This window comes from Shewanella sp. SW32 (genome assembly GCF_025653365.1).
In the GTDB taxonomy this organism is placed as follows: Bacteria; Pseudomonadota; Gammaproteobacteria; order Enterobacterales; family Shewanellaceae; genus Shewanella; species Shewanella oncorhynchi.
Genome location: NZ_JAKKSJ010000013.1, coordinates 57,040 through 114,710 on the forward strand (window position 1 = coordinate 57,040; position 57,671 = coordinate 114,710).

Annotated in this window: 48 protein-coding genes, 3 tRNA genes, 1 other RNA gene and 1 pseudogene (1 of these 53 running past the window's edge); 18 read left to right on the top strand and 35 right to left on the bottom strand. The window is 44.2% G+C overall.

The window, feature by feature from the left end:
* Both L5M28_RS09645 and L5M28_RS09650 read right to left on the bottom strand, forming a co-directional pair.
* Positions 1-1,041, bottom strand: the 5' portion of a protein-coding gene (locus L5M28_RS09645; RefSeq protein WP_263198220.1) for an exonuclease SbcCD subunit D. Its footprint begins 105 nt before the window's first position; only the first 1,041 of its 1,146 coding nucleotides appear in the window; its start codon is at positions 1,039-1,041; its stop codon lies beyond the left edge, outside the window.
* A 383-nt stretch (positions 1,042-1,424) separates the two neighbouring features.
* Positions 1,425-2,198: a TSUP family transporter gene (locus tag L5M28_RS09650; RefSeq protein ID WP_028760428.1), complete on the bottom strand. Its 774-nt coding sequence runs from the start codon at positions 2,196-2,198 to the stop codon at positions 1,425-1,427.
* Positions 2,199-2,354: 156 nt separating this feature from the next.
* Here L5M28_RS09650 and L5M28_RS09655 point away from each other — a divergent pair, with 156 nt between their 5' ends.
* Complete coding sequence (locus L5M28_RS09655; protein ID WP_168823676.1) at positions 2,355-3,242, top strand: LysR family transcriptional regulator; 888 nt, start codon at positions 2,355-2,357, stop codon at positions 3,240-3,242.
* Between the two features lie 163 nt (positions 3,243-3,405).
* Here L5M28_RS09655 and L5M28_RS09660 read toward each other — a convergent pair whose 3' ends face one another.
* The 5 genes from L5M28_RS09660 to L5M28_RS09680 all read right to left on the bottom strand — a co-directional run bounded on the left by L5M28_RS09660 (position 3,406) and on the right by L5M28_RS09680 (position 7,028).
* Positions 3,406-3,801: a ribonuclease E inhibitor RraB gene (locus tag L5M28_RS09660; protein WP_105252914.1), complete on the bottom strand. Its 396-nt coding sequence runs from the start codon at positions 3,799-3,801 to the stop codon at positions 3,406-3,408.
* Between the two features lie 22 nt (positions 3,802-3,823).
* Positions 3,824-4,054, bottom strand: a complete 231-nt coding sequence (locus L5M28_RS09665; protein WP_028760431.1) for an RNA-binding S4 domain-containing protein — start codon at positions 4,052-4,054, stop codon at positions 3,824-3,826.
* 74 nt (positions 4,055-4,128) lie between these two features.
* Positions 4,129-4,665, bottom strand: coding sequence for a GNAT family N-acetyltransferase (locus L5M28_RS09670; RefSeq protein WP_173496516.1), 537 nt, complete (start codon positions 4,663-4,665; stop codon positions 4,129-4,131).
* Positions 4,666-4,748: 83 nt separating this feature from the next.
* Positions 4,749-5,027, bottom strand: coding sequence for a peptidylprolyl isomerase (locus tag L5M28_RS09675; RefSeq protein WP_028760433.1), 279 nt, complete (start codon positions 5,025-5,027; stop codon positions 4,749-4,751).
* 171 nt (positions 5,028-5,198) lie between these two features.
* Complete coding sequence (locus L5M28_RS09680; RefSeq protein WP_263203195.1) at positions 5,199-7,028, bottom strand: DUF885 domain-containing protein; 1,830 nt, start codon at positions 7,026-7,028, stop codon at positions 5,199-5,201.
* Positions 7,029-7,107: 79 nt separating this feature from the next.
* On the opposite strand from L5M28_RS09680, the gene L5M28_RS09685 reads away from it, so the two are divergent.
* Positions 7,108-7,617, top strand: a complete 510-nt coding sequence (locus L5M28_RS09685; RefSeq protein WP_028760435.1) for a diguanylate cyclase domain-containing protein — start codon at positions 7,108-7,110, stop codon at positions 7,615-7,617.
* A gap of 70 nt (positions 7,618-7,687) precedes the next feature.
* Here the strand turns inward: L5M28_RS09685 and L5M28_RS09690 are convergent, their stop codons facing one another.
* The 6 genes from L5M28_RS09690 to L5M28_RS09715 are packed head-to-tail and all read right to left on the bottom strand — an operon-like array spanning position 7,688 to position 12,645.
* The gene (locus L5M28_RS09690) at positions 7,688-8,935 is read right to left on the bottom strand and encodes a tetratricopeptide repeat protein (protein ID WP_113938834.1); all 1,248 of its coding nucleotides are present in this window, start codon (positions 8,933-8,935) and stop codon (positions 7,688-7,690) included.
* Positions 8,935-9,561, bottom strand: coding sequence for an energy transducer TonB (locus L5M28_RS09695; protein ID WP_113938835.1), 627 nt, complete (start codon positions 9,559-9,561; stop codon positions 8,935-8,937). Before L5M28_RS09695 ends, L5M28_RS09690 begins: the two co-directional genes overlap by 1 nt.
* A 1-nt stretch (position 9,562) precedes the next feature.
* Positions 9,563-9,967 carry an ExbD/TolR family protein gene (locus tag L5M28_RS09700; RefSeq protein ID WP_037428129.1) on the bottom strand — a complete coding sequence of 135 codons (405 nt, stop codon included), beginning with the start codon at positions 9,965-9,967 and terminating at the stop codon, positions 9,563-9,565.
* A gap of 13 nt (positions 9,968-9,980) precedes the next feature.
* Positions 9,981-10,508: a MotA/TolQ/ExbB proton channel family protein gene (locus tag L5M28_RS09705; RefSeq protein WP_113938836.1), complete on the bottom strand. Its 528-nt coding sequence runs from the start codon at positions 10,506-10,508 to the stop codon at positions 9,981-9,983.
* On the bottom strand, positions 10,508-11,863 hold the full coding sequence (locus L5M28_RS09710; RefSeq protein WP_113938837.1) for a MotA/TolQ/ExbB proton channel family protein: 1,356 nt from the start codon (positions 11,861-11,863) through the stop codon (positions 10,508-10,510). The genes L5M28_RS09705 and L5M28_RS09710 overlap by 1 nt, the downstream gene beginning before the upstream one ends.
* Complete coding sequence (locus tag L5M28_RS09715) at positions 11,863-12,645, bottom strand: DUF3450 domain-containing protein (protein WP_113938838.1); 783 nt, start codon at positions 12,643-12,645, stop codon at positions 11,863-11,865. Before L5M28_RS09715 ends, L5M28_RS09710 begins: the two co-directional genes overlap by 1 nt.
* A gap of 891 nt (positions 12,646-13,536) precedes the next feature.
* On the opposite strand from L5M28_RS09715, the pseudogene L5M28_RS09720 reads away from it, so the two are divergent.
* Positions 13,537-14,277: pseudogene (locus L5M28_RS09720) on the top strand (IS5 family transposase).
* 135 nt (positions 14,278-14,412) lie between these two features.
* Here the strand turns inward: L5M28_RS09720 and L5M28_RS09725 are convergent.
* The 4 genes from L5M28_RS09725 to L5M28_RS09740 all read right to left on the bottom strand — a co-directional run bounded on the left by L5M28_RS09725 (position 14,413) and on the right by L5M28_RS09740 (position 24,852).
* On the bottom strand, positions 14,413-17,229 hold the full coding sequence (locus tag L5M28_RS09725; RefSeq protein ID WP_198572207.1) for a TonB-dependent receptor domain-containing protein: 2,817 nt from the start codon (positions 17,227-17,229) through the stop codon (positions 14,413-14,415).
* Positions 17,230-18,064: 835 nt separating this feature from the next.
* Complete coding sequence (locus L5M28_RS09730; RefSeq protein ID WP_028760444.1) at positions 18,065-20,701, bottom strand: TonB-dependent receptor; 2,637 nt, start codon at positions 20,699-20,701, stop codon at positions 18,065-18,067.
* A gap of 269 nt (positions 20,702-20,970) precedes the next feature.
* Complete coding sequence (locus L5M28_RS09735) at positions 20,971-22,182, bottom strand: porin (protein WP_263203196.1); 1,212 nt, start codon at positions 22,180-22,182, stop codon at positions 20,971-20,973.
* 222 nt (positions 22,183-22,404) lie between these two features.
* Entirely contained in the window at positions 22,405-24,852 is a 2,448-nt protein-coding gene (locus L5M28_RS09740; protein WP_263203199.1) for a DNA polymerase II, read from the bottom strand.
* A gap of 137 nt (positions 24,853-24,989) precedes the next feature.
* Between L5M28_RS09740 and dinG the strand changes: the two genes are divergently transcribed.
* The 6 genes from dinG to L5M28_RS09770 are packed head-to-tail and all read left to right on the top strand — an operon-like array spanning position 24,990 to position 30,465.
* Positions 24,990-27,062, top strand: a complete 2,073-nt coding sequence (gene dinG, locus L5M28_RS09745) for an ATP-dependent DNA helicase DinG (RefSeq protein ID WP_263197637.1) — start codon at positions 24,990-24,992, stop codon at positions 27,060-27,062.
* A gap of 9 nt (positions 27,063-27,071) precedes the next feature.
* Positions 27,072-27,845 carry a sulfite exporter TauE/SafE family protein gene (locus L5M28_RS09750; protein WP_131524310.1) on the top strand — a complete coding sequence of 258 codons (774 nt, stop codon included), beginning with the start codon at positions 27,072-27,074 and terminating at the stop codon, positions 27,843-27,845.
* The gene (locus tag L5M28_RS09755; protein WP_206765984.1) at positions 27,836-28,504 is read left to right on the top strand and encodes a primosomal replication protein; all 669 of its coding nucleotides are present in this window, start codon (positions 27,836-27,838) and stop codon (positions 28,502-28,504) included. Before L5M28_RS09750 ends, L5M28_RS09755 begins: the two co-directional genes overlap by 10 nt.
* Positions 28,505-28,513: 9 nt before the next feature.
* Positions 28,514-29,203, top strand: a complete 690-nt coding sequence (locus L5M28_RS09760) for a DUF2057 domain-containing protein (protein WP_263203201.1) — start codon at positions 28,514-28,516, stop codon at positions 29,201-29,203.
* A 29-nt stretch (positions 29,204-29,232) separates the two neighbouring features.
* Positions 29,233-30,141 carry a histone deacetylase gene (locus L5M28_RS09765; protein ID WP_263203203.1) on the top strand — a complete coding sequence of 303 codons (909 nt, stop codon included), beginning with the start codon at positions 29,233-29,235 and terminating at the stop codon, positions 30,139-30,141.
* Positions 30,142-30,174: 33 nt separating this feature from the next.
* Entirely contained in the window at positions 30,175-30,465 is a 291-nt protein-coding gene (locus tag L5M28_RS09770) for a late competence development ComFB family protein (RefSeq protein ID WP_028760452.1), read from the top strand.
* A gap of 217 nt (positions 30,466-30,682) precedes the next feature.
* Here the strand turns inward: L5M28_RS09770 and ffs are convergent.
* The 8 genes from ffs to pspA all read right to left on the bottom strand — a co-directional run bounded on the left by ffs (position 30,683) and on the right by pspA (position 37,267).
* An RNA gene (gene ffs, locus L5M28_RS09775) (signal recognition particle sRNA small type) lies at positions 30,683-30,780 on the bottom strand.
* Positions 30,781-31,038: 258 nt separating this feature from the next.
* A complete protein-coding gene (locus L5M28_RS09780) occupies positions 31,039-31,401 on the bottom strand; it encodes a ComEA family DNA-binding protein (protein WP_263203204.1) in 363 nt (120 codons plus the stop codon).
* 226 nt (positions 31,402-31,627) lie between these two features.
* Positions 31,628-32,821 carry a methionine gamma-lyase gene (gene megL / locus L5M28_RS09785; protein ID WP_263197634.1) on the bottom strand — a complete coding sequence of 398 codons (1,194 nt, stop codon included), beginning with the start codon at positions 32,819-32,821 and terminating at the stop codon, positions 31,628-31,630.
* Positions 32,822-33,162: 341 nt separating this feature from the next.
* A complete protein-coding gene (locus L5M28_RS09790; protein WP_263203205.1) occupies positions 33,163-34,383 on the bottom strand; it encodes a YcjF family protein in 1,221 nt (406 codons plus the stop codon).
* A complete protein-coding gene (locus L5M28_RS09795) occupies positions 34,380-35,840 on the bottom strand; it encodes a YcjX family protein (protein WP_263203207.1) in 1,461 nt (486 codons plus the stop codon). Before L5M28_RS09795 ends, L5M28_RS09790 begins: the two co-directional genes overlap by 4 nt.
* Positions 35,841-35,953: 113 nt before the next feature.
* On the bottom strand, positions 35,954-36,340 hold the full coding sequence (gene pspC, locus L5M28_RS09800; RefSeq protein ID WP_263203208.1) for an envelope stress response membrane protein PspC: 387 nt from the start codon (positions 36,338-36,340) through the stop codon (positions 35,954-35,956).
* Positions 36,327-36,566, bottom strand: coding sequence for an envelope stress response membrane protein PspB (pspB, locus tag L5M28_RS09805; RefSeq protein WP_006081138.1), 240 nt, complete (start codon positions 36,564-36,566; stop codon positions 36,327-36,329). Before pspB ends, pspC begins: the two co-directional genes overlap by 14 nt.
* Positions 36,567-36,583: 17 nt before the next feature.
* Entirely contained in the window at positions 36,584-37,267 is a 684-nt protein-coding gene (pspA, locus tag L5M28_RS09810) for a phage shock protein PspA (RefSeq protein ID WP_006081137.1), read from the bottom strand.
* A gap of 177 nt (positions 37,268-37,444) precedes the next feature.
* Here pspA and pspF point away from each other — a divergent pair, with 177 nt between their 5' ends.
* The 8 genes from pspF (at position 37,445) to L5M28_RS09850 (ending at position 45,575) form a co-directional block, all read left to right on the top strand.
* A complete protein-coding gene (gene pspF, locus L5M28_RS09815) occupies positions 37,445-38,536 on the top strand; it encodes a phage shock protein operon transcriptional activator (protein WP_263197631.1) in 1,092 nt (363 codons plus the stop codon).
* Between the two features lie 69 nt (positions 38,537-38,605).
* The gene (locus L5M28_RS09820; RefSeq protein ID WP_028760460.1) at positions 38,606-40,231 is read left to right on the top strand and encodes an ABC transporter substrate-binding protein; all 1,626 of its coding nucleotides are present in this window, start codon (positions 38,606-38,608) and stop codon (positions 40,229-40,231) included.
* Complete coding sequence (locus L5M28_RS09825; RefSeq protein WP_028760461.1) at positions 40,231-41,262, top strand: ABC transporter permease; 1,032 nt, start codon at positions 40,231-40,233, stop codon at positions 41,260-41,262. Before L5M28_RS09820 ends, L5M28_RS09825 begins: the two co-directional genes overlap by 1 nt.
* On the top strand, positions 41,249-42,139 hold the full coding sequence (locus L5M28_RS09830; RefSeq protein WP_006081133.1) for an ABC transporter permease subunit: 891 nt from the start codon (positions 41,249-41,251) through the stop codon (positions 42,137-42,139). The genes L5M28_RS09825 and L5M28_RS09830 overlap by 14 nt, the downstream gene beginning before the upstream one ends.
* A 3-nt stretch (positions 42,140-42,142) precedes the next feature.
* Entirely contained in the window at positions 42,143-43,150 is a 1,008-nt protein-coding gene (locus tag L5M28_RS09835) for an oligopeptide/dipeptide ABC transporter ATP-binding protein (protein ID WP_113938851.1), read from the top strand.
* Positions 43,131-43,916 (top strand): ATP-binding cassette domain-containing protein, encoded by a 786-nt coding sequence (locus tag L5M28_RS09840; protein ID WP_263197629.1) that lies wholly within the window; start codon positions 43,131-43,133, stop codon positions 43,914-43,916. The genes L5M28_RS09835 and L5M28_RS09840 overlap by 20 nt, the downstream gene beginning before the upstream one ends.
* A gap of 105 nt (positions 43,917-44,021) precedes the next feature.
* Positions 44,022-45,224: an enoyl-ACP reductase FabV gene (fabV, locus tag L5M28_RS09845; protein WP_105252933.1), complete on the top strand. Its 1,203-nt coding sequence runs from the start codon at positions 44,022-44,024 to the stop codon at positions 45,222-45,224.
* A gap of 138 nt (positions 45,225-45,362) precedes the next feature.
* Positions 45,363-45,575 carry a molybdopterin-binding protein gene (locus L5M28_RS09850; protein WP_006085368.1) on the top strand — a complete coding sequence of 71 codons (213 nt, stop codon included), beginning with the start codon at positions 45,363-45,365 and terminating at the stop codon, positions 45,573-45,575.
* 193 nt (positions 45,576-45,768) lie between these two features.
* Here L5M28_RS09850 and L5M28_RS09855 read toward each other — a convergent pair whose 3' ends face one another.
* The 9 genes from L5M28_RS09855 to L5M28_RS09895 all read right to left on the bottom strand — a co-directional run bounded on the left by L5M28_RS09855 (position 45,769) and on the right by L5M28_RS09895 (position 54,866).
* Positions 45,769-47,634: a SurA N-terminal domain-containing protein gene (locus tag L5M28_RS09855; RefSeq protein WP_028760465.1), complete on the bottom strand. Its 1,866-nt coding sequence runs from the start codon at positions 47,632-47,634 to the stop codon at positions 45,769-45,771.
* Between the two features lie 225 nt (positions 47,635-47,859).
* Positions 47,860-48,132, bottom strand: coding sequence for a nucleoid-associated protein HU-beta (gene hupB / locus L5M28_RS09860; RefSeq protein ID WP_006081127.1), 273 nt, complete (start codon positions 48,130-48,132; stop codon positions 47,860-47,862).
* A 259-nt stretch (positions 48,133-48,391) separates the two neighbouring features.
* A complete protein-coding gene (gene lon, locus L5M28_RS09865) occupies positions 48,392-50,749 on the bottom strand; it encodes an endopeptidase La (RefSeq protein ID WP_105252934.1) in 2,358 nt (785 codons plus the stop codon).
* A 132-nt stretch (positions 50,750-50,881) separates the two neighbouring features.
* Positions 50,882-52,162, bottom strand: coding sequence for an ATP-dependent protease ATP-binding subunit ClpX (clpX, locus tag L5M28_RS09870; RefSeq protein ID WP_028760467.1), 1,281 nt, complete (start codon positions 52,160-52,162; stop codon positions 50,882-50,884).
* An 84-nt stretch (positions 52,163-52,246) separates the two neighbouring features.
* Positions 52,247-52,855 carry an ATP-dependent Clp endopeptidase proteolytic subunit ClpP gene (clpP, locus tag L5M28_RS09875; protein ID WP_063883148.1) on the bottom strand — a complete coding sequence of 203 codons (609 nt, stop codon included), beginning with the start codon at positions 52,853-52,855 and terminating at the stop codon, positions 52,247-52,249.
* 89 nt (positions 52,856-52,944) lie between these two features.
* A complete protein-coding gene (gene tig / locus L5M28_RS09880; RefSeq protein WP_028760469.1) occupies positions 52,945-54,249 on the bottom strand; it encodes a trigger factor in 1,305 nt (434 codons plus the stop codon).
* Positions 54,250-54,510: 261 nt separating this feature from the next.
* Positions 54,511-54,586 (bottom strand) — tRNA-His (locus tag L5M28_RS09885).
* Positions 54,587-54,595: 9 nt separating this feature from the next.
* Positions 54,596-54,672 (bottom strand) — tRNA-Arg (locus L5M28_RS09890).
* 117 nt (positions 54,673-54,789) lie between these two features.
* Positions 54,790-54,866, bottom strand: a tRNA-Pro gene (locus tag L5M28_RS09895).
* Between the two features lie 364 nt (positions 54,867-55,230).
* Between L5M28_RS09895 and folD the strand changes: the two genes are divergently transcribed.
* A complete protein-coding gene (gene folD, locus L5M28_RS09900; protein WP_263197627.1) occupies positions 55,231-56,085 on the top strand; it encodes a bifunctional methylenetetrahydrofolate dehydrogenase/methenyltetrahydrofolate cyclohydrolase FolD in 855 nt (284 codons plus the stop codon).
* 197 nt (positions 56,086-56,282) lie between these two features.
* On the opposite strand, the gene cysS is transcribed toward folD, so the two are convergent.
* Entirely contained in the window at positions 56,283-57,662 is a 1,380-nt protein-coding gene (cysS, locus tag L5M28_RS09905; protein ID WP_263203210.1) for a cysteine--tRNA ligase, read from the bottom strand.
* Between the last annotated feature and the right edge of the window lie 9 nt (positions 57,663-57,671).

Genomic DNA, 57,671 nt, shown 5'->3' on the forward strand with positions numbered 1-57,671 from the left:
GAACATGTCCATCTCGCCTTTTTTGATATGATCTCGGCTCAAGGTGACTTGTTGCTGCCCCGCCATCAGACCAGTCCGCTCTAAATGCAGCACATTAGGGTAAACGGCTCTCAATTTTCCCATAGCATCTAAAATGGCATGTTTATCAAGGAGTCTGACCATAAGGTAGTCCTCACGCTTGATATCCGTTTTACCTTGGGCGAGTAATGTGGCTAACTCCCCTTCTAAGATACGGACATCGCGTATCGACGTTAAAGGCAATAAACTAATTTTAATCGGCGTTTGCGCGCTAAGTTCGACTAAGGTCACCGACTTATGTTGATGTTGTTCGCTAAAGGAATACTTCAAAATCGATCCTGAGTAGCGCACATGCTCTGCACCTTTGTATTGCGGTCCGTGCAAATGCCCAAGAGCGACATAATCAAACTCAGTAAATAGCGTTGGCGATATTTTATCGGCGCCACCAATGCTCAGTGGCCGCTCAGATTCTGACTCGCTACCACCATCCAAAAAACAATGGCTTATCACCACTTTAGGCAAACCTTGGCTATCGTGCTGGCGTACTTGTTCAAGCAATAGCGTCATTGCGGCCTCATGGCTTGCCGCCTCACACTCAAAAACTTGGCGCACTGTGGCAGGTTCGGCATAGGGCAAGGGATAAAACACCACATCACCGCTTGAACTCGATAAAGTAATGGGATGAATGTCAGCACTCAAAGGCCCAATAATATGTAACCCACTTGCCGCCATTTGTTTTGCTGCAAAACCTAAGCGCTCGTGACCATCGTGGTTACCCGCAATCATAATGACTTGCAAACCTAAATCATGCACTAAGCGGTTAAGCACATCATCTAACAGTGCGACCGCATTTGCAGGCGGAATCGATCTGTCATAAATATCCCCCGCCACAATCACGGCATCCACCTTGTGTTCATCCGCTAGAGCAATAATTTGCTCGAGCACAAAGACTTGATCATCCAGTAGTGATTGATTGTGTAATTGACGACCTATGTGCCAGTCCGAGGTGTGGATAAATTTCATAATCGCTCTTTTAAAGAAGTGGTGGCGCTAAACCCGAGCGCACATGCCGCCCGTCGATGCAAAATAAGACTGGCAAGATAGACACTGCACTTATATCAATCGGATTAAATATGTACACAATATTTAAAATACACACCAAAACAATAAGAAGCCTAAAAAGTGTATTAAAAATGACAGGTAATACTATTCAAAAAACTTGAAAGAGTACACCTAACTCAAAGTAGGATGAGACGTTTTAAGTCGTCATTTGGCGGATCTTTTGGGTGATATCCACCTCGGCTTAACTTTTGAGCCAAGATGGACGCCACTAAGCTACACTCATGCGCAGCTTAAAGAGCGTCTATTGATGAGTGAGTTTTATAAAATGCTTAATATCAAATAGTTTACGAAAATAAATTATATTGGCTCGCCAAAAGTTTAAAACTCATAGCAAGGGACATAGTCACCACCAATGGCTTGATAATCTTTGTACCTTTAGTGACCACGAGACGAGAACCCAAGGTTGCGCCAATCGCTTGCCCTGCCAGCATGACTAATCCTAATAACCAAATCACTTTTCCGCCCAAGGCAAAGAAGATCAGCGAAGCAATGTTAGTGGAGAAATTAAGTAGTTTTGCGTGGGCAGTTGCCTTCGCCAAACCAAACCCCGCTAACGATACAAAGGCCAGCGCAAAAAAGCTCCCAGTACCAGGGCCAAAAAAGCCATCGTACAATCCCACGCCCAATGCCGCAGTAAAGGCAAATGCGGTAGGAGTCAGCACTTGATGTTTGTCATCTTCAGAAATCTTTTTCGAAAATAAAAAGTAACAACCAATAGCCAAAATCAAAAAAGGTAACATCAACTCCAGCACTTCAGTATCGACGAGTTGAACTAGAATCGTACCCAATGCCGCACCGATAAATGCACAAATCAAGGCTAACTTAACGGATTTAAGATCAACCAGCCCTTTACGGACAAAGTACAAACTCGCAAAAAAACTGCCGCCACAGGCCTGCAGCTTATTTGTCCCTAAGGCAACCGCAGGCGGCAAGCCTGCCCACATAAGTGCAGGAATGGTCAGCAAGCCTCCGCCACCAGCGATTGAGTCAATAAAACCAGCCACCATAGCGACGGCAAAAAGTATCGCTGCGATTTGTAGAGTCAGTTCAAATTCCATGATGATTTATTATTCTTCTGATAAAAAAGAGAGTGATTGCCGAACATTAGACTGCGTTTGCCAAATAAACGCAAAGGAGTTATTGTCGGCACAGCGTGAGATAAACTCACACAAAATCCCGAGTCCTGTTCTGATTTTCCAGCAGTAGGAAATAAAATGTTTGCCGAACTACCGCCCCTCAATTCTCTCCGTGCCTTCGAAGCCGCAGCACGTTTACAGAGCATGACATTAGCCAGCAAGGAGTTGCATGTCACCCATGGCGCAGTCAGCAAACAAATCAGAGTATTGGAGGATTATTTAGGTTTTGCGCTCTTTGTACGCTTACACAAAAAAGTCGGTTTAACCGATGAAGCCAAACGCTATTTACCCCATGTTCAAGCCGCTCTGCAAACACTATCTAGTGCTACCAGTGACTTGCGCCGTCAGCCCACTAAGCCGCAAACCTTAGCCATCAATGTGCTGCCAAGCTTAACCATCAATTGGCTCATTCCAAGAATGGAGCAGTTTAAATCCCGCCATCCACACTTGTATGTCGACTTATCCATTGGCGACTTTGCCGTGGATTTTAGCCAAGGTCGTTATGATATTGCGATCCGTAGTAGCACAGTTATCCCTAAGGGCGCGAATTATATCAAGCTGATGGATGAGGATTTATGCTTAGTTTGCGCGCCTTCACTAGCGCCTAAACTGCAAAATATCGAGGACATTAATCATGTCACTTTGCTTAAACACACCACCAGACCAGAACTTTGGGAGTATTGGGCGGAAAAGGTGGGTTTAACACTCACCCAAGCACAAACCTTTGGTGTCGAGCATTTTTATATGTTGAGTCAAGCGGCTGCGAGTGGCATGGGCGCAGCACTTATTCCGCGATTCTTCATCGAAGAACAACTGGCAAATGGCAGCTTAGTCATCCCCTTCGACGCCCCCTTTACCAGTCCCTATCGATATTATTTACTCACCCCAAAATCCCCAAGCCTGCCGTTAAAAGCTCAAGCTTTTATCGACTGGTTATTAGAGATTTTTGCGCCCTATCGTCATTAATCTGCATTAATCTGCATTAAACGTATCTCAGTTTAAGCGAGGCACAATAACGCTATAAGTGCCAAACGAGGCTATTGAGATCACTAACGGAGCGCAGAAAAACATCAATAAAAAACCACCCAAAAGGTGGTTTATTAGATTCAAGGCTTAAAGCGCATCAAAATTAGTGATTGCAATGCTCACCGTGAACATGGTCATGGTCATCATCGTCCATAAACTCATCGTCACCGTCTTGATGTTGCATTACGCCCCAACCGTCGGTCATGCCGCCGAATTCGGCAGCAAAATCATTTAGCATGACTTCTTGTTCAACCAATGTATCGTACTCAGGCACCATATTGAGACAAACAATGATTTCCCACTTACCAAGCTCATCATTCAGATTCAGCTCAAGCTCGCCTTCCAAGTCAGAATTTGTTAATTCTTCTAACGCAGTTTCAGCATCGCGTTGGTCATCAAAAACCAAAAAGAAATCAACATCTAACTCTTTAGTTAAATCGATTCCCGCTTCAGCCATTGCGGCCAGCATTTTACCATTGTCATCATCTGGAAATTGCATTTCTTGCTCCACTGTTTCAGGCTTATTCTGCCGCAATGATTTGAACTGATTCACCATTAAAGCTGACGATGTCGCCCGCGATAATTTTTTTACGTTTACGAGTTTCAACTTCACCATTCACAGTGACTTGACCTTCGTCGATAAAATGTTTGGCTTCACCACCCGCATTGCTCATGCCTTGCACTTTTAATACTTTGTACAATTCAATGAAATCTTCGCCAGAATGCAAAGCCAATTGATTAATTTGCGCCACTTAATACACGCCTTCTAAAAATAAACCTGCGGCATTATACCAGCACAGTACAAAATTCGCTGAAGATAATTTGGCTATAGACGTCTTTCATCGGCGAGTAGGCCAAAGGCTGATTCATCGAGCCAGTTTTCACCTATTTTGAATTGCTGCCTGAGTAAACCTTCAAGCCGAAAACCACACTTTTCGAGTACTCGTGCCGATGCGTGATTATCTTTAGCACAATGACCAACAAATTTATGTACATTAAAACTTAAACAGGCCCAATCAATGACCGCCATTAAGCTCTCAGTCGCATAACCTTTACCGTGCCCCTCGACTGCCAGTAAATAACCCACTTCGGCACGCTGTTCCTCGAAACTTTGACAATAAAGGCCCGTTAAACCGATAAACTGCCCAGTATCAACGGTCTCAATCACTAAGGTCAGCCAATCGCCAGAACCGTAGAACCAAGTATCAGAACGCTGCTGAAACTTACTGCGGATCACCTCTTGCGACTCTGGAACGCGTACAAAACGATTAATCTCAGGATCGTTATGCAGTGCATAAAAATGTTCCCAATCACTATCTTGTAAGCTCCTGAGTTTCAATCTATCAGTGTAGAGTTCCAGCATAGTGACTCCGTGATGAGCATATAAAACAAAACGGCAGCAAACGCTGCCGTATCAAACAAGCTGTATTAGATAAGCGGCAAAACTTACGCGCGGCTGGTCACTTCAAGTAAATGAAAGCCAAATTGCGTTTTCACGGGTCCTTGTACTTCATTTAATGGTGCACTAAAAACCACTTCATCAAACTCTCTGACCATCATGCCAGGACCAAATGACCCCAATTCGCCGCCTTGGGCACCTGATGGGCAAGAAGAGTGTGCGCGAGCAATTTGAGCAAAATCTGCGCCTTCCATTATTTGCTGTTTCAGCGCTTGACACTGCTCTTCACTGCTGACTAACAAATGTCTTGCTGTTGCCTGGACCATAGTAAAACTCCTGTAAGGATCATGAGACATTTGCCCCAAATATCATTGAGTTCCCACTAAAACATTCGTTTTAACAGGTTTGGAATCAACAGTATAAAAACTTTCTGTTGAATAAAAAAGTCTTAAAATGCCGTCACTGACAACAAAGTCAATTAACGGCATCTTACACGGCTAAGCTTGTTTCGACGCAATCCAACGATCGATCTTGTTTTCCATGACCGCCATGGGTAATGAACCTGAGGTGAGGATTTGATCGTGGAACGCTTTAAGATCAAATTTATCACCCAAGGCTTTTTCTGCGCGGGCACGCAGTGCCAAAATCTTCAACTGACCGACCTTGTAAGACAAAGCTTGACCAGGGATCGCCATGTAGCGCTCCACTTCAGCGACTATGTCACTCTCAGCCATAGGCGAGTTGTCTTTCATGTACTGAATCGCCTGTTCACGACTCCAACCTTTAGAATGAAGGCCAGTATCAACCACTAAGCGCATGGCACGCAGCATTTCATCGGAAAGCTTACCAAAATACTGGTAAGGGTCGGTAAATAGCCCCATCTCAATACCTAAGTATTCAGCATAAAGTGCCCAACCTTCCTCGAAAGCGGTATAACCGCTAAAACGCTGGAACTCAGGCACACCAGTCAGCTCTTGTTTGATCGCGATTTGGAAGTGATGCCCAGGAGCGGCCTCGTGCAAAGATAAGGTCGTCATCCCCCACTTAGGCTGTGCTTTGAGGTTATAAGTGTTGATATAAAACACCCCTGGACGGCTACCATCCACCGCAGGCGCTTCATAAGAGGCACCCGCTGCCGATTGTTCTCTAAAACTTTCAACCGGCTTAACCACATAATCAGCCTTTGGCATCACATTAAAGTAGTTAGGCAATACATGATTGATTTTATCTTTTAATACCATATAGCCATCAATCAAGCCTTGGCGATCGCTATAGAAATACTGCGGCTCTGAAGATAAAGACGCAAAAAACGCCTTCAAATCGCCCTTAAAACCAACCTGCTCACGCACCTTATCCATCTCAGATAAAATTCGCGCCACTTCACCTAAACCAATTTGATGAATTTCATCTACAGACATAGTGGTGGTCGTATGTGAGTTCGCCAGATGCTGATACCAAGCTTTACCGTTAGGCAAACCTGACCAACCATCAGTCGCCCGCGATTTAAGTAAATAGGTTTGCTTAAAGTAATCGCGTAAGTTCGTTAACGCTGGCACGATACGCTCGGCTATCATGGCTTGATAACAAGCTGTCAATTCCGCTTTATCTTGCTCTGAAAAACTTTCGGGAAAATGCTGGATTGGCGAGTAAAAAATACTCTGAGTCGCATCCGTCGTTAACATAGCATCTAACTGAGGAATAATGCGCTCTACCAACACTCGAGGTAGTACCACTTTACTTTCAATGCCTTGATTCATACGATTTTCAGCAAGTGCGACCCACTTGATAAAACCATCGACTCTCTGTTCCCAATTACGGTAATCTTGGACAGTCTTAAAAGGTTGTGCACTTTCGCCACTTCCCAGCTGCACCATAGTAATAACAGTGCTATAGAACTGGCTTATCGGCATAAAGCGTGAAGGGAAAGTTTCGTCCACTAACGCCATATCACGGTCATAGACGAACAGGTCATAACTTAACTGTAGATCCGCAGGCAGTTGCTTTGGATCTATCGCACGCACCTGAGCTAAATAGTGAGTGTTAAGATCATGACGAGCCTTAAGGTAATCCTCAGTTAAATCCCCACCGAAATCGGCGTTATAGTCATTAACACCGACAAAAGTGGCGTAGATGGGCTCAAGCTTTAGGTAATCTTTAAAATAAGCATCCACAAGCGCTAAGTAATGCTGCTCTGCCGTTTGAGTTTCGCCCTGCACAGCTGTCGTATTAGCCGAGCTATTTTCTTGAACTGCAGTGGCTTCAGGTTTAGAACAACCTTGAAGGGTGAAGATTAACGCTATCGAACCTGCCAATAAACCCAATTTCATTTTAATATTTCTCCTTTTTGGCCCGCTATTGCAGAACTGTTTCTATACTTAGTCCAAGGTCTGCTATCGGAGTTAATCTATGATCTACTCGTTCCGCAACTCAGGTTTCAGGGATCCTGAAACTGGAGTCTATAACCAAACCTATTTCATGGAAGTATTCAACCGAGAATGGCATCGTCACATGAGAGACCACCAAAGCTTGGCACTATTGTATCTGTGCCCTCACATTCATGAAACCGTCAAACAACCCCATTTACTCGAATTCTTTACTAAACAAGTGCAAGAAGCGCTATTAAGAGCAACAGATATGATTGCTAGACTAGATCACAATCACTTTGCGTTGGGTTTGTTCAATATAGATGAGGTGGGGACGGAAGTAGTGTTAAAGCGAATAGAACAACAAATATCTGACTTTAATCAAGATTTTGGTAAACATCATAAACTGACAATCGACTATAAACTGGCTGCCTGTATTTGCCTACCTACACAGGAAAGTAAAATAGAGTCACTCTTCAGTAATGTCAGCCAACTTTCACAACAACTTGAAAAAAATCATGATCAATCACAAGCTTTAATCCGCTTACAGTAAATAGGTTTATTGATACCAAAGAAAAAGCCCCTTGCGGGGCTTTCGATTCAAACACTAAACTGCGAAGTAATTACAGCGTGATATTATGCATACGTGCTTTCTCTTTAATATAAGAGATATAGCTATTTGCACTCTTCTGTGTCTTCTTATCATTAGCAGCTAACACTGCACGATTATAAGCAGACTTATACTGTTTCAAACTTAAATGAGCCAAAGCTAATTCGAAGTTTGCTTCACCAGGATGCTCAATACCCATTGATATGGCTTTTTCAAGCACAGGGATCGCGGCTGTATATTGTTCATTCAAGTTTAATAAGCGACCTTGTTTCAAGTAAGTCTTGCCATCATTGCTGATAGCTGCAGCTTTACCGTAATACTCAGCAGCTTGCTTAAACTCTTTCGCATTTTGATAGAAACCCGCCAAAATCTCTAAAGACTTAGCGTCCTCAGCGATCATGCCTGATTTCATATGTTTCTGATAAATTTTAGCAGCTTGATAAGGAGCACCTTTTTGTGCCATTAACTGCGCTAAACGCGTAATATTGCCCGCGCTATCTAAGAAACCATTTCTATAAGCCAAATCGTAAGTTGCAAGAGACTTGTCATAGTCTTCAACCATCAAATAAAACTGTGCTAATTGAACCCACAATCTGCCATCATCCGGGAATAAAGGCACCATGACTTCTAACACGCCAACAGCATTCTTGTACTTCTTCTGATTGAAGTAAGCTGTCAGTTTCATTTGATACAGACCTTTATCAGGAGCTTCAGCTAATGAAAGACCTTTGTCGGCCACTTCAATCACTTTATCCCACTGCTTCAGTTCTGAATGCGCAATACCAATACGGCGATACATTTGAGAATCGGCTTTACAAGTAAATTCCATCCACTTGTAATAATAAGGAATCGCTTCCTTAAACTTTTTCTCTTGTAATAGCAAATCAGCATAAAGACGCATAGTTGCAGCATGATCTGTACCACCTAAAATATCAGCTTCAACAGCTTGTTTTAGGTACTTGATCGCGGTATCCATTTTGCCTTTCTCGGCATAAAAGTTACCCAACATACGTGCAACATAGGCTTTGTCGAAGTCGTTCTTGGCATTTGCCTCTAGCAAAATAGCAATAGCTTCATCGACCTGACCATTGGTATAAGCTTCAAATGACTTCTGAACTTTCTTCGCCGCACTTTCACCCACAGCTTTAGATTGACGTTTGTCGATAGCACACTTTTCTTCTGCGACTGCAGATGAAAGAGTTAATGAACCGCCACAAACAGAAAGCAATAATAGAACTGCGATTTTATTAACATTACGCATTATTGGTTGCCTCCTTTATCTAAGGTGAAGTCTAGTTGTACTGTCATACCAGGTTGTTTCAATGGCTTGCCATCAACAATCTTTGGCTTGTACTTCCACTTCTTCAGTGCACGAATCGCTTCTTTATCAAATAAGCGTTTTGGTTCTGCTTGAATAACTTCAACGTCGTCGATACCACCGAGTTCGTTAATGGTAAAACGAAGTTGTACCCAACCTTCTTTACCATCACGCGCCGCAGCAATTGGATACTGAGGTTCGATACGAACGATAGGTGTAGCATCACCATCGCGAGTCATCATATTACCTAATTTAAAACCACCTGCTGAGTGACCTCCTGCTTCTACACCACCCATATTGAACGACATTGCTGTGTCAATATTGCTCGAAGATTCTGGCGGCGTTGCCTCAGGCTTCTGTGGCTGTTCTGGCGGTGGCGGCGGCTTAGGCACTACCCTTGGCTTATTCTGTGCTTTTGAATCCTGTCTATCCATAGTGATTTCAATTACAGGGGTCTCGGCCGATGTTTCGCCGCGCTGTGCGCCGCCACCGACCAAGAACGCCATAAAAGCGAACAGACCAAAAGTCACAGCAGCACCAATAATGATCGATACTAGTGCTCTTAGCATATTAATCGTTCCCCGCAGATACCGAAATTTTATCTATACCAGCCGCTTTGACTTGGTCTAGAACTTTAACAACTAAGCCGTGCATTGCGTCTTTGTCAGCCTGAATTAATACAGCAGCTTCAGGAGCTTCAGCCAGCATGCGCTCAACGTTTGCCGTTACACGCTCGATATCAACCTGACGGTTTTCCATCATGATCACGCCTGTTTTACTGACGCCGATAAAGATGTTAGCCGAAGGCTTTGAAGTCGCTTGCGAAGCTTTGGGTTTGTTATAATCCAAACCAGAAGGTTTCACAAATGACGTTGTTACAATGAAGAAGATCAACATGATAAACACGATGTCGAGCATCGGTGTCATATCAATTTGCGCTTCCTCGTCTACACTGGAATGCTTTTTACGTGCCATGTTCAATCTCTCTCTAGTGGTGCGGCATGCTGTCTTTTAGCTTTTCTAAACTGATTTTCATTTTTACATCCAGACGAGTACTAAAGAATACTCCCGATAATGCTGCAACCATCCCCGCCATCGTGGGCATAGTCGCCATTGAAATACCAGCCGCCATTAAACGAGCATTACTCGTCCCCTGAACTGCCATCACATCAAACACTGAAATCATACCGGTTACGGTACCTAACAAACCTATCATAGGACAAATAGCTACTAAGGTTTTAATCATCAGCATACGTGCATTCAAATCTTGCTTCGCTTGGGACAGCCAAGCTTCACGGATACGGTGTGCGTACCAAGAGGTTGTTTCCTCTCTAGCATCCCACGCAGATATGATAGCTTTATGTTGCTTTGGTGATATCCAATTAAGATACCAATAACGCTCAAGCATCAATACCCACATGAAGAACAATACAAACGCAACCAACCAAAGGACGTTTCCTCCAGCGGCCATGAAGCCCCTGACGGAATCCCATATGTCCATCAGGTATAGCATCATTAGTTAGCCCTCTTCTCAGCATGTGCTGCGATAATGCCCGCACTTTGCTCTTCCAAAATTTGGGTGATGGATTTGCTACGCGCAACGAGTATTGCATGTAGTAACATCAGTGGCAGAGCCGCAACCAGACCTTGTACTGTAGTAACCAGAGCCATAGAGATACCACCCGCCATCAGTTTAGGATCGCCAGTACCGAACAGTTGGATACTTTGGAAGGTCGCAATCATACCAGTTACTGTACCTAGCAGACCTAACATTGGGCCGATAGCTGCAATGACTTTCAAAATTGAAATTCGAGCTTCTAATGCAGGCGTTTCTTTCAGAATAGCTTCATCCAGTTTCAACTCTAATGTTTCAACATCAACATCTTTGTTTTCATGGTAAACCTTCAAGATACGACCAAGGGCATTGTTACCTGGATTATCAACATTCTTAGCTTGGCGTTTAACTTTTGCACCGATAGCTGCCAGCACAATGAAACGCTCAACCGCAATTAATAAACCAATAGCAAGTAATATCAGAATAATATAACCAATGGTACCGCCTGACTCGATACGATCTTCCATGCTAGCTTTGTTCGTAAAGATGTTTAACAGTACGCCACGTGCAGGGTCGATATAGAAAGGTGCTGTACCAGAAGCCGTTTCTTCCCATTTAGCAACAGCGCTAACTTGATAACCTTCAGGTTGTTGAGATAACTGCTGAATTAAACCTAATTCAGGGTTATATACAACGTATTTACCGTCAGCCGTTAAGTTATAAGCACCAATACGATGAATAGTCGTCGTTTTCACGTTACCATCAATTTCGGTAACAGAACCTTCAAACTTAACCACTTTGCCAGATTGCGCCATTTCAAATAGCTGCTCTTGCCAAAATTGTTCTAACTCTTCAATTTTTGGCAATTGCTTACGGGCACCTAAATCAGCGATAAATTTATCGCGATTTGGGAATTGAGCACTGATGTTAGAGCTTGCCAGTTTACCAGCGAAATCACCGGCTTCACCTTTAACGACACCAAACATTTCACCCAAGTCACCTTGAGCCGTTTTTAGATCTTCTTCTAACTGAGCAATTTTACGCTCGTTATCTAAGAACGCTTGGTTTAAATCTTTACCACGTTGCTTTTCAGCAGCTAACGCATTTTTTTCTTTTTGCAGTAAAGCGGCCTTATCGCCACGCTCTGCTTGGAACTCTTGCTCACGCTTGCTGTTGACTTTACCTTCTGCAGCGCGTTCAACTTTAACTTGTTGCAATAATTGGTCAATTGACTTAGGCGCATCAGCAGCGCTCGCCATACCAGCAGTTAAAGAGAAACTTGCAGCCAACACAGCTGTAGTAATTAACTTCTTCATTATTGTGCAGTCTCCGCAGCAGGAATTGGTAACGCGAATAGATCTAGAGCGCCTTGTTTACGGGCAATGCGGATACCTTTGGTCAGTTCACGCAAATAGCTGTCATCTAACTTATCCCAACCCTTAGATTCTGGGTTGTACATCCAGCCAGTCTTTTGATCTAAACTCTGTGCATAAAGAGCAACACGACCTAAGTTAAAGAAGTCAACCAACACTTCTTTACCATCTAGGTTTAACTTACCTTGGTTAACGGCAACAGCACTACCGTATTCACGCTCAATACTATAAGCATCAAGAATTAGACGATATTTTTCTGCTAGTGTGACTTCGGCAGTATTAAGAAGTTTTTTCAGTTCATTAACACGATTAGTGCGTATTTCAGAATTAAAAGGTAAATCTAATTGAACAAACTGTTCTAATGACTCAACCATTTTAAACATTAATGGCACAACACCTTGGCGAAGTTTATCAACACCATTGATGTCACCCTGCACTGAATCCATTGTCTTTTGTTGATCAGCGACTAAGCTTGCAACGTAATCGTTATATGATTTCAGTGATTCGCGCTCATCTGCGACAGAACCATACTCAAAAAGCATGTCTTGTGCTTGATCGAAATACTTATCAACGTTCTTTTGCGACGCAGCAGCATCAGCATGGATCATACTATCCGCTTTCTGCACGTCGGTAAGAGGATCTGCAACTACTAAGTTGCTGCTCGCTAATGCCAGCACGCCAACAAGTGCAGTAGCGATTTTTGTTCTATTGCTTACCTTGGACATAGTTCCCAACCAATTTGAAGTGAATAAAAAGGTTTAACTTACCAGCAACATAACGACAAGGAATAAATACTTGCCGAAAAAATTTCTGTAAGTTCGTCTTTCTCTTGTGATTCTTAGTTTTTTCTTCCCTTTCCTACGCCCTTACAGGCATAGACCCGCTGGCATCATTTCACAAAATGTTGACCTGTGTCAACATTTCAGACGACTAAAAACTAGTGTAAAGAAGCGCTAATAATGAAATTTTTTACGAAAGGTGTTTTTTTAGACAAAAATGAATCTTTAGGGTTATTACTTTTTGTTCCAAAAAATAATAAACTAATTTAAACCCTATAAAATCATAACGATAGCTAAAGACCAACTTTGTGTGTCCTGTTTATTAAAATTAACATTTTTTAACATAAAGACGACTCAAATAGATGCTCTTTACTCAAATCCCCCGATAAGATTTACTTAACTTGAACTCAGTGTAAGAACATCAGAACTAAGGGCACAAGTGATAGGATCTTTCGACCTCAAATAACCCCATCACACAGAAGAGCCTTTATACAACAAGTTAGTGGAAGTGTTTTGTGATATCTATGATGTTCCTATGTTGTCATCATAGAATTAGAGAAAACTTCATTAGCTGAAGAGACGCACTAATCGCATCGCAATAAATGAGATCATGACCACCATTATCTTCTTCCAGATGCCCACCATAGTGCTTTCAAAAACGTCTACACAGGCAAATGACTCATTTTTACAAGTTAACTTTCCAAAATTTACTCAATTACACCCCTTTTCTTGGAGTTTGGAGTAATGACTAGGATCTGTTGCTCTTTCGAGAGTGATATTTAGAGAACATAGCAAGACGTTATTATTTGTTTTACAAAAAACTAATAACTTCAAGCCATGCCAATATTTATGCTAACTGATATACAGGGAAAAGCTATTTCATTTAAGTAATGGAAAGCATAGGCCATGTTTATGATAAGCCTGAACATAGACAAACATTCGAAGACATTCTTTATCGCTTTCGACAGCTATTCCTTTGCAAGATTTGCCCGAAGAGTTCGATCATTGGAGTACAATCTTTAGACGGCTTCATTTATTGTCTAAAAAAGCATGCGGGCTTACCTATAAAAAGCCTTAGCTAGACTTGCTAACATGGAATTACTCTTTATCCATGACTCGCTCGTGCGCGCACATCAGTACACTACTGATGCAACCACACAGAGCAATGAGCGCCTAAGTAAAAGTCGAAGCAGCAATTAAACCCAAATTCACTTAGCGGTCAATAGCGGAGAATTACCGATTTATGTCGAATTATCAGAAGGCCAGAGACACTATATTACTATCGCACCCAACCTCATTGTGCACTTAAAGCAGGTTGATACTGTGACTGCTGATAAAGGTTATGGAAGTGATACTTTTCGTGAATTCTCCGCAAATAAAGATGGGAAATCAGTTATCTCAAAGCGCAACTATAACAATACACTTCAAGTGAAGGTTGATTGGTATTTATATCGACATTTGGTGGAGAATAATTTTGAAAAATTAAACACTGCCGAGCAATATAAAAAATTAGCGAAGAATTACGCCAATATGGTTTCACTGGCATTTACGTTAATGTGGTTACCATGTATAGCCTGAGTAATACTTATATAACAAAAACAATAAGCCCTAATCTAAGCAGCATATTTACATGACTTTACTTACTAATAAAAAAACCGGATCAACATTGATCCGGTTCCATTCTGTAATAGTCTAATTACCGATAGTCAGTCATTAAAACTTGGCAGTAACACCAGCATAGAAATAACGTCCTGTTACATCATAAGCCTCTGACGCAGTATTGATACCTGTTGAGCCAGAATTAGAGCCTTGAGGCAATAATGGAGGTTGTTTATCAAATAAATTACGGACACCTACCATTGCTTCCCACCCATTCGCAAATGTATAACTAGCATTTACATCATGGTATATAACCGCATCAATCTCGTTAAATGTAGTTAATGAAGCACCATCTGTAAAATTACCATTACTTTCATCTACTGAGTCAACAACTGCATCCCAGTAACGCATACGCCATGCAAAGCTCATCTCATCAAGAGCATAGGATAAATTCAAGTTAGCTCTATGTTCTGGATGCGTAACATCACCGACATAATCAATGGCCTCACCAGATAGAATGCCTGTAACAACATATTCATTAGTGTAGTTCCAAACTAGTTGAGCTTTAAAACTACCAGGCCCTAAATCAGTCGTATAATTAAATTCAGCATCAATACCTGAAGTATCAATGTTATTTTCGTTAGATGTACCTGAATGAACTTCAATCAAAGCACCTTTAAAGTCACGTACAGCAGCTCCATTACAATTTTGTGAGAACTGACTTGCATCAACATCAAAACAGCGGTTCAACACTGTCGTGCGACTTGTTGTAGAAATTGCATCCTTCACAGATATATCATAGTAATCTAACGTAAATGCCAAATCATCAACGATTTGCCAAATAATACCTGCACTCCAAGTATCAGCAGTTTCCGCTTTGACATCAGGGTTACCACCTTGTGTACCACCAGTGGCCTGACGCTCTGCTTGAGTTAACTTAAAGACTCCATCAGCAGCGATTCGATCACTTACAGATTGGATTGCACGACAATTAGCCGCCGCATTTCCAGCAGTTGTTGCAGTCACACCATCACAAGGATCGGCTACAGTAGCAAAAGTTTCACCACGCCCTCCGTATAAATCAGAAATATTTGGAGTACGTATAGCTGTGGCAGCAGAAGCCCTCACCTTAAACGAATCAAATGGCGTATATTCTAGACCAGCATTCCAAGTCCAATCACCACCAGTAACAGAATGATCAGCAAAACGCGCAGCTAAATCAAATTCCAGGTTTTCAAGAACAGGAAGAATTGCTTCAACATAAACGTCTTTTGAGTATAATTTGCCATCGGTAGGATCTGATTGGTTAGTACTTGACGCACCTGTTTGAGCTAAATCCCCAGGACTGTAAACGCCGCGTTCTTCACGATATTCCAAGCCCATGGCAACACCAATATCTCCCCCCGGTAATGCAACAGGTAAAGCTCCTGTTACGCTACTTCCTAGAACAAACTGCTCTGCCTGACCAGCTGCTTTTGCAGGAGATTCAATATACTTAACAGCCTCATCAGATACAGTACCCGCACCAAATAAATCTAATGGAACGCAACCTTGTAAACGTGCTAGTTCATTAGCACATACTAAGTTGCCATTGGCATCTTTAATCACATCCAACGCAAGTGCTGCTCGCTCTTTATTTACCTGACCACCGTTATCTTGTAACTGGTCAGTTCTCCCCCAGGTCATGTACGTTTGGGATGCCCATGCATCATTTATTGCCCAATCGACACCTGTAGCAATACGAATCGTATTTCTTTCTAAATCTGTAGAGCGAGGACCAAATTCAACCAATCGACGAGTAAACGTTGTCTGATTTAAATTTGTAATTCCGTCAGCAACAAGAGCATTACGTAAGGCATCAGGAATCAATGGAGAATTAATGTCCATTCCACCTTTGCCATTACGATTTTTCAACCATACATCGTTTACGACATCTAAAGGTGTTGGTTCAATAGTGGAATCTATCGTTTTAGTCGTATTCCAGTTAAGTTCAGTAAACATAGATACGTTATCTGCTAGCTCCATATTCAAGCCAGCCGCTGCATATTTACGCTCAAGTGGAGTAACTAACTGCCGATATTCTGCTCTGTTAAAACTACCTGTTGCACCTGAATATAAAGTACCATCACCATTATACTTACCAATTTTGCCTTGTGGGGCGAAAGAGGAATTCAATGGACCAGCATATTCATTACCATTCTCATCAAGAAAAACTGCCAAGTCCTGTTTAGAAAAATCACGGTCAGTTGCTTTAATACCTTCATCATCATCATAGCCCAACGAAACCCAAGCATTACCACCTGACCAAGTTTTACCGGATGTAAGGCTAACAGTCTTAGTATTACGATCACTCTCTCCAGAAATACCTGTTTGAGCATTTACTTCTACACCATCAAAATCTTTACGAGTAATGATGTTAACTACGCCAGCTACAGCATCAGAACCATAAATAGCAGAAGATGCACTTTTTAAAATTTCGATACGTTCAATCATCGAAGTCGGAATTGCGTTTAAATCTACTGCATAACCACTTGATGGATCAACACCAGAAACAAATCTGCGACCATTGACAAGAACTAAAGTTCTTGAGTCTCCTAAATTACGTAATGAAGTTGTATTGAGACCAACTGTAGATGTAGTGAAGGCACTATTTGATTGATCTGAACCAGCAATTGTTACTGGTGATGAGTTCAAAATATCCGCAACGTTAATTGCGCCTGTTTGAGCAATATCTTCTCTTGATAAAACTGTAATTGGTACTGTTGTTTCCATATCAGTACGTTTGATACGAGAACCAGTAACTTCAATACGCTCGACTTTTGCACCATCTTCTTCCGCAGCAAATACGCCGAATGTACTTAAGGTTGTTGCTGTCACACCGCTAATCAATGCGAAACGCACTGATTTAGCTAATAAATTATTCTTATGCATTGCCTATCTCCCTTGACATACTATGTCTTTATTATTTTTCATCGACATCTCACTGACGACTTTTCCTCTAAGCCCGACACCAAAAAATCACACGCCGACACATAGATGAGCCAATAAAATCACATTTAAAACACTTAATCAACAATTGAAACTGAAATAACACAACGATCGCTGTTTGTGAATAGTTTAAAGCTGATGATTAGCCATAAGCTTTGTCTAGTGTCAAATTGAATAAAAATCATAACCGCATGAAATTTAAGAACTTATTTAATTACAATGGAGAATTCCCCATTATCAAATTGAAAAACAACTCAAACATAAATACTTGCAAAAAATTAACACTTAAAACCACTTTTAAGTATAAGTGCTCAAAAAACCTGACATTTTATGGCTAAATTTTGTTCAACAAAATGGGGGGGGATCATTACAACATGGGAATAATTTTCAACAAACAACCTCAGTTCTGCTTAAACATGCACTTTTAACCAAAGTGATTTTAATACCGACATTTGACTGGATTTGACTTGTCCTTGATTGCCAATAAGAACAATGACCAAAGATGTCTATGATAGTTTACGTGTGCGTGCAGAACTGACGAGTTCTGAAAATTTGTCGAACAAATACAATAACAAAATTTGAATTACCTTCCATTTGAGAAGCGCTCGTTATTTAAGGTGACCAAATTATTGAAATAAATGACTTAATCTAAATGACCATTACGCTATGTACCAGTTAGTTTTCCATTTTCTTCATTCTGATGATAAAAAACCCCAAGTTGCCTCAGGGTTTTTATAATCAAAGCTGGAACAAAATAATGACTCCCGCTAACGAGGATTTAGAACTTCATACTCGCACGAACGAAGAAATAACGACCTAACATTTCATAAGTATATGGATCTGTGTTTGAGTCATTATTACCTGTGTAATAGGGAGGCTCTTTATCAAACAGGTTATTGATACCACCTGATAGACGAATGTTTTGAGTTAAATCATAAGATCCTGATAGATCATGGTATATAACACTCCCAACTGTTGGTGCATAACAACTAGATTCTTTGCCTTTACAAGCAAATGAGTCCATCCCATCAATATAACGAGCTTCGTAAGTAAAGCTCCAGTCATCTGCACTAGCAGTGATGTTCATATTACTCTTGAATTTAGCATATGCTCCCGTACCGCCGGTAATGTAACCACGATAATCCACAGCAACACCATCAGGATCGAATTCTTCATATTCGGTCAGAATTGATGTATCCCAACCTGCTTTCCAATCCAATCCCAGAGCTGAAAATGCATAAGCAACATTAATGTCATAACCCGCAGTGTTCGTCGCACCGATATTTTGTAGGCCATTGTCAAACTTAATACGACCACTGTTATCAATCTGAATATTAGAAGATTGACACAATACAGTATCAGTATTGATCTTATTACCTGCAGCATCTAAACATTGGTTAGCAATATAATTGTTGTCAACAGAAGTTATAGTGTTTGTTAATTCAATATCGTAGTAATCAACAGTCATAGACAGACCATCTACGAAGCTTGGTGAATAAACTAAACCTATCGTTGTAATGTCGGCTTCTTCTGGAGTTAATAACCCATTACCGCCAACAGTGACTTCTGCTTGGTCTTGTTCTGTTGCAGGATGAACAATTTGTTCGAAGGATGGTGACTTACCACCATATAACTCATCAACAGTTGGAGCACGGAATGCAGTAGACAACCCCCCACGGAACATAAGGTCATCATATACTCGCCAAGTTAAGCCTAGTTTCCATGTAGTGTCATCACCAAACGTGCTGTAATCAAAATAACGCATTGCAGCACTCAGATCGAGTTGTTCCACTAGTGGTAACCCACTTAACAATGGGATAGCCAATTCAGCATAAATTTCATTAACGCTAAAATCACCACCGGTAGGTTCTACCCGAGGATCATTAGCTAACCCCTGTGCTGTTAATGAATCTGGTGTAAACTTTGCTGCTTCTTTACGATTCTCGTATCCAGCAGCAAAGCCCATCATACCCGCTGGTAGCTCAACAATATCACCCGATAAGGTTGCGGCAATAATATCTAACTCACTTCCACCACTATTTACTTCGGTATAGATGAATGGAGTGATGCTCTCACCTTCCCATGAAGACTGTAAAAAAGGATCAAATTCCCCCTTTAAAACTGCTGCATTAATTGAACCTAAATTATGTAGATTTGCCAGAGTATCGACAGAGTCGTTGCGACCTTTATTATAAGAGGCATCCCAACTCCAGCCATTATCAAATTCACCTTCTACGCCTAAAACAATACGAATAGTGTCTACAACTTGACTAAAGTCACGGGTACCGGACTCAACCATGCGACGACCATAAGAGAGTTCTTCTCCAGGCTTAACCCATGGCAGCAGGTCATCGGTCATCCAACCACCAGCTGAAATAGGATTATAAACCCATGCATCGCTGTTCCAAATTGGTTGAGGAGCCATTTGTTGATTTGACCAACGCTTTGAATACATAGCCTCAGTAAAGAAACGAGTTGTATCTGTCAACTCATAGGTTCCAGCTGCCGTGAGATTCAAGCGTTCCATTGGCGTCGATAGATAACTATCTTTCGCATAGTTATATGCATCATTTGCAGTAACATAATCATGGTAAGTACCACCTCTACCACTTAGATCTGCAGTATCGCCCCAAATATGACCACCTTGAGAATAACCACTACCACCGCAAAACAAGCTAATTTTACCACTTGCATCAGGCTTAGTTTCTGTTACAGGGCAATCAGAAAAATCACGGTCAGCTTGGCTTGCCTCGCCACGCTTTGTATACTGTGCGCCTATAACGACATTGCCTTTATCAAAGGTGTTACCCAAAGTCATATCAATCGTAGACTCGTCAGCATCACCTTCTCCAGAAATGCCAGTTTGGGCGTTAACTTCAAAACCTTCAAAGTCTCTTTTCAAAATTACGTTAACCACACCAGCAATAGCATCTGTACCATAAACCGCAGAAGCACCATCTTTAAGTACTTCAACTCTTTGGATCATAGAAACTGGAATCGTATTAAGGTCCACAGTAGAAGCAGCTCCTGTACCAGAAGCAATCATTCGACGACCATTAACCAAAACTAGAGTACGGTTAGTGCCTAATCCTCTGAGGTTTATGCGAGAATTACCACCAGAACCATTATTTATGCCAGCATTAGTCATAGCACCGCCAGCCGAAGTCATTTTCTGCAAAACATCATCAATCGATATTGCACCAGAGGAAATAATGGCTGAAGCATCAATCACGCTAACAGGACTAGCAGTTTCCATATCTGCGCGTTTAATTCGCGAACCAGTTACAGCTATACGCTCAACTTTTGCTCCATCTTTATCATCTGCAAATGTAAAAGGTACATTTAATACCGTAGCAGTCACACCGCTAATCAGTGCAAAGCGCACAGATTTTGCTATCAAGTTTTTTTTATGCATTGTCAATCTCCCGGGAAAATCATGTTTTTATTATAATTTGCTTATTTAATAAGCAGTTTTAAACAAGGGCACCTTAAACATTCCGAAGTGCTGCGGAAGCATAAAATCATATGAGAGACATTTAATCAACAAAAAGATAACTAAATACAAACAAAAAATACACAATGTTTTTTTATTACAAATTGACTTATCGTTAAAAACAAAAAGCCAGTCATTGCTGACTGGCTTTTTGTTAAAACAGTGGTTTCTACTATATAGAAACTGGAAACTTAAAGTGTGTAACGGATACCAATGGCAACGCCGTCAGATTCAGAAAGCGCCATTCTAGCTTCTTGTTCTTTATCTGCACTGGTAAAATCGCTGTAATCTTTACGTGCTTCTACGTAAAGCACTGTGTTTGGGTCCCATACAAAATGCAAACCAACTACGACAAACTGACGTTTGAACTCATCGTTAGGATCGGCATTAAAGTTAGGTTGAATGACGTAGTCTTTACCGGCATCAAGCACGTTGTAAGAAATGAATGGGCGTAATCCATTGTCAAACTTGTAAGAAACTAAACTTTCAATACCATAGGCGTCTTTAATCAAACGACCAATATTGTCTGTGTCATGATTTTCTTGTCTGTTAACGTTTGCAGCAGCGTATAAGCCATTGCTATCGAAGTTACCCCAAGTGATACCCGCACCGTAGATAAGATCAACCGCAGTGGTTTGTTCGCCATTACCAAAACTCACATCAAACTCACCGCGGTTAACACCCGCAGTTAAGGTCAGCATATCAGTGGCTTTATAGGTCAGCGCGCCACCATAAGTATAATTGTATTCTACTTGTTGAGCCGCTTTATCACCGCTTTCCCAGTTCGTTTGACACTGAGCTTGTGAAATATCATCCGTTGTATCACAGGTATAGAAGCTGCTGTTTTTCAACTGTGCTTGAACTGCAAAGCTTACATCGCCAAATGCATTGCGATATTGAACTGTTTTATCACCACGACCAACACCGTTTACCGCGCCATCATCTTTATTATAAGTGTAAACACCTGCAGTGTTACCGTCCCACACAAAACCGTAGTTAGTGTTGTAAACGACATCGTACCAAGCGCCCCACTGCTTACCAATCGTCAGTGTTCCATAAGTGTCATGGGACAGACCAGCGTAACCTAAACGGTTATAAAAGAACTCTTCTTGAACAGATTCGAAGCGATTGTTATAGACGATGTCGCTACTACCTACAGGGTTCACACCCCATTCCAACTTAGCAAATGCTTTCCAACCGTCAGTCAACTCACGATTAAAACCAAAATTAATGCGAGATGCGCCGTTAACAACCTCTGTTTCCCCTTGAGTGTTGATCACGCGTGCATCAATAAAACCACCGATTTCTACGGCATTTTTATTATCTTTATAGATCTCGATAGCTGAGACTGATGGAACTAAAAAAATTGCTGCAAGCGCAGTTGCTACTAACGTCTTGTTCATTTGGTGCTTAACCTTTTTTGTTTATGTTCTGTCAACGTCATTCCGTTGTTATATTTCCTTACAATTTCCTCTTAAAGGGTAGCAAACTTTCAATATTCCCTCAAAGCTAAACCTAAAGAATATGTCGATTAACATCACAAAAACAAACCAGTTAACCTCTACAAAACAGGTTAAAACGCTACATTCGCCACCCTGCGCAACACATAAAGAACATTAAAAACACTATATTAACAGCAACTGCTTTGATGCAATATCCATGTAGTTTAGTTTCATTATCGAAAAAACAGGCTCGGCAATAGGGCCAATTTGCTTATCAATGTAGTATTGGTAATCAATTGGTGACGTTCTGTACAGTAAGGGTTCCGGTCCATTTACAGTAATCAGATAATCAATCTGCGCCCCACGCTTGCCAAAAGAGGCATCTCCTGTTAAGTCGCATAATTGTTGAGCGACTTTAACATGGGGAGAAGATTTAGCCGTGTAATCTTCAATATTGCGTCGCATACGTTTGCGAAATACCAAATCATCGTCCAACTCACCATCAAGCAGCTTTTCAAACACACTGGCCAAATAAACACGGATATCCCTTTGGTTAAACATCCGTTCATAGAGTGACTCTTGAACTTTGCGCGCTAAAGGGCTCCAATCACTGCGCACTTGCTCCATACCTTTAAAAGTAAGCTCAAGTTCATCGCTCGCATTGCGCCACGCGCCAACATAACGTTTTTTACTGCCTTCTAACGACCCCCTTAACGTCGGCATAAAAAACTGCTCATAGTGGCGTTCAAACTGTAACTCGAGAAAACTCTCAACTTGATGATCTTCAGCGATCTTAGCTTGCCACTTAGCATTAATTTCCCGCGCCAGAGTGTTACCTAAGGCGTTAATGTCTGAGAGATCAGGCTCGCTGCCAAGCCAGACAAAGGTCGAATCAGTATCGCCGTAAATCACTTGATAGCCCATCTCTTCTATCCATGCGCGGGTTTGTTTCATGATTTGATGACCACGCATAGTGATCGAACTTGCTAACTTTGCATCGTGGAAAACACAACCTTGAGAACCTAAAACCCCATACAACGAGTTCATGATAATTTTTATCGCTTGGGATAAAGGCGCATTGTGCTCACTTTTGGCCTTTTCGCGCTGCTCAGATAATGTTTGGATAAGCTTAGGTAAAATGGGCTGTTGCCGACTAAAACGCCCACCGAGAAACCCCGTAACACAGTCAGACTCGGGCAATTGCAAACCTTCAATTAATCCCTTAGGGTCAATCAAAAAAGTACGAATAATGGAGGGATATAGACTTTTAAAATCGAACACTAAAATATGCTTATAAAGTCCCGGTACAGAATCCATCACATAGCCACCGGGGCTTTCGATCCCATCACTCGCAGGAGCATCGGGAGCGACGTAACCTGCTCGATGTAGATGCGGTAAATACAAATGATTAAATGCCGCCACCGAAGCCCCAACCCGCCCCAACTCTAAACCTGTTAGTTCAGCTCGCGCGAGGGCGAACTCCCATAATTGAGTGTGAGTAAAAATACCCCACACTAGGCGGCTATCGGTAAGATTGTAATGCGCTAAGGCTTGTTTATCGGTCTTAAACAGCTGATCAATTTCTTCAACGCGATTATCCACGTTATGAATGGCCTTGCCTTCACCCAATAATTTCCGTGACACAAATTCTAACGAGAACCGCTCAAAATGATAGAAAGCGGCTTTGAGCCAATCGATACCATCGAGTACCACACGGCCCGGTAAAACTAAGGTTTCTGGCCGAAATTTATTATCGACTTTCCACTCAAGCTTTGCCCCTCCGCGGCCAATGGTGAGCGGAATACGGTGTAATAATGCACGGCGTGACAATAGCGCGAGGTCAAAACTCACCACTGACCAACCTATGACAAAGTCAGGATCAAACTCATGGAACCATGCGATTAATCGATGAATGAGTGCAGCTTCATCGGCCACCCATTCAATATATTCGGGAGAGTTTGATTCAGCCTCACCCACCATAATCACTTTTTCATAAGTCTGCTTGAGGCTATCTTGCTCACCGTCTCGGCCACTATCTTGACCATATAGTGCAACCGAATAGAGTAAACCCTCAAAGCTACATTCAAAATCCAGTGAGATACAGCGCAAATGTACAGCCGTTAAAGGGGCAATACTCTTAGCACGCTCGGCGATAAACACAGGCAGCGAATTAGCCTCAAAACTGTCGCTAGTCGGCGCGTGTATGTTACTCGGCGCAGAGAAATGCCCTAAAAACGCCACATCCAGTGCCACAAACCGCTCGATTAAATAACGCTGTTCAGGGCGAATGTCGGCTTCAAATAAGGGGATGTCGGCATCTTTAGCGATGCGCTGTAAGGTACGTAAGCTGTTGCTCGATTTAGCATAAACACCACTGACTGCGCCGCCTTTAAAGCTTTTGAGCGCTAACGGTACAAACCGCAATGCTTGACCCGGAGTTTGCAACTGCAAAGCCGTGACATCAGTTTGATGACAAAAACAAATGTGTTCAGTGCCTTGCACTTCCACCAGCACAGGGCCTTGGGCGGTAGCCAGATAATACTGCAACACTAAACTCCCATGACGATGAATCGCATGGCGTGTTAAGACTCGACCTTGTACACTAACGGCCGCGGTAGCCTCTGACTTCATCGCATGGGTTCCCAAATCGCATAGCTAGTCAATTTAGATGGTTTCTCAATTTAAATGCCGCCAAATGGCAGAAAAGTTTCTTAGGCTATGCAATCACTGTTATTATGTACAGCATTAATTCGATAAAGTAGTGACGCATGTTACCTGACAATGTAAAAACCCAGATCCGCGCCATCTATAAGGATATTGCTACCGCCTTGCCTAATTTTAGGCCGCGCCGCGAACAAAACTATATGGTGGCGGAAATCTCTAAGACCCTCGCCGGCGACTATGATAAAGATAGGCGCATAATTGTGGTCGAAGCAGGCACTGGGATCGGTAAATCATTGTCTTATATCCTCGGTACCATTCCACTGGCATTAGCAAGCAAGAAAAAGGTCTGCATCGCTACCGCAACCGTCGCTTTGCAGGAGCAATTACTGCATAAAGACTTGCCCTTCTTCCTTGAGCAATCCGGCTTAAATTTCCGCTTTGGCTTAGTTAAAGGTCGACAACGTTATGTGTGTCTATCGAAACTGGCGATGCTCATCGGTGACGACAACAGTACACAAATGGCCATGTGGCAAACTAAACCAGACAATAGCCAAGTGGCTATGATGCACGGCCTGTTAAAAGACTATAACGAAGGTCGCTGGAACGGCGAAATCGACACCTTAGCCGTGCCGCTGCCCGATCACCTGTGGCAACAAATCGCCTGCGACAAACACAGCTGTCATCGCCAAGTCGCCAGCCACAGAAATTGCCCGTTCCATAAAGCCCGCGAAGATGTCGATACTTGGGACGTACTCATCGCCAACCACAGCTTGTTATTCGCCGATTTAGAGCTAGGTGGCGGCGTGATTTTGCCCAATCCCGAAGACGTGTTTTATGTTATCGATGAGGCACATCACTTACCCATTGTGGCGCGGGATTTCTCCAGTGCGCAGGCCACGCTGAGGGGCGCCTGCGACTGGCTCGAAAAAATTGGTAAAACCTGCGCTAAGTTACAAAACCAAATAAAAAGCAACAATATCATTGCCCCCGCGCAGGCGATGCAGGATCACTTAGGCGATCTTATCGCCCAGCTCAATCAAGTGGCCCACTATTGCGATACTCAGACCAAACACTTTGCTAATCCTGAAAACCGTCTGCGTTTTGAGCACGGCAAACTGCCGGACTCATTACTCATTCTGGCTGAAAACCTTGCAGTGACCTCTAATCTTGCCCTCAAGCAGTTTAATAAAATGCTGTCACTGCTGGCAGAGGCGATTAAAGATGGCGACATTCCTAAACATCAATCCGAAGCACTATTAGCCGAAACCGGATTTATGCTGCAAAGGCTCGAAAACCTGCAGAAATTGTGGAGGATGATGGCCAAGGAAGATAAGCACAAAGGCGCACCTATGGCGCGCTGGGTCGAACTCATCACAGGTAAACAAGTGGATTATCTGTTTAGCGCCTCGCCGATTGAAGTCGGTTTTATGCTGGAATCTATGCTGTGGCAAAAGGCCGCAGGCGTAGTCTTATGTAGCGCCACGCTGCGCGCACTCAATAACTTCGACCATTTCGTACATCAGGTGGGGTTATCACTCAACGATGGCAGTCGTTATTTAGCCTTACAGTCGCCCTTCGATTACCCCAATAATGCGACTCTTTATTTACCCAAAATGCGCACTGAGCCGACGGATGATGCCTATACGGCTGAACTTGCCGAACAAATCATCACCCTTATTGAAGGTGAAATGGCAACCTTAGTGCTATTCGCCTCCTACTGGCAGATGGAAAAAGTGGTTGAATTACTTGAAGGTAAACTCACCACTGAGCTACTTATCCAAGGCAATGCGCCACGGCAACAATTGTTAGAAAATCATAAAGCTAAATGCGATAAAGGCGAACCAAGCATCTTGTTTGGCACCGGCAGTTTTTCTGAAGGTCTCGACTTGCCCGGTGATTATCTGACTAACTTGATCGTCACTAAACTGCCCTTTGCCGTACCAACCTCGCCCGTTGAGCAAGCGCATGCAGAATATGTCAAAGTCAAAGGCGGTAATCCCTTCTTACAACTGACGATCCCAGATGCTTCACGTAAGCTTATTCAAAGTTGTGGTAGATTACTGCGTAAAGAGCAAGATTATGGCCGAGTGACCATTTTAGATAGGCGGTTAGTCACTAAACGCTATGGCAAGTCCTTACTGGATGCCTTACCGCCCTTTAGACGTGTTATAGAGTAGGATTAAAATTTGGAGTTGTTACTCGAGCCCAGTCATTGGGCCCTGTTGGCAGTCATAGGTCTTATCGCTGGATTCATTGATGCCGTCGTGGGTGGCGGTGGCCTATTGTCGATCCCCGCACTGTTAACCTTAGGCATTGCGCCGCATACCGTATTAGGCACCAATAAGTTAGCCGCAAGCTTTGGCTCTTTTATGGCGGCTTGGACCTATTATCGCAAGCACCTCTTTAAACCCTCGTTTTGGTACATGGCTTTTATCGCCACCTTTATCGGCGCGGTATTGGGCAGTTTCTTAGTCTATTTAGTCGATACTCAATGGCTCGAAAAGGTCCTACCCTTGCTGATCATTGGCATCGCCATTTACAGTTTAGTCAGCCCCAATGCGATGTCAGACGTTAACTGCCAAGTACCAACCAGCAAGCCGCCAGCCAAGCAACAATGGCTACAGGGACTGGCTTTAGGCACTTATGATGGTTTTGCAGGCCCAGGCATTGGCGCATTTTGGACCGTCACATCTGGCTCTTTGTATAAACTGCCTTTACTGCACAGTTGTGGCCTTGCCCGTGCGATGACTTTTACCAGCAACTTGACCGCACTGACTATCTTTGGCTGGCTTGGACAGGTACAGTGGCAAATAGGTCTGTGGATGGGATTGTGCATGATGTTAGGCTCATTTATCGGTGCCCGCTGTGCGATTAAATTTGGCATGCCCTTTATCCGCCCACTGTTTATTTTGATCGTGCTAATGATTGCAGCGAATTTGGCATGGAGCGCATGGTTGTGAACACCCAACAATTAATGGTGATGCTGAAGAATCAGCTTAAAGCCTTAGAACAAGAAGTGCTGCAACACGATAATCGACTAGCCCCGCCACAGCGCAAACTCCTGCAAGAAACAGAGCGTTTTAATCACTCGCTGTTTGTCCAACACGGCGCCCAACTCGGCCCCTGTATTGAACAAATTCGTAGCAGTATTATGCAGCTCGAAAAACAAATTAAGCTTAAACTCGCACCCCAGACCATTGCCCTGAGCTGTGAGCGGATCCAAGATAGATTTACCGCAGTCAAACGGGCCTTGCTGACCACTTCTATTGACATTAAGTCTAAAACTCAGCAGCGTGCCAGTAGCCGTGCCCGTTTTGCCCAGCGCCAGAATCAGTCTCACCAAGCCAGTGGTTTCGATTGGATCGCCAATAACGTGATGCAAAATAGTCATGAGATCTACGAAGAATTGAACAAACATCTGAATTGGGCGAAAAAATTTGAACAAAAAATTGAAGAAATGGAATCAAAACTTGAAAACTGTCATAGTGCTGACAAAATAAAATTGCAAAATGACATCCTTTTGATGCATCGTCGTCTAGGGAAATGCAGGCAAGCTATTAGTTATATAGAAGATCGCATTCAAATATTCGAACGCCCGTATCAGAGTAATAACCGTTAAGGAGTAACAATGAAATCACTTTTGCCAATTAGCAGCCTGCTAGTATTACTCGGATCTGCCTCAGCCTTCGCTGCAGATCTGAACATTCCTATGTCATTTGAGTACCTTGCTCTTGATGGTAAAAAAGTCGAGTCGAGCGTATTCAATCATAAAAGCAGCTTAGAATTGGCCCCCGGCACTCACAAAATCGCCATTCGTTATCATGAAATGGTAGAGGATGATTTTAGTGACAGCCAAACCTTTGTTAAGTCAGCACCTTTCATCGTTACTTTAGATGTTGATGGCGACCATCAATATTACCTGCAAGCGGCCGAAGGTGAAGTCGTTAAAAAGCCTAAAGTTTACGCGCAAAACCCACAAGTCAAATTAACCCGTAGTGACAAAGGCAACGTCAATTACCAAGTGGTGAATACCAATTTAGAAGAAGAAAGCTTCGTCTCTCGCCTTTTCAGTGGTAATCAAGCCGTTGACGTATCCGGTACTGCGGCAGCAGCAACCGGTGCCGCTGGAGCAGTAGTAGCCGTTGCACCAGCACCCGTGACAACATCGGCGACCGTTAACGCAACATCACTCACCGCCCCCGTAGACACCTCTAAAGCAGCAGGAGCCAACCCACAACAAATGTTGCAATACTGGTGGCTACAAGCGGATGAAAAAAACCGTAAAGAATTTATGAGCTGGGCAATTTCACAGCTATAACAACTTGCGATAACGAGGTTTAGTCAATATTGACTCTGATCCCACTGGTTTATCACGCCAGCTATTCCAAGCTGGCGCTTCCTCCCCATCACAGATTTCCCACCACTAAATACGCACATTTACGGCAGTACTTACTCGATAACCACATTGCCACGACTGCACAATTCCACGCACCAACGGCCATGAATGCAGAAGATGTAATACAAGTGCATCAACGCGAATATGTAGAGCAATTTATCGCGGGAACCTTACCAACAGCGGCGCTAAGACGGATTGGTTTCCCGTGGAGTGAAGCCTTAGTTGAGCGTACCTTGCATTCTGTAGCAGGCACCACACTCACAGCTTCATTAGCCATAAATCAGGGTATTGCCCTGCATCTCACGGGTGGCTACCATCACGCCCATTACAATTTTGGCAGCGGCTATTGTATTTTCAACGACCTTATCCTCGCGGCCAGAAATGCCATCGCGAGCCAGCAAGTACACAAGGTACTGATTTTTGATTGCGATGTGCATCAAGGTGACGGCAGTGCAACCCTTAGCCACCAACATCAAGGGATCATCAGTTGCTCGATTCACTGCAAAGAGAATTTCCCGAGTCGTAAGCAGTATTCCCACCATGATATTGAACTAACCAAAGGCAGCGATGACAATCTGTATCTCGAAACCGTGGAGCAGACACTCGCCCTCCTTATCCGAATCCATCAACCAGATCTGATTCTTTATGATGCAGGGGTCGATATTCATCAAAATGACGATCTTGGCTTGCTCAATATCAGCCAAGAAGGACTGTTCAGACGGGATTTAACTGTGTTATCAATGGCAAAATCGGAAAATATTCCAATTGCAGCCGTGATAGGCGGCGGCTATAGCAGAGACGCACTACAATTAAGCCAAAGACACGGCCAACTTTTTATTGCGGCAAATCATTTGTGGTAGCAAACTCAATGAAAACCGTCATGGAGCATAACAATGCAACTCGAAATCCGTAATTACTACGAAGTTCTTTTAATGGAAATATTGTCAGATGAAGGACTTATGGACGAACTTCCTGAGGACTATCTCGCCGACTTATGTTGCGTGACCTTAAATCAACTGCCAGTCCGCTACATACGCCACCTCGTCGATACTTACTTCTTTGAAGACTATAACGAGCTGCAGGAATTAAAGCGTGAGATCCAAACCGCACTCGAAAAGTCCCGCGCTTTTCTTAAACAAAATCTGCAAAAAAGATTACAGGAAGAAGCCGAAGCCAATCGTTAATTTCGTTAAAGGTTACTGTTGAGAGTATTTTTAGCCGTTGTAGTGGCAAGAACAGAAGCAGGCAATGGATTATCTCATTGTGCAGAAATATTAACGCTATAAATGATTAACGGCAGAAAACGGAAATAGTCTGCAAACTAAAATATTGAATAACATAAATTGAGTAGATATAGAGAAGTACAAAGGAATAAACAGAGGGAAAGTTGAATTGGAGGTTCCCCTAGAGCCGACACCCCGGCACACGAGTCGCTTGCTGCGGTTGCTCCCTTCCGGGCCTGGCCGAGTTCACAAGTTATCATTGCGGGGGGACCCTAGGGTCACCATAACTTCGAACATTACTTTGAATGACATAAACCAAAGCATTGCTTGAACGCGAAGATTATCCCCCATGGACCCTATGGGATCAAGCGCTAATCGATAAGATCTCTTAATATCCCACCTAACTGCACAATCTATAAGCAAATGAAGTGATTGAAATGATAAAAGCCTGCAAATGCAGACTTTTATATATGTTTTATTGGATCTCTTATCATAAAAATCAGCAGGCTACAGCGCAATCATCGCCAAAGGTGGTTACAACTTGATCAAATGGCGATTTTGCTCAATTATCTTAGCCCCAACACCAGAGACATTGGCTAAGTCATCTATAGCATTGAACTTACCATTTTTAGTGCGATAGTCGACAATCGCTTGAGCCTTTGCGGCACCAATCCCTTTGAGCACGAGTAACTGCTCGGCTGAAGCGGTATTGATGTTGACTTGAGCGGCATCTGGCATAGATTTTTTCGCATCAGATGCCATTTCACCCGCTTCAGTTTTAGCCTGTACTTTCACGGCGGCCTTGGTTGGGGTTTCTGTTGCGATTGTTGGGCTTGCCAAAAAAGCCGTTAATACTATAGCACTCATAAAAGCAGGTATACGATTTGTGGTTTTCATAACAATTCCTCTATTCCATGATTTGCGGCCTTTCGTCCTACTTCCGTGGCCTCAAATCAAAAATAGTCTAAGCTGTCCCGAAATACCAAATCGGCGTCATAAATATTCACTATCGCTAAACTTCTGTCTTCGGCTCAATGAGCCAGTGCTTGACTATGATAAAAAGATGCAAAAAGCATCCTTTTATCATTCAAATAGCTAACGGTCTTTAAAATAACAACATTCATTAAGCTAATCGAGCTAGCGCTTGGTTCAAGTCGGCGATGATGTCGTCACAATCTTCTAAACCAATAGAAATTCGCAGCAAATTATCACCAATCCCAGCGGCAGCCCTCGCCTCTGGCGTATAAGGTGAATGCGTCATCGATGCAGGATGTTGAATCAGGGATTCAGCATCACCTAGACTCACCGCAATTGAGAACAACTTTAGATATCCGACAAAGGCCATGGCTTCTTCTAAATTTGCCGCCAGTTCAAACGCGATAACACCACCAGCACGTTTCATCTGCTGGCCAATGAATTTATGCCCTTGATGAGATTTAAGCCCGGGGTAATACACACGTGTAATGCTTGGATGTTCCGCCAAAAACTCTGCCACGCGCTGGGCACTATCGCAATGGCGCTGCAAACGCACATCTAAGGTTTTAAGGCCGCGTAAGATCAGCCAAGCATCATGTGGCGATATCACAGCGCCAATATCCTTTAAAATTTCATACTTCACTTTATGGAGCTGTTCTTCACTGCCACACACTATCCCCGCAATCACATCGCCATGGCCATTGAGATATTTAGTCGCACTGTGGACCACCAAATCAATACCAAAATCCAGCGGCCTCTGCAGTAATGGGGTCATAAAGGTATTATCGACAATACTGACCAACTGATGACGTTTGGCAATATTCGCAATTGACGCTAAATCAAATACCTGCAAATGCGGATTGACAGGGGTTTCACAGAAAATGACCTTAGTATTGGATTTAATCGCCGCTTCTATTTCTGCTTCCGATGAAAAGTCCACTAGGGACACTTCAATACCAAAGCGGGCAAACTGAGTCGTCATTAGCGCATAAGTACAACCGTATACGGCATTCGACGCCACTAAGTGATCGCCCATCTGCAAATTAGCCAGCAATGCGGCGGATACTGCGCCCATACCAGAAGCAGTTGCTGCTGCGGCCTCAGCCCCTTCTAAAATCGCCATTTTACGTTCAAGCTCGGCAGTTGTCGGATTCCCTAAGCGCGTGTAAATATACCCCGGCTCATTACCCGCAAATCGCTCACCACCTTGCTGTGCAGACTCAAACACAAAAGTCGCACTTTGGTAAAGCGGCGTCACTAAGGCACCAAAGGCCTCTAGCTCATGGCCGCCATGAATAACCTGTGTTGCCGCCTTCCACATCTTGCCTGACTCATCTTGCATACCTAGCTCCTTGTCATTGGCATTGAGCAGTTCCCGTTCTTGATTGATTGTTGGTGTGGAGCGCTCAATGCCCGCATTATGGATAATCTAATAGATAAGTTAATGAAACATTAGCCCTATCGAATAAGCCCTACCATAACGCGACCAAGCACTTAAGCCAGTAGCATGGCGAAAATAGCAGCGCGCCAAGTGTAACTAACTTGTTACATAGCATTTTTCAGCCGCACTTTGTCATACTCGGTACCTGCAAAAAATCATAAAAAAGCGCTAAGGAACAAGTCCATTAGCGCATCTACTTTCGGCCGATTTAAAGCGGTTAATTTTTTGATATTAAATAATATCTACTCTTTAGATTTATCTTTAGCTGACCGAGGTACTTTGTCATCAACATCGGCGAACTGACCTTTTAATGCATCGCGGCCTTCCTTGGTAAACAACTTGCCTGAAAACTGCTTCAGTTCGATCAACAATTCCTGATGCACTTTAGACAATTTAGGCCTTTGCTCTTCCCTAAACACAATCGGCCGACACAGCGCCATGGCTTGATATCCAAGGCGCGCAGTTAACATGCCGCCCCCTAAACCTTGCGCCAAACGAGCAGACAATTTACCTGTCATTTCAACCGATAACAGCTGTGTTCCTAAATCAGTAACTAACTCACTGGTGCCCGCATAAATAATATTGATGATGATACTGCGGATAAGTTTAATCCGGCTCCAATAACCCAGTTCAATGCCATAACAGCGGGCGACATCACGCAGCATACGTTGATTACGCCAAAGGATGATTGCCATATCGAGCACAGCTAACGGACTGGCCGCCAGTAACACTGCCGACTCAGCCGCATAGCGTCGCACGACTTTTTTGGCCAGTTCATCCCGCTCTGTCAGCACTAAGTCCTCGAATAACAAGACTTTCTCGGCATCATTATGCTCATCTTTTAATGAACGGCGAAGTTGCTGCAAACCTTGACTGTCTTCATAGTGACAAACGATATTCTCGATAAAACTGTCTGCCTCACCCATTTGCATGCTCTGCGCCAGCCTAGCGCCTGTTTCTTGGGTATCGGCAACCTGTTTGAGTCGCTTCAGTTTGCGGTACTCACTAAACGCCCCCGCCAATGTCCACGCACTGACGACCCCAAGCACCACACCATAAAAACTGAACAACCAAGGGCTCTCAAGCCAAGCATCCCTCAATCCTAATCCCGTTTGAACCACTACGAGCAGCAATAAACTCGTTACCGCCAGACGAGCGAGCCAAGACCAACGGCGTGATTTTACAAGTTGAGGCGATACCGATTTAGCATCGATCATTTTTGGATGGGATGACAACGTTTCATCCATCAATTCCTCAATATCGGCAGCTACTTCTTGCACTGGCGTATGCGGATCAAAAGCTTTCGTCCCTTTGATCTCCTCTTTGTTGGGTTTGAGCTCCACGACGTGTGGGTCAAACAGCAGCTGCTTTTTCAGCGGCTTATGTTCAACTGAGTGTGCAAATGAGTTCGCAGAAGAATTAGAAGCCTGCTCATTAGCGTTCTCCGATAGCTTTAACGTCATTCCAACTTATCTCCCAGTAAGTACTGCAGCAAATGATCGAGACGAATATGGTCAAAGTGCACTTGAGATGGGTCAACATTGGCATTGATCGGCGGTGCAAAGCCGACAAAGTTAAACCCTTGGTCACGCCAAAAATCAGGCTCAGGTAAGCGAGTGGGCACTTCGCCTGGAAACAAGGTCAGGGCTTTACCATTGAGTCCCGTCCCCTGCACGACTTCGACCTCGCCCTCTTGGGTCGTTACCATGCCATGGCGAGTCGCCTTGATGGCGCTAATCGCCATCGTCTCCACTTTACAACCATCGAAACTGGCAAAATGCTGGCTGTGTTTCAACATATCGGTCAGCAGGGACAAAACATGGCTCTGCTGATCGCGAGTCACATGGTCAACCTTGCTCGCGGCAAACAACAAACGGTCTATGCGGGGTGCAAATAACCGCCGTAAATAACTCGATTGGCCAAACTGAAAGCTTTCCATAATGGCATTGAGCGCCGCACCCATATCCTCAAATTGCTTTTTACCGCGATTCAACGCACTAAAACAGTCAACGAGTACTAACTGCCGATCAAAACCGGCAAAGTGGTTTTTATAGAAAGGCTTAACCACTTTAGCCACGTATTCTTGATAACGTTTTTCAAGTACATGGAATCCACTGTGTTTATCGCTTTGCGAAAGCTCAGCAAACTTTTCATCATTAACCAATAACAGGGGGAAAAAAGCCAATAAGGGAGCCCCCTGCCATTCACCCGGCAATAACATGCGCCCAGGTTGCGCTTGGTAATAACCTTGCACGTGCACTAAATCATTGAGTAATAGCTGATATTGATCGGCAATCTGCTTTAATTGCTGCTCATCGGCGCTGGCGGCTAAATCCAATGATGTCAAAGATTGCTCAAACTCAGCATACAAGGGTGAGCTTTTAAGATTCTCGATGCGAACTTGTTGAGCGCGACACCAAGTTACAAAGTCTTGGCGCAGCATAGGTAAATCGAGTAACCATTCGCCAGGATAATCGACTATATCCAAATACAAGGTGGCGGTATCAGAAAACTTGGCCAGTAAGCCTTTCTTAGGTTGGTATTTAATAGCCAATCGTAACTCAGAAATAGTACGGGTAGAGGCTGGCCAAGTCGCAGGTTCGGAAGTGAGCGCTAACATGGCGCCTTGATAATCAAAACTGGCGATTTCAAGATCCGGCTGCATGGCACGCTTAACACCGAGCAAACGCTGATCGCGGCTCACCTGCCACAGTGGCAAAGCGCTGTTGTTGCGGGCGTGGGGTAAGGTTGAGACAGGTCCAGAATTGAGTAACTGATTGACTAACCCCGTGATAAATGCGGTTTTTCCCGCACCAGAAAGCCCAGTCACGGCCAAACGTAAATGCCGGTCTGCGGTGCGATGTAGCAGGGATTGGCCCTTTTGGGTTAATTTATGGAGCGAGGCATCAAGCATTCCCATAGAGACTTCCCTTATGTCGAATGATGTTAACTTATGTCAAGTGATGTTGACTATACACTGGAATGGAGCAGAGATTAAGCAACAAGGGCGGACATGGCCGCCCTTTAGAAGGGTTACAAACTATTGATTTGTCTTTTTAAATCAAAGTTGTCAGAGGTGACATGGCGTTCTAAATTTTGTAGCCTAACTTCTAGACTTCGAAATTGACGACTCACGTCGCTTAGCGCTTGCTTTGCGGGTTCTCCCGACTGCCACGGCTTCTTCTTCACCTCGATATCGTCTCTATCGTAATGCTTTTGCGGCTTGATGTCTAAAATCACCCACAAAGCGACATAGATGATAAATACCACACCTGAGCCGCCGAGTAAGAAGATAGACACAGTCAGCACTCGCACTAACCAAATTTCAATCGCAAAGTACTCGGCAATCCCTGCACATACACCCGCTATTTTGCCTGACTGGGGAATACGGTACAAAGTACGGCCATTAGATCCTCTCATGTTTCCCCCTCCATTCGGGCGATTCTGTATCCAGAATGGCCTCTAAGGTCTCGATACGCGCCGCCATTTTATCGGCCTTGGATATCAAATCATTGAGTTGTGAAAACTCTTCCTCAGTGAGTCCCTGGCTCACTTGTCGCTTACTGCGATAATGAAGAACTAACCATATTGGCGCGACTATCACCATGAAAATAATAATCGGCGCCATTAGCACGTCCATATCCATAACTCACCTCTGAATTGTTATTCTTTTGACTTAGTTGGCGCTTTACCTTTTACCTTGGCTTTGAGCGCTGCCAGTTCTGCATTCACAGAATCTTCCGCTTCTAGCGCCGCAAACTCATCGGCTAAGGTCTTCTTGCTGCCAAGATCGTAAGATTCAACTTGGGCTTCTAAGCCTTCGACACGGCGCTCATATTGCTCAAACTTGAGCATAGCATTGTCGATCTTGCTTGAATCTAGCTGCTTTTTCACTTCTAAGCGTGATGACGCTGTTTGAGTGCGCAAAATAATGGTCTTTTGACGCGCTTTTGCATCGAGCAGCTTTTCTTGCAACATGCCCACTTCATCTTTCAAGCGTGCGATATGTTCATCGATGACGGCTAACTCTTGATTCAGCGTATCGGCTAAACCGGTCGCTTTTTGTTTTTCAACTAAAGCGGCTTTCGCTAAGTCTTCACGGTCTTTGGACAGTGCCAGTTCAGCCTTATCTTGCCAATCTTGCACTTGCTCTAACACGCGGTTGATACGACGTTGCAGCTCTTTCTTTTCAGCTAACACTTTAGCTGAGGTAGAACGCACTTCAACGAGTGTGTCTTCCATTTCTTGGATAATCAGTCGAACCATTTTTTCTGGGTCTTCGGCTTTATCCAGCAATGCGCTGATATTAGAGTTAATGATATCGGCGAAACGAGAGAAAATTCCCATAATCCTATCCTCAAATTGATGTTGGTCTCGTATAAGGTAATACACTAACCGTGCCAACTTTGATTTATTATTTAAATACAGACATTTAAACAAAATATTAACTTTTACTTCCTTTTACGCTTCAAGCCACTTATTATCATTTTCACCAAATTTTAGCGCGAAAGACTAAAAAATATCGTGGATAATAAATTTCAGCAAGACAACCTTATCGGTCAATCCAACGCCCTACTCGAAGTGTTAGAACATGTGTCGCAAATAGCGCCTCTGTCTAAACCCGTACTGATTATTGGTGAACGTGGCACTGGTAAAGAGCTTATTGCCGAACGCTTACATTATCTGTCTAAGCGCTGGGATCAAAGTTTTATTAAGCTAAACTGTTCATCTTTGAGTGAAAATTTACTCGAGAGTGAGTTATTTGGCCATGAGTCAGGAGCCTTTACTGGCGCCAAAGGCAAACACGAAGGCCGCTTTGAGCGCGCCGACGGCGGCACCTTATTCCTCGACGAATTAGCCAACACCTCAGGACTTATCCAAGAAAAGCTCCTGCGCGTCATTGAATATGGCGAATTTGAGCGGGTCGGCGGCAGCAAAACGGTGCAGGCTGATGTTCGTTTAATCTGCGCCGCCAACGAAGATTTACCATCACTTGCTGACGCAGGCGAATTTCGTGCCGACTTGCTCGATAGACTCGCCTTCGATGTAATTACTCTGCCACCACTGCGTTGCCGCCCAGAAGACATAATGACGCTGGCGGAATATTTCGCCGTTGGCATGGCGCGCCAATTAAAGCTGCAGCTATTCAGCGGTTTCAGCGCCCATGCGGTCGAGCAATTAATGACCCACGACTGGCCGGGTAATATCCGTGAACTTAAAAACGTAGTCGAGCGCAGCGTTTACCGTAATGGTGGTGAAAATAGACCCATCGATCATATTACCCTCGATCCCTTTGCTTCACCGTATCGGCCTAAAACTCGGATCAAGACCCGCGAACGTCAAATCACCTCAGTTGCGCCAACAACTGTTGCCAGTACGCCACAATCTGCGCCGATATTTGAGGCTGAAGTACAAGTCAATACTGAGTATTCAACAAATTGCTTTAATTTTCCACTGGATTTTAAAGAGCAAACTGAGAAGTACGAAATGGATCTGATCCAGCAGGCACTTTCAAACAGCCAATATAACCAAAAGAAAACCGCCGACATGCTCGGATTAAGCTACCACCAACTGCGTGGCATCCTTAAAAAGTACAATTTACTTGATAAAGCATAAGCAGATTGCCCACGGGGGAGATGCACTGCTAAAATAGCCGTTCATAGTCGATAAAATAATGATTTATAAATGAGTGTGCTAATTAGACGCCTGTGCCTAACAACTGCAGTTTCTTGCATGAGTTGGTTGTTGGTCGCGTGTGGCCCCCAACGACTCCCTTCTGGTTTGGTGTATTGCTCCGAAGGGAACCCTGAGTCTTTCAATCCGCAATTGGTGACATCTGGCACAACAATCGATGCCACCTCGCATCAAATTTATAGTCGCCTAGTGGATTATGACACTCAGTCAGGCAAGCTTGTCCCTGCCTTGGCGACGAGTTGGGCCATGTCTGATGATGGCTTAAGCTATCGCTTCACTCTCAGGGAAAACGTGCAGTTCCAGCATTCAAAACGTTTTTACCCAACTCGCCCCTTTAATGCCGACGATGTGTTGTTCTCCTTTAATCGTATTATCGATACCCAGCATCCTTATCATTTTGTCTCCCGCACGGGTTATCCCTTCTTCCAAAGTATTGGCTTTTCTCAGCAAGTTAAAGGGATAGAGAAGATAAACGATCATGAAGTGGTCTTTTACTTAACCCGCAAAGACGCTTCTTTTCTGTCGAATTTAGCCACCGACTTTGCGGTGATCTTATCAAACGAATACGCGCAGCAGCAGTTAGCTTTAGGTCATCCTGAAAACGTCGACCACTTTGCCATTGGTACAGGACCGTTCACCTTAGTGCAATACGCTAAAAACGAATATATCCGCTATCGCCGTAATCCCGATTTTTGGGGAGAGCCAGCAAAAATCGATATGCTGGTATTTGATATCACGCCCAAAAGTACAGTTAGGCTCGCTAAGCTTATCGCGGGGGATTGCAGCGTTTCTGCGCTGCCCAAAGCAGGTGAACTGCCTGTTATCAAACAGCATCAAGAATTAAACATCGAATCACAACCAGGTCTTAACGTAGCATTTTGGGCCTTTAATACACAAAAGCCACCGTTAGATGATGTTCGCGTACGTCGTGCACTTGCCTATGCTGTTGATAAACAAAATATCCTGCGAGCGGTTTATCAAAATACTGCCATTGAAGCCACCGGCGTTCTGCCGCCAGCATCATGGGCTTACGAAAATAACAAAGGACTTGTCGATTACAATCCGCAAAAAGCACGCGACCTATTAAAAGAAGCTGGTATAAAAAATCTCAGCATCAATATTTGGGCCATACCGGTTGCCCGCGCTTATAACCCCAATTCGTTGAAAACGGCCGAATTAATTCAATCCGATTTAGCAAACATCGGCGTAAAAGTGAATATCGTCAGTTACGATTGGAGCGTATTTAATCAGAGACTGAGCCGCGACGACTATGATTCTGTGCTGATTGGCTGGAATGCTGATAACAGCGATCCCGATAACTTTTTTAATCCGCTGCTGAGCTGCGCAGCAATGCAATCGAACAACAATCGTTCTCGCTGGTGTAACCCTGAGTTTGATGCCATCTTAAACAGCGCAAGGGAAGTATCAGATCAAGCGGAACGTAAAGTGATTTATCAACAAGCAGAAGCCTTTTTAGCTGAACAAGTACCTATGCTGAGTCTGGCCCATGCCAAACGTGTAGCGTTAACTCGCAGTGATATCAAGGATATGCAGCTTACGCCTTTTGGTGGGATTTCCTTCACCCATACTAGCCAAGCACCACAGGAGGCGAATTAATGTTTACATACCTACTGCGTCGCCTCAATTTATTTCTTGCTACTTCGTTAGTCATGGTAGGTGTCTTATTTTACGCTACAGGCTTGTTTCCAGTTGAGCGCACCTATGCACTCACTGGCATACATACACCGACGGCGACCCAACTGGTTCAAATAGAACAAGACTACAAATTAGATAAAAACCAAGCGTGGCAATTTATCGCTTACCTACAACAAAGGCTTAGCGGTAATTTAGGGATTTCAGTCACGTCACATCAAGAAGTCGCCGAAGAACTCAGTGCCGTCCTGCCCGCCTCCTTCGAACTTGCTGTGATGGCGGGCATTATCGCAATTTGCTTGGGCGTGCCCTTAGGCGTGCTCGCCTCCCAGAGTCAACATAAGCTCACCCAAAATACCATTATGGCGATTACCCTAACGGGCTACTCTGTACCCGTATTCTGGTTAGGCCTTTATCTTTCGCTTTGGTTTGGCGTCGATCTTGGTTGGTTACCAATTTCGGGACAAATCAATTTGCTCTATGAAATCAAGCCCGTCACTGGCTTTATGCTAGTGGATACCTTGTTGTCAGAGTCTGAATACGGCATGTCGGCATTTAAAGATGCCCTGCTGCATATCATTTTGCCTGCCACAACACTGGCCGTGTTACCTTTTACTGTAGTGGTTCGTAGCACCCGTTCGGCAATGGTGAATGTGATGAATCAAACCTTTATCCGCGCCGCCGAAGCCAGAGGCATGCATACTGGCACGATTATACTGCGCCACGCCCTGCCCAATGCGTTAATCCCCGTACTTAAACATTTAGGGCTAATGCTTGGCTCATTTGCCAGTTATGCCATAGTGGTTGAAATGATTTTCTCTTGGCCTGGTGTAGGATCTTGGCTAGTTTCAGGGATTTACCAACGGGACTATACTGTTATCCAAGGTGGGATTTTGGCCGTGGCCCTATTGATTATCTTCCTAAGTATCTTGATTGAAGTGCTGCACACAGCCTTTAATCCACTGAGCAGAAAAGACCTTTATGCCACCAGTTAAAATTTATCAAGAAGATCAAATTGCCTCCCCGACTATGCGGGTTTGGCTTAACTTTTCGGCTAATCCTTTCGCCTTAGCGGGTCTATGGACGATTGCATTTCTGCTCTTGCTAACCCTGTTTGGCCCTATGATTGCGCCCTTTCCGCCAGAGGCACAAGATCCAAGAGCCTTGCTGTTGCCACCCTCTTGGGACCCTTCAGGCACAGTGGCGCACTTTTTAGGGACTGACGATCTCGGCCGCGATATTTTCAGCCGATTATTACACGGCGCGCACTTGACCTTTGGCATGGCGCTGCTGATCGTCGTTACCGCTTTATTCACAGGCTTTATCATAGGGTCGTTGTCGGGCATGATGCGGGGCTTAAAATCCAGTATTCTCGGGCACTTACTCGATGCGCTGTTATCGATTCCTTCATTATTAATGGCCATTTTAGTGGTCGCTGTAATGGGACCAGGGCTTGAAAACGTGTTCTGGGCGGTCGGGATTGCCTTAACCCCACAATTTGTGCGCTCCATACACCAGTCAGTGCATGAAGAATTACAAAAAGAATATGTCACAGCCGCGCGTTTAGACGGCGCGAACTCGATGCAAATTTTTTGGTATGTCATTATGCCAAACGTGTGGGAAGTGGTGATTATTCAAACCACACTTGCCATTTCAGCTGCTATTTTAGATATCGCTGCCCTGGGTTTTTTAAGCTTGGGCGCACAGGCGCCGAGTCCAGAATGGGGCGCAATGGTCGCCCAAGGGATGGATAATTTACTAACTGCACCTTGGGCCGTAACTATCCCAGGCTTAGCGATTCTTTTCAGTGTGCTTTCCATTAACTTGGTTGGCGATGGCCTACGGTCGGCGCTTGCGCCCATCAGAAACTAACTTATGCCCTTACTCGACGTACGAAATCTAACGATTGAACTCGATACGCCCCACGGTAGAGTGCGGGCGCTAGAAAAAGTCAGCTTAACGCTCAATGCCGGCGAAATTCATGGGCTAGTGGGTGAATCAGGCTCAGGACGAAGTTTGTTAGCAAGAGCGATTTTAGGCATCCCCGGCCCCAACTGGACTATTACTGCAGACCGCATGATGTGGGATGGCAATAACTTGATGGCCATGAGCTCAAAAGAGCGTCGTAATCTGATGGGTTCAGACATGGCGATGATCTTCCAAGATCCGTCTGGCAGCTTAGATCCAGCACAAACCGTCGGCAGTCAGTTAATGCAAGCTATGCCTAAAAATCCCAACGCCTATTTTTGGCAACGGCGCAGGCATGCGCGACTTACGGCACAAAAATGGCTGCATAAAGTCGGGATCAAGAATCCGCGTCAGGTGATGTCTAGCTACGCATGGGAATTATCCGAAGGTGAATGCCAAAAGGTGATGATTGCGATGGCGGTTGCTAACCAGCCTCGCCTCTTGATTGCAGACGAACCAACAAGCTCGATGGAGCTCAGCACTCAGGCGCAAATTTTCAGATTATTATCCCAATTAAATCAATTACAAAACGTATCGATTCTATTGATCAGCCACGAACTGGAAACCTTAGCCCAATGGTGCGATCACTTATCCGTGCTCTATTGCGGTCAAGTCATGGAATCTGGGCCGACGGACGAAGTGATTAAGCAGCCTTATCATCCTTACACTAAGGCGTTACTCGAAAATATGCCCGACTATTCAGGCTCAGGTGGTCACAAGGCGATTATGCCTACCCTACCGGGTTCTGCGCCCGCCTTACAGCATTTGCCTATTGGTTGTCGTTTAGGGCCACGCTGCCCTGAAGCACAAAAAAAATGCGTTAATCAGCCAAATTTGAGTCATATCAAAGACCGCTATTTTGCCTGTCATTTCCCTTATCACGGCGAAACCCATAATGACGACCCCACTGCTTAAAGTTAATGACCTTTATAAAAGATATGATACTGGTTATAAAGGCTTTTCCCGCCAATATAACGATGCATTAGCGCCCGTATCTTTTGAACTCGAACGCGGTGAAACCTTAGCGATCGTGGGTGAGGCGGGTTCAGGTAAAAGTACCCTCGCCCGCATTTTAGTCGGTGCAGAGCCCCGCAGCGGCGGCGAGATTTTTTTCGAAGGTGAAGCCTTAGATAGCCGCAATGTGAAGCAAAGATGCCGCTTAATTCGGATGATTTTCCAAGATCCGAATACTTCACTGAACCCGCGCCTAACGATTGGTCAATTACTCGATGAGCCGCTGCGTTTCAACACCCAAATGACTGCGCAATCGCGGCACACCCAAGTGGTCGATACCTTACGAAAAGTAGGTTTATTACCCGAGCACGCGGAGTTTTATCCGCACATGATTTCCGAAGGGCAAAAACAACGAGTCGCAGTAGCACGAGCCTTAATGCTTAATCCTAAAATTATCATTGCCGATGAAGCATTAACCGCTCTGGACCTTTCGGTCCGTTCGCAAATTCTTAATTTGCTGTTAAAACTGCAAAAAGATCTCGGCTTGTCTTATATCTTCGTGTCCCATAATCTCAATATTATTCGCCATGTCAGCGATAAAATTATGGTACTGCACAAAGGTGTAATGGTTGAAAAAGCTGATACAGAACAAATATTTAACTCACCAAAACATGAATACACCCAGAGGTTGGTCCAAGAGCAGAGTCTGTTTGTTCACAAACGCTAAACTGCTCCAACCACTTAAATAATCAGGTGAATTGGCTAAAAATAGGTGCCATTTACCCGCCGAAATATTTATCCTATTGGTCATTTTGATAGAAGAAGCTTAAATATGATTATCAAACCAAAAATTCGTGGATTCATTTGTACCACTACACACCCTGTCGGTTGTGAAGTAAACGTTCAAGAACAAATCACCTTAACTAAAGCAAAAGGCAAGATTGCTAACGGCCCGAAAAAGGTATTAGTGGTCGGTTCATCAAGTGGTTATGGTCTGTCTTCACGTATCGCAGCCGCTTTTGGTAGCGATGCCGCAACGATTGGCGTGTTCTTCGAAAAGCCAGGTACTGAAGCGAAACCAGGTACTGCAGGTTGGTACAACTCTGCCGCTTTCGACAAATTTGCTAAAGCGGAAGGTTTATATTCTAAAAGCATTAACGGCGATGCCTTTAGCCATGAAGCTAAACAAAAAGTCATCGAGCTTATCAAGCAAGATCTTGGTGAAATTGACATGGTTGTTTACTCACTGGCATCACCAGTGCGCAAACTCCCTGATTCAGGTGAGCTTATCCGATCAGCTTTAAAACCCATTGGTGAAACTTACACAGCGACTGCCGTTGATACCAATAAAGACTGCATCATTGAAGCCACCGTTGAACCAGCAACTGAGCAAGAAATTGCCGATACTGTCACTGTTATGGGCGGCGAAGATTGGGAACTGTGGATTAAAGCCTTATCTGAAGCCGGTGTATTAGCCGATAACTGCAAAACCGTAGCCTATAGCTATATAGGTACAGAACTGACGTGGCCAATTTACTGGCACGGCGCCCTTGGCAAGGCCAAGATGGATCTGGACCGCGCAGCAAAAGCGTTAAATGAACAACTGTCAGCCACTGGCGGCAGCGCAAATGTTGCAGTGCTAAAGAGCGTTGTGACTCAAGCGAGTTCGGCCATTCCTGTCATGCCTTTATATATCGCTATGGTATTCAAGAAAATGCGTCAGGAGGGTCTCCATGAAGGTTGTATGGAGCAAATCTATCGCTTATTCAGTGAGCGCCTATTCCGTGCCGATGGTGCAAAACCTGAGACCGACAGTGATAATCGCTTACGTTTAGATGACTGGGAACTGCGTGAAGATATTCAGCAACACTGCCGTAATTTGTGGCCACAAGTGACCACAGAAAACTTATCAGAATTGACTGATTACCGTGAATACAAAGCTGAATTTATTAAGTTATTTGGTTTTGGTATCGAAGGTATTGATTACGATGCCGACGTTAACCCATACGTTGAGTTTGACGTTATCGAACTCTAATCGACTCGATAGCGAATCACTGCTTATCACAAACGTTAAACGCCACTTTTTAGTGGCGTTTTTATTTATAACTCCCAGATTAAGATGCGCTACACTAGCTGCAGTTGACCCCTAATAATCCCTCAATAAGGAAAATCAATGAAAATTAGCGCAAGAAACACCCTCAGCGGTACAATCAAATCCATAGAAATGGGCGCTGTAAACAATGAAGTGACAATCGAACTTGCACCCGGTGTCGTACTGACCTCTGTGGTGACTAAAGCTTCCTGTGAGCGCCTAGGGCTCAAAGTGGGTGATTCGGCTTATGCCCTCATCAAAGCCAGCAGCGTAATGATTGGCGTTGATGATTAACCATTCAATTCAGTAACGTGGCGATTGAAGTAATGGAATATGGAGTCTGACAGTGTTGCTATAGAGGATATCCTTCGAACTTCATAGGTACACTTTATCGAATTAAAAAACAAAAAGGCCAAGTGAACTCACTTGGCCTTTTCTATTTAATCAGTCGGATAGTAAATTTAATAACTCGCTATCCTCACTGAAATTATTCTTCTACAGGGTAAAGCACCTTAGCATTGGCTTTAAGCGAATCGATCAAGCCACGGTAGTCTGCTTCACTGTATTGTGCGTTCAGACGTTGTTTAAGTGCATTAACTAGCTCATCACTCACACCTTCTGCAGCGTTGACTTTATCCAGTGCAACCACAGCATAACCGTTTGCTAAACCAACGGTATCGACAACAGGAGTTGTACTTGGTGTTGGCATTTGGAACGCTTTGCCTACAATCGCAGCATCAACGTCTTGCGCGCCACGGCCTAGTTTCGCTTTAGACACTAAACCAAGATCAGTTGCACCCGCTTTAACTTGTGCCATCAGCTCCTGTGCTTTTGCACGGGCGGCTTCGTTTGCTTGATCTTGCTTCAAGCGCTCAGTGATGTTGGCTTTCACTTCAGCTAAGGCCAAAGTACCCGCATCGTGATGTTCTTTCACTCGGATAACAACCACATGGTTAGGTTCAAGCTCAATCACTTCACTGTTTAAACCTTTCAGCATTACAGTTTCAGAGAAGGCCGCTTTAACTAAGTCAGGCTTATTTAGCTCAGCAGGTGCGTTATCGCGAGAAAACAGTGCTGTAGTCTTAACATCAACGCCAACAGCTTTTGCGGTTTCAGATAGTGTATCTGGCACTTCATAGCTGGTATCCGCTAATTTACTTTGTAAGCTATAGAACTGGTCAACCGCTTTCTTATCTTGCAATTGAGCCACTATCTTAGCTTTCACATCAGCAAACGGTACAGTCGCGCCAGATTGCACATCTAATAGCTTGATAATGTGGAAACCAAAGTCTGTTTTAACCACCGCAGAATGTTGGCCTTTATTTAATGCAAATAAAGCGGCATCAAATGCGGGGTCCATTACACCAGGTTCAAACCAATCCAGTTTACCGCCCTGCTCTGCACTCAAAGTATCATCAGAGTTAGCTTTAGCCAGATCAGCAAAATCGGCACCGCTATCTAATTGCTTAGCGAGATCTTCAGCCTTGGCTTTTGCTGCCGCTTCATCGTTACCTGGCATAACCAAAATATGCGCGGCAAGACGCTTCTCGTTAGAAACATATTGTGCTTTATGTTCTTCGTAATACGTTTGTGCTTCTTCATCAGAAACTGGATTATTTTTAGCAAAATCAGCAGCATTCAGTTCAACATATTCTAAGCTCACCATCTCAGGGCTCATAAACTGCCCTTGGTTTGCGTCATAATAGTTTTTCACTTGCTCGTCAGTCACAACCGCTGTCGCTAAGAATGGTGCAGAATCGACAATAACATAGCGCACATCACGGGTTTGGCCTTGTAACTCAGCCAATTGCTTAGCTTCACCAGGTAACACGAATTCAGTACCCACAAGGGCTGCAGTTAACTGACGACGGGTCATATCGACACGCATCATGTCTCTGAAAGTCTGTGGCTGATAACCTAACTGACGCAGAATTGCCTGATAACGATCGTTATCAAATTTGCCATCAGTTTGAAATGCCGGTTCAGCTCTCATTGCAGCAACAATTTGCTCGTCAGATACACGTAGACCCATAGCCTTAGCAGCTTGATCTATCAACTTGTCAGCCACTAAGCGTTCTAATACGCTCTGCTTAATGCTTTGTAAGTATTTTTCGTCAGCAGATAACGCAGCAAACATTTCACCTAGCTGTTGCTCCATGCGAGAGCGCTCGCTCTGGTACGCCTGCTCTAGCTCGGCTTTAGTGATCTTGTCACCGTTCACTTCTGCCGCAGGCACATCAGTTGTTGAACCTAAGTAACTACTGACTCCTGCAAATGCAAAAGATAAAATCACAAGTACGAGAATGCCTTTAGCAATCACGCCTTGCGAACCATCGCGGATCTTTTCTAACATCAGATTTCTCGCTTGTTGCGATTAACAAAATAAAAAGGCGCATCAGGTTGAGATGCGCCTTTCTGTAATTTATGGGGAATATTCAGACGCTACCACTGGTAAATTCTAAAACCCCGAGTAATGGTAGAAATTAAGCTTCATATTCCATTACTTTCAATTCGTAAAAAGCACTGATAAACAGTGCTTGTCATTACGAACGCCTTACAAAGGCTACGATATTAATGATTAATTAACAGCGTCTTTCAGTGCTTTACCAGCTTTGAATGCAGGAATTTTAGCTGCTGCGATTTTGATTTCTTCACCCGTTTGTGGGTTGCGACCAGTACGCTCAGCGCGTTCACGCACTTCAAAAGTACCAAAACCAACAAGAGAAATTTTATCACCTTCTTTCAGACCTTCGGTCACAGCAGCGATAAAAGAATCCAGTGCTCGGCCAGCAGCGGCTTTAGAAATGTCAGCACCAGATGCGATTTTCTCGATTAGTTCAGATTTGTTCATGTCATCCCCTTGAATGTAATTTTTTTGCGCCGCAACCAAATCCGTCTCTAGAGCGGTCTGCGGAGGCTTTTATAACAAGCTTGAATTCAAAGTTCAAGCTGAGTTCGAAAACCAAAGAATTAAAACTGGATACAGCTCAAAGCCAGTTGCGCCAAGGGCTTGGAGCAGCTGGCTCTCCACAGACCTAGGCTACCACAGGTCTGCGCTTTGTTAAGCCCCTTTTTTCATTTTTTTTAACGTGATAGCGCAATTTCTTGCGTTATGCCAAGTTTTTAACCACTTCGAAGCCTTCCACCGGCCTTTCTAGGGCCAGTTTTAACACTTCATCGACCCAACGCACGGGACGAATTTCTAAATCGGCAATCACATTGGCAGGAATTTCTTCCAAATCACGCTCGTTTTCTTTTGGAATAAGCACCAATTTTATGCCGCCGCGGTGTGCTGCTAGCAGTTTTTCTTTCAAACCACCGATAGGTAACACTTCACCACGTAAGGTTATTTCACCTGTCATGGCCACATCAGCACGCACGGGGTTACCCGTTAAGCTTGATACTAACGCGGTACACATAGCCGCACCGGCAGATGGACCATCTTTGGGTGTCGCACCTTCTGGCACATGCACGTGGATATCACGCTTCTCGTAGAAATCCGCATTGATACCTAATTGTTCCGCACGGGCGCGAACAACTGTCATCGCTGCTTGAATCGACTCTTGCATCACGTCGCCAAGGGAACCGGTATAGGTTAACTTCCCTTTACCTGGCACTGAGGTTGCTTCAATCGTCAGTAAGTCACCGCCCACCTGAGTCCAAGCTAAGCCAGTCACTTGACCGATTTGGTTCTTAGACTCGGCTTTGCCGTAATCAAAGCGCTGCACGCCAAGGAAAGACTTAAGATTCTCTTGGTTGACAGTCACAGACTTGACAGACTTATCGAGCAAAATCATTTTCACGACTTTACGGCAAATCTTAGACAATTCACGCTCGAGTGAACGCACACCAGCTTCACGGGTGTAATAACGGATAATGCCAACGATAGCACTATCATCGACTTTAATTTCAGTGGCTTTTAAACCATTGCGCTCGATTTGCTTATTCAGCAAATGTTGCTTAGCAATATTCAGTTTCTCGTCTTCGGTGTAACCCGATAAACGAATGACTTCCATACGGTCAAGTAGTGGCCCAGGAATATCCATGGAGTTTGACGTTGCAACAAACATCACATCGGATAGGTCGTAATCGACTTCGAGGTAATGATCGTTAAAGGTCGCATTTTGCTCAGGATCTAACACTTCTAATAAAGCAGAAGCCGGATCGCCGCGCATATCAGAACTCATCTTGTCGATTTCATCAAGCAAGAATAACGGGTTTTTCACGCCGACTTTAGCCATCTTTTGAATGACTTTACCTGGCATAGACCCAATGTAAGTACGGCGATGACCACGGATTTCCGCTTCATCACGCACGCCACCGAGGGCAACACGCACATACTTACGACCGGTCGCCTTAGCGATCGATTGACCTAGCGAGGTTTTACCCACACCTGGTGGCCCCACTAAACACAGGATTGGCCCTTTAAGCTGGCGCACTCGGCTTTGGACTGCCAAATATTCCAAGATACGTTCTTTGACTTTTTCAAGACCAAAATGATCAGTGTCGAGTACTTCTTGGGCTTTGGCTAAATCACGTTTGATTTTAGAGCGTTGGCTCCAAGGCACAGCCGTCATCCAATCGACATAACTGCGAACCACCGTCGCTTCAGCCGACATTGGTGACATCATGCGTAACTTGTTAAGCTCGGCGAGGGCTTTCTCTTTCGCCTCAGCGGGCATGTTAGCCTCTTCAATCTTACGATTTAAGGCTTCAAATTCGTCATGGCCTTCATCTAGGTCACCCAGTTCTTTCTGGATGGCTTTCATCTGTTCGTTCAGATAGTACTCACGCTGACTCTTTTCCATCTGTTTTTTAACGCGAGTCCGGATACGTTTCTCAACCTGTAATAGGTCGATCTCCGATTCCATCATCGCCATTAGATATTCCAGACGTTCGCCGACGTTGACCATCTCAAGCACAGATTGCTTATCTTCAAGCTTAAGTGGCATGTGTGCGGCCATAGTATCGGCCAGACGCGCCGCTTCATCGATACCCGATAAAGAGGTCAAGACTTCTGGCGGGATCTTTTTGTTCAGCTTGATATAACCTTCAAACTGACCAATAGCACTGCGCACTAACACTTCTTCTTCTTTGTCTTCCAGCGGTTCTGATTCCAGATACTCAGCCTTAGCCACAAAGAATTCTGTTTCTTGGGTATAACGGGTAATACGGGCGCGACGACCGCCTTCAACCAGCACTTTGACTGTGCCGTCTGGCAGCTTAAGTAACTGTAAAATAGAGGCAACCGTACCCACTTCGAAGATGTCATCTTTTGATGGTTCATCGAGTTCGGCATCACGCTGCGCCACTAAAATAATTTGCTTATCCTGCGCCATTGCGGTTTCGAGACATCGAATAGATTTTTCTCGTCCGACAAATAACGGAATTACCATATGGGGATAGACCACCACATCTCGCAGTGGCAGCACGGGGAGTTCGATATGCGCTTCACGCTCTTGGGTCATAGTTCGATTCCGTTTTGGTGAAATGGATTAATACTGGAGTATATTGGGACGCTTTATGGAGTTTCAATGGCTAATACGAAAAAAGGAGTCCATTGGACTCCTTGTTTTTCAGTTTATTAGCGATCAGTACAATTATTGTTCGCCTGATGCCACTTGGGCCTCATTGTGCTCGTAAATCAAGATTGGGGCTGATTCCCCTTTCACGACTGATTCATCCACAACGGCCTTCACCACACCGTCAACGGATGGGATATCGTACATAGTATCCAGCAGAATACTTTCAACGATGGAGCGTAGGCCACGGGCACCTGTCTTGCGAGACATGGCTTTGTGAGCAATCGCTTTAAGCGCATCTTCGCGGAACTCAAGCTCAACCCCTTCCATCTCAAATAACGCACTGTATTGCTTAGTTAGGGCATTTTTAGGTTGAGATAGAATTTGTACTAAAGCTTCTTCATCCAGCTCAGTCAGAGTCGCAACCACTGGTAGACGACCAATAAACTCAGGGATTAAACCGTATTTGACTAAATCGCCAGGTTCTACTTGTGATAACGTTTCAGAGATCGTCGCCTTCTCTTTCTCGCCTTTTACCTGTGCACCAAAACCGATACCCGAGCCAACGTGCGCACGTTGCTCAATCACTTTCTCAAGCCCTGCAAACGCACCACCACAGATAAACAGGATCTTAGAAGTATCGACTTGTAAGAATTCTTGCTGTGGATGCTTACGGCCACCTTGTGGTGGAACCGCGGCAACAGTGCCTTCAATCAACTTAAGCAGCGCTTGCTGTACACCCTCACCCGATACGTCACGGGTGATTGATGGATTGTCTGACTTACGGCTAATTTTATCGATTTCATCGATATAAACGATACCACGCTGCGCCTTCTCAACATCGTAGTCGCACTTTTGGAGCAACTTTTGAATGATGTTTTCAACGTCTTCACCCACATAACCCGCTTCAGTCAGCGTAGTAGCATCTGCCATAGTGAAAGGCACATTGAGTGAGCGCGCAAGGGTTTCAGCCAGTAGAGTTTTACCGCTACCCGTTGGACCGATAAGCAAAATATTACTCTTGCCCAGCTCGATGCCATCTTTAGGCGATGCATTTTTTAAACGCTTATAGTGGTTATACACTGCCACAGAAAGCACTTTTTTCGCTCTGTCTTGGCCAATAACATAATCGTCTAAATGTGCACGCAACTCATGTGGTGTCGGTAATTTATCGCTATCACGCTTTGGAGAGATTTCTTTAATCTCTTCACGAATGATGTCGTTACATAACTCAACACATTCGTCGCATACATACACTGATGGGCCAGCAATGAGTTTTCTGACTTCATGCTGGCTCTTTCCGCAAAAAGAGCAGTACAGCAATTTACCGCTGTCACCATTATTTTTGTTGTCGCCCATTAATTACCTCATTTGCAGTCTGCTCTACTGCCTGTCTTAAATTTGCTTAACTTTTACAAAGCATAGCTCAGTCAAAAGCAAAAATCAGCCGCGTTTCGTCATCACAGAGTCAACTAAGCCATATTCGACGGCTTGAGTTGCACTCATGAAGTTGTCACGATCGGTATCGCGTTCAATCACTTCGAGCGGTTGACCTGTGTGTTCAGCGAGCATTAGGTTAAGCTTATTTTTAATGCCTAAGATTTCTTTGGCATGAATAGCAATATCTGATGCTTGACCTTGGAAACCACCCAGCGGTTGATGGATCATCACGCGAGAGTTTGGTAAACAGTGACGCTTACCCTTCTCACCACCAGCTAACAAGAAAGCGCCCATACTAGCGGCTTGGCCGATACAGACAGTGCTAACATTCGGTTTGATAAACTGCATGGTATCATAAATCGCCATGCCTGCGGTGACAGAGCCACCAGGAGAGTTAATGTATAAAAAGATATCTTTATCTGGGCTTTCTGATTCTAAGAATAATAATTGCGCCACGATAAGGTTTGCCATGTGTTCTTCAACTTGACCGACCAAAAAGATAATCCGCTCTTTCAACAAACGAGAATAAATATCGTATGAGCGTTCACCCTTAGCAGTCTGTTCGATCACCATAGGCACTAAAGCACTTTGTATGTCTGACGCATTATGCATTATTCACTTCCCTAAATAAAAATGGCTCGCATGAGGAGCCTCATACGAGCCATTATAAATGGCGAACAGCTAATCAAGTCAAGCTTAGCTTATGCGCGACCGGTAGCCTTGTTCATAAATTCTTCAAAAGCGACTTGTTTTTCGGTCACTTTGGCAGATTTCAACAGTGCTTCAACCGCTTGCTCTTCTAAAGCAACGTTGCGCATGTTTTGCATCAGCTCTTTGTTGCTGTTGTAATAAGCAACAACTTCACTTGGATCTTCGTAGGCAGAAGCCATAGAAGCGATCAAGCCTTGTACGCGTTCATCTTCCGCTTTCAGTTCGTTAGTCTTGATGACTTCGCCTAATAGCAGACCGATTTTAACACGACGTGCAGCTTGTTCAGTGAACAATTCAGCTGGCAGTTCTGGCATGTTAGCTGATTGGCCGCCAAAACGTTGCATGGCTTGTTGACGCAGAACGTTAACTTCGCCATCGATCAATGCTTTTGGCAAAGTGATATCGTTGTTAGCTAACAGACCATTGATCACTTGCTCTTTCACGTTAGCTTTTAACGCTTGCTCAAGTTCACGGTTCATGTTTTTACGGATTTCAGTTTTAAGGGCTTCTAAGCCACCTTCACTGATACCGAACAGAGCAGCAAACTCATCGTTTACTTCTGGCAGGTTAGCCGCTTGCACTTCAGTCAGCGTAATCGCAAACTTAGCCGCTTTACCTTTCAGGTTTTCAGCGTGATATTCTTCAGGGAAGTTCACGTCGATAACAAATTCTTCGCCCGCTTTGTGACCTAAGATACCTGCTTCAAAACCAGGGATCATACGGCCGCTACCTAGTTGCAGTTCGAAATCATCAGCTTTGCCGCCTTCAAATTCTTCACCGTCAACTGAGCCAACAAAGTTCATTTTCACTTTGTCGCCATCAGCAGCTTCACGCTCAACAGCAGCGAAAGTCGCGTGTTGTTTACGTAAGGTTTCAATCATAGTGTCAACGTCAGCGTCAGTCACTTCCGCTTTTGGCTGTTCTACTTCGATTGCATCTAAGCCTTTCAGCTCAACTTCTGGATAGATTTCAAAGGTAGCGATAAATTCGAATTTTTCGCCATCAGTAGAACCAGGAACAAAAGTCGGTGCACCCGCTGGGTTTAACTTCTCAGCAATAATTGCTTCGATGAAGTTACGTTGCATCACTTCACCCATGATGTCTTGACGAATCGCTGCGCCGTAACGTTTGTTTATAACAGTAACAGGCACTTTACCAGGACGGAAACCTGGGATACGAGCACGCTTAGCTTCACGTTGTAAACTGTCTTTAACCAGCTTTTCAATTTGTTCAGCAGGAACAGAAATGGTCAGGCGACGCTCTAGGCCTTGGGTTGCTTCAACAGAAACTTGCATTGTTTTACCTCGAAATTTGTCTAACGTCCTTTGTAATAGCCGATTCATCAACTATTCAGGTATTCGTTTCTTGATCATTAAATTTGACTACAATGCCCACCACAACTGGCTTTAGGCACAGGTCGCTCATAGTTGATATCTATCAAGACGCGACATTATAGCCACCGTTTTCTGCAGAGTCGAGCCTCAACAGCCGAATCTGGGGTATAAAAAAAGCGACACAAGGTCGCTTTTTTTAATTTGTACTCAAAGTACTAAAATTGGGGTGACTGATGGGGCTCGAACCCACGACAACCGGAATCACAATCCGGGACTCTACCAACTGAGCTACAATCACCACTGAAACTGGTACGCCCGGCAGGATTCGAACCTGCGACCACCCGCTTAGAAGGCGGGTGCTCTATCCAACTGAGCTACGGGCGCATGGTTTACAGAATTTTCTGTATCCTAACCGATTTGGAAAGCATTTATGCTAACCCTATCATTTGCCTATTTTAGTTCAAATTATTTTTGAATTCATTGAAGCAAACGACAATAAAGTGGTCGGTGATAGAGGATTCGAACCTCTGACCCTCTGGTCCCAAACCAGATGCGCTACCGGACTGCGCTAATCACCGAAGGTCTTACATTTTACTTGGTATCAACTCAGAGGGTTCCCTCTGGCCCGCTCTCATCCAAAATCTGGATGCACTATCGGACTGCGCTAATCACCGAAGGTCTTATATGACAGTTTCAGCGCAAGATGAACACATCTGCCTGAGAACGGAGCGCATCTTATCCCCTCACTTTACACCCGTCAACGATTTTTTTTTCGTTCGACTCTAGGTGCTGAATTATCAGGCTAATCTGGTTTTTTTTATCCACTTGGCAACGGCTTTAACCATGACACAGTAGCTGTGCCCTGTTAAAATAGCCACGATTGCCAATCTCTGTGTTAACTACTGTTTTCACCATCGCCCATATAAAGGATATCCTACACCCATGACAGCCCAAATAATCGACGGCAAGGCGATTGCTCAATCCATCCGCACTAAGCTCAGCGAAAAAGTCACCGCCCGCAAAGAGGCTGGACAACGCGTACCGGGTTTAGCCGTAATATTAGTGGGAGCCGATCCGGCATCACAAGTTTATGTTGGCAGTAAACGTAAGGCTTGTGAAGAAGTTGGATTTATTTCTCGTTCATACGATTTAGAAACAAACTGCACTGAAGATGAATTACTCAACCTGATTGATAGTCTTAATGATGATCCGACAATTGATGGCATCTTAGTGCAACTGCCATTACCCGCGCATATCGAAGACTCAAAAGTCATCGAGCGTATCCGCCCAGATAAAGACGTCGATGGATTTCACCCGTACAACGTCGGCCGTTTAGCCCAGCGTATTCCGGTGCTGCGCTCTTGTACCCCAATGGGCATAATGACACTCATCAAATCCACCGGCGTTGATACCTATGGTTTAGATGCTGTTGTGGTTGGCGCATCGAATATTGTCGGCCGCCCAATGACCTTAGAGTTGCTGCTTGCTGGCTGCACCACCACTACTTGCCACCGCTTCACTAAGAATCTCGAACAAAAAATCCGTCAGGCAGATCTCGTGGTCGTTGCAGTGGGTAAACCCGGCTTTATTCCTGGCGAGTGGATCAAGCCTGGCGCGATTGTAATAGATGTGGGTATTAACCGTTTAGATAACGGCACCTTAGTCGGCGATGTGCAATATGACATTGCTGCGCAAAATGCCAGCTTTATCACTCCAGTCCCCGGCGGTGTCGGCCCGATGACGATTGCAAGCCTATTAGAAAACACCTTATATGCCGCCGAGCAGTATCATTACTAGGTTCTAGGTTCTAGGTTCTAGGTTCTAGGTTCTAGGTTCTAGGTTCTAGGTTCTAGGTTCTAGGTTCTAGGTTCTAGGTTCTAGGTTCTAGGTTCTAGGTTCTAGGTTCTAGGTTCTAGCAAGCATAAAAAAACCTGCATGATGCAGGTTTTTTATTTACTGAAGATTTTCTTGAATTAAAAATATAGCGAATAAGCTTATTTCTTACGCCAAGTGGTGCCACTTGGACCATCTTCAAGCACAACGCCCAAAATATCTAAACGATTACGCGCCACATCCGCAGCAGCCCAATCCTTTTCGGTACGAGCACGGTTACGCTCAACGATTAAGGCTTCGATTTCGGCCACTTCATCGTCACTACCGCCGCCTTGAAAGAAGGCCTCTGGCTCTTGGCTTAATAGACCTAACACATCCGCTAATTGCTTCAAGGTGACCGCTAATGCCGATGCCTGTGCCATACCGGTCAGTTTTAAACGATTGATCTCACGCACCATGTCAAAAAGGACTGAATAGGCTTCAGGTGTATTAAAGTCATCATCCATCGCCGCTTTAAATTTCGCGACAAACTCTTCTGCAGGCGCCGCAACGACAGTTAAGTCGACATCTTTAATCGCCGTATACAAACGCTCTAAAGCTGAGCGAGCTTGTTTCAAGTTATCTTCTGAATAGTTCAGTTGGCTACGATAATGGCCAGATAATAAGAAATAACGCACAGTTTCAGCATCATAGTGACCAAGTACATCGCGAATAGTGAAGAAGTTGCCTAAGGACTTAGACATCTTTTCACGGTCAACCATCACCATGCCAGTGTGCATCCAATAGTTGACGTATGGCGTGTCATGGGCACAGCAAGACTGAGCGATTTCATTCTCATGATGTGGGAACTGTAAGTCAGAGCCGCCGCCATGGATATCAAAATGCAAACCTAAATGTTTGCTGTTCATGGCCGAACATTCGATATGCCAGCCAGGACGACCCGGTCCCCATGGAGATTCCCACGTTGGTTCGCCAGGTTTAGACATTTTCCACAACACAAAATCCATTGGATTTTGCTTGGTTTCGTCCACTTCAACCCGAGCACCGGCTTGCAGTTGATCTAAATTCTGGCCCGATAAACGGCCATAATCAGGATATGAGGCCACGCTGAAAAGCACATCACCATCGCTCGCCACATAGGCATGACCACGGGCGAGTAATAACTCAACCATGTCGATGATTTCGGCAATATGAAGGGTCGCGCGCGGTTCAAAATCGGGACGCAACATATTTAAGGCATCGAAGTCTTGGTGCATTTCACCAATAAGACGCTCGGTTAAGGCTTCACAGCTTTCGTTATTCTCGTTAGCGCGCTTGATGATTTTGTCATCAACATCAGTAATATTGCGCTGAAAATTCACTTCATAACCCGCGTAACGCAGGTAGCGCACTATCATGTCGAAAGAAACAAAAGTACGGCCATGACCAATATGACAGAGATCGTATATGGTCACACCACACACGTACATCCCAATTTTCCCGGGATTAATTGGCTTAAATTCCTGTTTTTGGCGGGTAATACTGTTGTAAATCTTCAACATCGATATTCT

Coding starts and splice junctions, on each gene's coding strand:
- L5M28_RS09650 (WP_028760428.1), bottom strand. CDS start 2,198: ATGGAATTTGAACTGACTCTACAAATCGCAGCGATACTTTTTGCCGTC.
- L5M28_RS09655 (WP_168823676.1), top strand. CDS start 2,355: ATGTTTGCCGAACTACCGCCCCTCAATTCTCTCCGTGCCTTCGAAGCC.
- L5M28_RS09660 (WP_105252914.1), bottom strand. CDS start 3,801: ATGCAATTTCCAGATGATGACAATGGTAAAATGCTGGCCGCAATGGCT.
- L5M28_RS09670 (WP_173496516.1), bottom strand. CDS start 4,665: ATGCTGGAACTCTACACTGATAGATTGAAACTCAGGAGCTTACAAGAT.
- L5M28_RS09675 (WP_028760433.1), bottom strand. CDS start 5,027: ATGGTCCAGGCAACAGCAAGACATTTGTTAGTCAGCAGTGAAGAGCAG.
- L5M28_RS09680 (WP_263203195.1), bottom strand. CDS start 7,028: ATGAAATTGGGTTTATTGGCAGGTTCGATAGCGTTAATCTTCACCCTT.
- L5M28_RS09685 (WP_028760435.1), top strand. CDS start 7,108: ATGATCTACTCGTTCCGCAACTCAGGTTTCAGGGATCCTGAAACTGGA.
- L5M28_RS09690 (WP_113938834.1), bottom strand. CDS start 8,935: ATGCGTAATGTTAATAAAATCGCAGTTCTATTATTGCTTTCTGTTTGT.
- L5M28_RS09695 (WP_113938835.1), bottom strand. CDS start 9,561: ATGCTAAGAGCACTAGTATCGATCATTATTGGTGCTGCTGTGACTTTT.
- L5M28_RS09700 (WP_037428129.1), bottom strand. CDS start 9,967: ATGGCACGTAAAAAGCATTCCAGTGTAGACGAGGAAGCGCAAATTGAT.
- L5M28_RS09705 (WP_113938836.1), bottom strand. CDS start 10,508: ATGATGCTATACCTGATGGACATATGGGATTCCGTCAGGGGCTTCATG.
- L5M28_RS09710 (WP_113938837.1), bottom strand. CDS start 11,863: ATGAAGAAGTTAATTACTACAGCTGTGTTGGCTGCAAGTTTCTCTTTA.
- L5M28_RS09715 (WP_113938838.1), bottom strand. CDS start 12,645: ATGTCCAAGGTAAGCAATAGAACAAAAATCGCTACTGCACTTGTTGGC.
- L5M28_RS09725 (WP_198572207.1), bottom strand. CDS start 17,229: ATGCATAAGAATAATTTATTAGCTAAATCAGTGCGTTTCGCATTGATT.
- L5M28_RS09730 (WP_028760444.1), bottom strand. CDS start 20,701: ATGCATAAAAAAAACTTGATAGCAAAATCTGTGCGCTTTGCACTGATT.
- L5M28_RS09735 (WP_263203196.1), bottom strand. CDS start 22,182: ATGAACAAGACGTTAGTAGCAACTGCGCTTGCAGCAATTTTTTTAGTT.
- L5M28_RS09740 (WP_263203199.1), bottom strand. CDS start 24,852: ATGAAGTCAGAGGCTACCGCGGCCGTTAGTGTACAAGGTCGAGTCTTA.
- dinG (WP_263197637.1), top strand. CDS start 24,990: ATGTTACCTGACAATGTAAAAACCCAGATCCGCGCCATCTATAAGGAT.
- L5M28_RS09755 (WP_206765984.1), top strand. CDS start 27,836: ATGGTTGTGAACACCCAACAATTAATGGTGATGCTGAAGAATCAGCTT.
- L5M28_RS09760 (WP_263203201.1), top strand. CDS start 28,514: ATGAAATCACTTTTGCCAATTAGCAGCCTGCTAGTATTACTCGGATCT.
- L5M28_RS09770 (WP_028760452.1), top strand. CDS start 30,175: ATGCAACTCGAAATCCGTAATTACTACGAAGTTCTTTTAATGGAAATA.
- L5M28_RS09780 (WP_263203204.1), bottom strand. CDS start 31,401: ATGAAAACCACAAATCGTATACCTGCTTTTATGAGTGCTATAGTATTA.
- megL (WP_263197634.1), bottom strand. CDS start 32,821: ATGCAAGATGAGTCAGGCAAGATGTGGAAGGCGGCAACACAGGTTATT.
- L5M28_RS09790 (WP_263203205.1), bottom strand. CDS start 34,383: ATGACGTTAAAGCTATCGGAGAACGCTAATGAGCAGGCTTCTAATTCT.
- L5M28_RS09795 (WP_263203207.1), bottom strand. CDS start 35,840: ATGGGAATGCTTGATGCCTCGCTCCATAAATTAACCCAAAAGGGCCAA.
- pspC (WP_263203208.1), bottom strand. CDS start 36,340: ATGAGAGGATCTAATGGCCGTACTTTGTACCGTATTCCCCAGTCAGGC.
- pspB (WP_006081138.1), bottom strand. CDS start 36,566: ATGGATATGGACGTGCTAATGGCGCCGATTATTATTTTCATGGTGATA.
- pspA (WP_006081137.1), bottom strand. CDS start 37,267: ATGGGAATTTTCTCTCGTTTCGCCGATATCATTAACTCTAATATCAGC.
- L5M28_RS09820 (WP_028760460.1), top strand. CDS start 38,606: ATGAGTGTGCTAATTAGACGCCTGTGCCTAACAACTGCAGTTTCTTGC.
- L5M28_RS09825 (WP_028760461.1), top strand. CDS start 40,231: ATGTTTACATACCTACTGCGTCGCCTCAATTTATTTCTTGCTACTTCG.
- L5M28_RS09830 (WP_006081133.1), top strand. CDS start 41,249: ATGCCACCAGTTAAAATTTATCAAGAAGATCAAATTGCCTCCCCGACT.
- L5M28_RS09835 (WP_113938851.1), top strand. CDS start 42,143: ATGCCCTTACTCGACGTACGAAATCTAACGATTGAACTCGATACGCCC.
- L5M28_RS09840 (WP_263197629.1), top strand. CDS start 43,131: ATGACGACCCCACTGCTTAAAGTTAATGACCTTTATAAAAGATATGAT.
- fabV (WP_105252933.1), top strand. CDS start 44,022: ATGATTATCAAACCAAAAATTCGTGGATTCATTTGTACCACTACACAC.
- L5M28_RS09850 (WP_006085368.1), top strand. CDS start 45,363: ATGAAAATTAGCGCAAGAAACACCCTCAGCGGTACAATCAAATCCATA.
- L5M28_RS09855 (WP_028760465.1), bottom strand. CDS start 47,634: ATGTTAGAAAAGATCCGCGATGGTTCGCAAGGCGTGATTGCTAAAGGC.
- hupB (WP_006081127.1), bottom strand. CDS start 48,132: ATGAACAAATCTGAACTAATCGAGAAAATCGCATCTGGTGCTGACATT.
- lon (WP_105252934.1), bottom strand. CDS start 50,749: ATGACCCAAGAGCGTGAAGCGCATATCGAACTCCCCGTGCTGCCACTG.
- clpX (WP_028760467.1), bottom strand. CDS start 52,162: ATGGGCGACAACAAAAATAATGGTGACAGCGGTAAATTGCTGTACTGC.
- clpP (WP_063883148.1), bottom strand. CDS start 52,855: ATGCATAATGCGTCAGACATACAAAGTGCTTTAGTGCCTATGGTGATC.
- tig (WP_028760469.1), bottom strand. CDS start 54,249: ATGCAAGTTTCTGTTGAAGCAACCCAAGGCCTAGAGCGTCGCCTGACC.
- folD (WP_263197627.1), top strand. CDS start 55,231: ATGACAGCCCAAATAATCGACGGCAAGGCGATTGCTCAATCCATCCGC.
- cysS (WP_263203210.1), bottom strand. CDS start 57,662: ATGTTGAAGATTTACAACAGTATTACCCGCCAAAAACAGGAATTTAAG.